This window comes from Microbacterium sp. Z12_35 (assembly GCF_058310475.1).
This window is the reverse complement of the sequence record NZ_JBZEGJ010000002.1, coordinates 567510-624104: the sequence shown is the minus strand read 5'-3', so window position 1 is coordinate 624104 and position 56595 is coordinate 567510. Positions and strand designations below refer to the sequence as shown.

At 69.4% G+C, this 56595-nt stretch carries 49 protein-coding genes and 1 tRNA gene (2 of these 50 running past the window's edge); 24 read left to right on the top strand and 26 right to left on the bottom strand.

What is annotated here, in order from left to right:
• Positions 1-715 carry the 5' portion of an antibiotic biosynthesis monooxygenase family protein gene (locus AC4FS1_RS15830; protein WP_491156663.1) on the bottom strand. The gene continues 98 nt to the left of window position 1, outside the view, so 715 of the gene's 813 nt are visible here — the first part of the coding sequence; its start codon is at positions 713-715; its stop codon lies beyond the left edge, outside the window.
• A 450-nt stretch (positions 716-1165) separates the two neighbouring features.
• On the opposite strand from AC4FS1_RS15830, the gene AC4FS1_RS15825 reads away from it, so the two are divergent.
• Positions 1166-5491, top strand: coding sequence for a S8 family serine peptidase (locus AC4FS1_RS15825; protein WP_491156662.1), 4326 nt, complete (start codon positions 1166-1168; stop codon positions 5489-5491).
• A gap of 141 nt (positions 5492-5632) precedes the next feature.
• On the opposite strand, the gene AC4FS1_RS15820 is transcribed toward AC4FS1_RS15825, so the two are convergent.
• Entirely contained in the window at positions 5633-6676 is a 1044-nt protein-coding gene (locus AC4FS1_RS15820; protein ID WP_491156661.1) for a tartrate dehydrogenase, read from the bottom strand.
• A gap of 100 nt (positions 6677-6776) precedes the next feature.
• Between AC4FS1_RS15820 and AC4FS1_RS15815 the strand changes: the two genes are divergently transcribed.
• Positions 6777-7583 carry a GntR family transcriptional regulator gene (locus tag AC4FS1_RS15815; RefSeq protein WP_491156660.1) on the top strand — a complete coding sequence of 269 codons (807 nt, stop codon included), beginning with the start codon at positions 6777-6779 and terminating at the stop codon, positions 7581-7583.
• Complete coding sequence (locus tag AC4FS1_RS15810; RefSeq protein ID WP_491156659.1) at positions 7580-8524, top strand: carbohydrate kinase family protein; 945 nt, start codon at positions 7580-7582, stop codon at positions 8522-8524. Before AC4FS1_RS15815 ends, AC4FS1_RS15810 begins: the two co-directional genes overlap by 4 nt.
• Positions 8525-8549: 25 nt before the next feature.
• Here the strand turns inward: AC4FS1_RS15810 and AC4FS1_RS15805 are convergent, their stop codons facing one another.
• From AC4FS1_RS15805 to AC4FS1_RS15790, 4 genes are read right to left on the bottom strand one after another with little or no spacing between them, the layout of a single operon-like run.
• The gene (locus AC4FS1_RS15805; protein WP_491156658.1) at positions 8550-9425 is read right to left on the bottom strand and encodes a sugar phosphate isomerase/epimerase family protein; all 876 of its coding nucleotides are present in this window, start codon (positions 9423-9425) and stop codon (positions 8550-8552) included.
• Positions 9422-10522 (bottom strand): NAD-dependent epimerase/dehydratase family protein, encoded by a 1101-nt coding sequence (locus tag AC4FS1_RS15800; protein ID WP_491156657.1) that lies wholly within the window; start codon positions 10520-10522, stop codon positions 9422-9424. The genes AC4FS1_RS15805 and AC4FS1_RS15800 overlap by 4 nt, the downstream gene beginning before the upstream one ends.
• Positions 10519-11487 (bottom strand): 5-dehydro-2-deoxygluconokinase, encoded by a 969-nt coding sequence (gene iolC, locus AC4FS1_RS15795; protein WP_491156656.1) that lies wholly within the window; start codon positions 11485-11487, stop codon positions 10519-10521. Before iolC ends, AC4FS1_RS15800 begins: the two co-directional genes overlap by 4 nt.
• Positions 11484-12335, bottom strand: coding sequence for a hypothetical protein (locus AC4FS1_RS15790; RefSeq protein ID WP_491156655.1), 852 nt, complete (start codon positions 12333-12335; stop codon positions 11484-11486). The genes iolC and AC4FS1_RS15790 overlap by 4 nt, the downstream gene beginning before the upstream one ends.
• A gap of 90 nt (positions 12336-12425) precedes the next feature.
• Here AC4FS1_RS15790 and AC4FS1_RS15785 point away from each other — a divergent pair, with 90 nt between their 5' ends.
• Both AC4FS1_RS15785 and AC4FS1_RS15780 read left to right on the top strand, forming a co-directional pair.
• Entirely contained in the window at positions 12426-13445 is a 1020-nt protein-coding gene (locus AC4FS1_RS15785; protein ID WP_491156654.1) for an alcohol dehydrogenase catalytic domain-containing protein, read from the top strand.
• Between the two features lie 5 nt (positions 13446-13450).
• Positions 13451-14203: an SDR family NAD(P)-dependent oxidoreductase gene (locus tag AC4FS1_RS15780; protein ID WP_491156653.1), complete on the top strand. Its 753-nt coding sequence runs from the start codon at positions 13451-13453 to the stop codon at positions 14201-14203.
• 6 nt (positions 14204-14209) lie between these two features.
• On the opposite strand, the gene AC4FS1_RS15775 is transcribed toward AC4FS1_RS15780, so the two are convergent.
• The 5 genes from AC4FS1_RS15775 to AC4FS1_RS15755 are packed head-to-tail and all read right to left on the bottom strand — an operon-like array spanning position 14210 to position 20294.
• Complete coding sequence (locus tag AC4FS1_RS15775) at positions 14210-15694, bottom strand: mannitol dehydrogenase family protein (RefSeq protein ID WP_491156652.1); 1485 nt, start codon at positions 15692-15694, stop codon at positions 14210-14212.
• Positions 15691-16653, bottom strand: a complete 963-nt coding sequence (locus AC4FS1_RS15770) for a cyclase family protein (protein WP_491156651.1) — start codon at positions 16651-16653, stop codon at positions 15691-15693. The genes AC4FS1_RS15775 and AC4FS1_RS15770 overlap by 4 nt, the downstream gene beginning before the upstream one ends.
• 25 nt (positions 16654-16678) lie before the next feature.
• Positions 16679-17686 carry an ABC transporter permease gene (locus AC4FS1_RS15765; protein WP_491156650.1) on the bottom strand — a complete coding sequence of 336 codons (1008 nt, stop codon included), beginning with the start codon at positions 17684-17686 and terminating at the stop codon, positions 16679-16681.
• Positions 17683-19248 carry a sugar ABC transporter ATP-binding protein gene (locus tag AC4FS1_RS15760; protein ID WP_491156649.1) on the bottom strand — a complete coding sequence of 522 codons (1566 nt, stop codon included), beginning with the start codon at positions 19246-19248 and terminating at the stop codon, positions 17683-17685. Before AC4FS1_RS15760 ends, AC4FS1_RS15765 begins: the two co-directional genes overlap by 4 nt.
• A gap of 32 nt (positions 19249-19280) precedes the next feature.
• Positions 19281-20294: a sugar ABC transporter substrate-binding protein gene (locus tag AC4FS1_RS15755; protein WP_491156648.1), complete on the bottom strand. Its 1014-nt coding sequence runs from the start codon at positions 20292-20294 to the stop codon at positions 19281-19283.
• A 442-nt stretch (positions 20295-20736) separates the two neighbouring features.
• Between AC4FS1_RS15755 and AC4FS1_RS15750 the strand changes: the two genes are divergently transcribed.
• From AC4FS1_RS15750 to AC4FS1_RS15740, 3 genes are all read left to right on the top strand, one after another.
• Entirely contained in the window at positions 20737-21654 is a 918-nt protein-coding gene (locus tag AC4FS1_RS15750; RefSeq protein ID WP_491156647.1) for a cupin domain-containing protein, read from the top strand.
• Positions 21655-21817: 163 nt separating this feature from the next.
• Positions 21818-22597 carry an SDR family oxidoreductase gene (locus AC4FS1_RS15745; RefSeq protein ID WP_491156646.1) on the top strand — a complete coding sequence of 260 codons (780 nt, stop codon included), beginning with the start codon at positions 21818-21820 and terminating at the stop codon, positions 22595-22597.
• 313 nt (positions 22598-22910) lie between these two features.
• Positions 22911-24350 (top strand): HNH endonuclease signature motif containing protein, encoded by a 1440-nt coding sequence (locus AC4FS1_RS15740; RefSeq protein WP_491156645.1) that lies wholly within the window; start codon positions 22911-22913, stop codon positions 24348-24350.
• 160 nt (positions 24351-24510) lie between these two features.
• On the opposite strand, the gene AC4FS1_RS15735 is transcribed toward AC4FS1_RS15740, so the two are convergent.
• Complete coding sequence (locus AC4FS1_RS15735; protein WP_491156644.1) at positions 24511-26307, bottom strand: DUF2207 family protein; 1797 nt, start codon at positions 26305-26307, stop codon at positions 24511-24513.
• A 43-nt stretch (positions 26308-26350) separates the two neighbouring features.
• Here AC4FS1_RS15735 and AC4FS1_RS15730 point away from each other — a divergent pair, with 43 nt between their 5' ends.
• Entirely contained in the window at positions 26351-26806 is a 456-nt protein-coding gene (locus AC4FS1_RS15730) for a MarR family winged helix-turn-helix transcriptional regulator (protein WP_491156643.1), read from the top strand.
• Positions 26807-26818: 12 nt separating this feature from the next.
• Here the strand turns inward: AC4FS1_RS15730 and AC4FS1_RS15725 are convergent, their stop codons facing one another.
• The gene (locus tag AC4FS1_RS15725; protein WP_491156642.1) at positions 26819-28315 is read right to left on the bottom strand and encodes an L-serine ammonia-lyase, iron-sulfur-dependent, subunit alpha; all 1497 of its coding nucleotides are present in this window, start codon (positions 28313-28315) and stop codon (positions 26819-26821) included.
• Between the two features lie 131 nt (positions 28316-28446).
• Between AC4FS1_RS15725 and AC4FS1_RS15720 the strand changes: the two genes are divergently transcribed.
• Positions 28447-28519 (top strand) — tRNA-Arg (locus tag AC4FS1_RS15720).
• Positions 28520-28584: 65 nt separating this feature from the next.
• On the opposite strand, the gene AC4FS1_RS15715 is transcribed toward AC4FS1_RS15720, so the two are convergent.
• Positions 28585-29187 (bottom strand): asparagine synthase, encoded by a 603-nt coding sequence (locus AC4FS1_RS15715; protein ID WP_491156641.1) that lies wholly within the window; start codon positions 29185-29187, stop codon positions 28585-28587.
• Between the two features lie 145 nt (positions 29188-29332).
• Between AC4FS1_RS15715 and AC4FS1_RS15710 the strand changes: the two genes are divergently transcribed.
• The 3 genes from AC4FS1_RS15710 (at position 29333) to AC4FS1_RS15700 (ending at position 30684) form a co-directional block, all read left to right on the top strand.
• Positions 29333-29530 (top strand): hypothetical protein, encoded by a 198-nt coding sequence (locus tag AC4FS1_RS15710; RefSeq protein WP_491156640.1) that lies wholly within the window; start codon positions 29333-29335, stop codon positions 29528-29530.
• Between the two features lie 155 nt (positions 29531-29685).
• Entirely contained in the window at positions 29686-30099 is a 414-nt protein-coding gene (locus AC4FS1_RS15705) for a DUF4383 domain-containing protein (protein WP_491156639.1), read from the top strand.
• A 12-nt stretch (positions 30100-30111) separates the two neighbouring features.
• Complete coding sequence (locus tag AC4FS1_RS15700) at positions 30112-30684, top strand: hypothetical protein (protein ID WP_491156638.1); 573 nt, start codon at positions 30112-30114, stop codon at positions 30682-30684.
• 6 nt (positions 30685-30690) lie between these two features.
• Here the strand turns inward: AC4FS1_RS15700 and AC4FS1_RS15695 are convergent, their stop codons facing one another.
• The 4 genes from AC4FS1_RS15695 to AC4FS1_RS15680 all read right to left on the bottom strand — a co-directional run bounded on the left by AC4FS1_RS15695 (position 30691) and on the right by AC4FS1_RS15680 (position 36056).
• Positions 30691-31644 carry an aldose 1-epimerase family protein gene (locus AC4FS1_RS15695; protein WP_491156637.1) on the bottom strand — a complete coding sequence of 318 codons (954 nt, stop codon included), beginning with the start codon at positions 31642-31644 and terminating at the stop codon, positions 30691-30693.
• Between the two features lies 1 nt (position 31645).
• Positions 31646-33157, bottom strand: a complete 1512-nt coding sequence (gene araA / locus AC4FS1_RS15690) for an L-arabinose isomerase (RefSeq protein ID WP_491156636.1) — start codon at positions 33155-33157, stop codon at positions 31646-31648.
• Between the two features lie 92 nt (positions 33158-33249).
• Positions 33250-34863: a xylulokinase gene (locus AC4FS1_RS15685; protein WP_491156635.1), complete on the bottom strand. Its 1614-nt coding sequence runs from the start codon at positions 34861-34863 to the stop codon at positions 33250-33252.
• Positions 34864-35036: 173 nt separating this feature from the next.
• The gene (locus tag AC4FS1_RS15680) at positions 35037-36056 is read right to left on the bottom strand and encodes a LacI family DNA-binding transcriptional regulator (protein ID WP_491156634.1); all 1020 of its coding nucleotides are present in this window, start codon (positions 36054-36056) and stop codon (positions 35037-35039) included.
• A 107-nt stretch (positions 36057-36163) separates the two neighbouring features.
• Here AC4FS1_RS15680 and AC4FS1_RS15675 point away from each other — a divergent pair, with 107 nt between their 5' ends.
• Positions 36164-36823, top strand: a complete 660-nt coding sequence (locus AC4FS1_RS15675; protein ID WP_491156633.1) for a DnaJ family domain-containing protein — start codon at positions 36164-36166, stop codon at positions 36821-36823.
• 627 nt (positions 36824-37450) lie between these two features.
• Here AC4FS1_RS15675 and AC4FS1_RS15670 read toward each other — a convergent pair.
• Positions 37451-38893: a cation:dicarboxylate symporter family transporter gene (locus AC4FS1_RS15670; RefSeq protein ID WP_491156632.1), complete on the bottom strand. Its 1443-nt coding sequence runs from the start codon at positions 38891-38893 to the stop codon at positions 37451-37453.
• 145 nt (positions 38894-39038) lie between these two features.
• On the opposite strand from AC4FS1_RS15670, the gene AC4FS1_RS15665 reads away from it, so the two are divergent.
• Both AC4FS1_RS15665 and AC4FS1_RS15660 read left to right on the top strand, forming a co-directional pair.
• Complete coding sequence (locus tag AC4FS1_RS15665) at positions 39039-40619, top strand: sensor histidine kinase (RefSeq protein ID WP_491156631.1); 1581 nt, start codon at positions 39039-39041, stop codon at positions 40617-40619.
• Entirely contained in the window at positions 40616-41299 is a 684-nt protein-coding gene (locus AC4FS1_RS15660; RefSeq protein WP_491156630.1) for a response regulator, read from the top strand. The genes AC4FS1_RS15665 and AC4FS1_RS15660 overlap by 4 nt, the downstream gene beginning before the upstream one ends.
• A 19-nt stretch (positions 41300-41318) precedes the next feature.
• On the opposite strand, the gene AC4FS1_RS15655 is transcribed toward AC4FS1_RS15660, so the two are convergent.
• Positions 41319-42110, bottom strand: coding sequence for an IclR family transcriptional regulator (locus tag AC4FS1_RS15655; protein WP_491156629.1), 792 nt, complete (start codon positions 42108-42110; stop codon positions 41319-41321).
• 117 nt (positions 42111-42227) lie between these two features.
• Here AC4FS1_RS15655 and AC4FS1_RS15650 point away from each other — a divergent pair, with 117 nt between their 5' ends.
• From AC4FS1_RS15650 to AC4FS1_RS15635, 4 genes are all read left to right on the top strand, one after another.
• Positions 42228-43001, top strand: coding sequence for a CoA transferase subunit A (locus tag AC4FS1_RS15650; protein ID WP_491156783.1), 774 nt, complete (start codon positions 42228-42230; stop codon positions 42999-43001).
• 1 nt (position 43002) lies between these two features.
• Positions 43003-43653 (top strand): CoA transferase subunit B, encoded by a 651-nt coding sequence (locus AC4FS1_RS15645; protein WP_491156628.1) that lies wholly within the window; start codon positions 43003-43005, stop codon positions 43651-43653.
• Complete coding sequence (locus AC4FS1_RS15640) at positions 43653-44837, top strand: acetyl-CoA C-acetyltransferase (protein WP_491156782.1); 1185 nt, start codon at positions 43653-43655, stop codon at positions 44835-44837. The genes AC4FS1_RS15645 and AC4FS1_RS15640 overlap by 1 nt, the downstream gene beginning before the upstream one ends.
• 249 nt (positions 44838-45086) lie before the next feature.
• Positions 45087-45932: an alpha/beta hydrolase gene (locus tag AC4FS1_RS15635; RefSeq protein ID WP_491156627.1), complete on the top strand. Its 846-nt coding sequence runs from the start codon at positions 45087-45089 to the stop codon at positions 45930-45932.
• Between the two features lie 137 nt (positions 45933-46069).
• Here the strand turns inward: AC4FS1_RS15635 and AC4FS1_RS15630 are convergent, their stop codons facing one another.
• Positions 46070-46741 (bottom strand): GntR family transcriptional regulator, encoded by a 672-nt coding sequence (locus AC4FS1_RS15630; protein WP_491156626.1) that lies wholly within the window; start codon positions 46739-46741, stop codon positions 46070-46072.
• A gap of 11 nt (positions 46742-46752) precedes the next feature.
• A complete protein-coding gene (locus tag AC4FS1_RS15625) occupies positions 46753-47295 on the bottom strand; it encodes a VOC family protein (protein ID WP_491156625.1) in 543 nt (180 codons plus the stop codon).
• Between the two features lie 166 nt (positions 47296-47461).
• Here AC4FS1_RS15625 and AC4FS1_RS15620 point away from each other — a divergent pair, with 166 nt between their 5' ends.
• From AC4FS1_RS15620 to AC4FS1_RS15605, 4 genes are all read left to right on the top strand, one after another.
• On the top strand, positions 47462-49645 hold the full coding sequence (locus AC4FS1_RS15620) for an alpha-ketoacid dehydrogenase subunit alpha/beta (RefSeq protein WP_491156624.1): 2184 nt from the start codon (positions 47462-47464) through the stop codon (positions 49643-49645).
• A gap of 1 nt (position 49646) precedes the next feature.
• Entirely contained in the window at positions 49647-51026 is a 1380-nt protein-coding gene (locus tag AC4FS1_RS15615) for a dihydrolipoamide acetyltransferase family protein (protein WP_491156623.1), read from the top strand.
• Positions 51027-51070: 44 nt separating this feature from the next.
• Positions 51071-52450, top strand: a complete 1380-nt coding sequence (locus tag AC4FS1_RS15610; protein WP_491156622.1) for an aldehyde dehydrogenase family protein — start codon at positions 51071-51073, stop codon at positions 52448-52450.
• A 179-nt stretch (positions 52451-52629) separates the two neighbouring features.
• Positions 52630-53511: an endonuclease domain-containing protein gene (locus AC4FS1_RS15605; RefSeq protein ID WP_491156621.1), complete on the top strand. Its 882-nt coding sequence runs from the start codon at positions 52630-52632 to the stop codon at positions 53509-53511.
• Positions 53512-53786: 275 nt separating this feature from the next.
• Here AC4FS1_RS15605 and AC4FS1_RS15600 read toward each other — a convergent pair whose 3' ends face one another.
• The 4 genes in view from AC4FS1_RS15600 to AC4FS1_RS15585 are tightly spaced (at most 36 nt apart) and all read right to left on the bottom strand, a layout consistent with a single transcriptional unit that may run on beyond the window.
• A complete protein-coding gene (locus AC4FS1_RS15600) occupies positions 53787-54413 on the bottom strand; it encodes a helix-turn-helix domain-containing protein (RefSeq protein WP_491156620.1) in 627 nt (208 codons plus the stop codon).
• A 3-nt stretch (positions 54414-54416) separates the two neighbouring features.
• A complete protein-coding gene (locus AC4FS1_RS15595) occupies positions 54417-55097 on the bottom strand; it encodes a cupin domain-containing protein (RefSeq protein WP_491156619.1) in 681 nt (226 codons plus the stop codon).
• Positions 55098-55133: 36 nt separating this feature from the next.
• Positions 55134-56456: a M24 family metallopeptidase gene (locus AC4FS1_RS15590; RefSeq protein ID WP_491156618.1), complete on the bottom strand. Its 1323-nt coding sequence runs from the start codon at positions 56454-56456 to the stop codon at positions 55134-55136.
• Positions 56453-56595, bottom strand: the 3' portion of a protein-coding gene (locus AC4FS1_RS15585) for an NAD(P)-dependent oxidoreductase (RefSeq protein ID WP_491156617.1). The gene runs 796 nt beyond the window's last position; 143 of the gene's 939 nt are visible here — the last part of the coding sequence; the start codon falls outside the window, past its right edge; the stop codon is at positions 56453-56455. The genes AC4FS1_RS15590 and AC4FS1_RS15585 overlap by 4 nt, the downstream gene beginning before the upstream one ends.

Here is a 56595-nt window from a genome sequence, read left to right as displayed (position 1 = left end):
AGACGGCACGCAGCGGACCGAACTGTGGCTGCCGGTTCGTCGCCGCGAACGCCGCGGTGTTCTCGAACACCGCGTAGTTCAAGAACAGCCGGCTGCCTCCAATGCCCTTGTGCAGCTGCGCCGAGATGTATCCGGGCTGGGCCTTGAAGAACTCCGCGTCGGCCTTCCAGGCGGAGATGAAGTACTCGTGGTCGCGTGGGTCGACGTCGAACAGGTTGAGCAGCACCGTCGTCTGGCCCGAGGTATCCGCGTACTGCTCGGCAAGACTGAACGTCGGGTCGAGTTCGACGTGCTTCAGCCCGTGTTGCTGCGGCGTTGCGGGACCAGCACTGCGTCCGTCGAACTCGCCGACGCAGATGCCGGCCACGGCCACCCGGCGGAACAGATGAGGGTGGGCCGTCGCGCCGTCGGGGTAGACGCCTCGCAGCGGACCGAATTCGGGCTGCCGGTTCGTGGCGGCGAACGCCGCGGTGTTCTCGAAGACCGCGTAGTTCACGAAGATGCGACTCCCCCCGATGCCCTGGTGGAGCTGCGCGGAGATATAGCCGGGCTGCTTCTTGAAGAAGTCGGCGTCGATCAGCCAGGCGTCTGTGAATTCCGACTGTACGGCCGGGTCGACATCGAAGATGTTCACGAGGATGGTCGGCTCGTTCGACGTGTCCGAGTACTGCGAAGTGAGCGGGAACGTGGGATCCAGCTCGACGTGTTTCAACATTTGCGGTCTCCTTCGGGTGGTGGTGCCACCACTCTGGGCCGGGGTGCTCAGCGCGTCCAACGCATTGTTCCGATCGGCTGCATCGATGAATCCGATCAATGGCCGGCCGCTGGCGAGAGTGACGCCCGGTTCCCTGCTCGCCCACGTCAGAGCCGCGAGAGCGGATGACCGCGGTCTGCGCCGGCCGCTGGAATCGGCACTGTGTGACGGTGACGTTGCGCGGTTGTTAATGTCCGGCGACGCGGGGTGATCTCCGGGCGTGGGGAATTGTAGGCCGCAACAACAATTGCTACTTTCGTCGCGGGCCGACCATTCGGCCGCCATCAATGGAGTCAATCAGCAGGGAGCTGGGACGACGAGCATCCTCTGCTGCTCTCGTGCCGTGAGCGCCCGCGCGGAGCGGGCCGGGCCGGGGGGACCGGCATGCCGCTTCCCGATCAGGGAGACAGCGTGAGAGTCAGAAGAGCAGTCGTCGGTGCCGTCGTCGGCGGAGTATGCCTGGCCGTCCTCGTCGGCGGAATCCCCCCTGTGGCGGCCGCCAGCGAGGACGCCGCCGCACTCCCGACGTCGTCCGAGGAGCAGTCGGGTGATGTCGTGACCTTGATCACGGGCGACCGAGTGACGGTGATGGATGGACCGGACGGCGATCCGGTCATCTCACTCGCGCCCGCTCCGCGGGACGACGGACGGCCCGTGAGCTACAACAGCTTCGGAGAAGACGGCCACCTGTTCGTGATCCCCTCGGACGTCGCCCACCTCGTGCCCGAGCACCTGGACCGCAACCTGTTCGATGTCCTCGCTCTCCAAGAGCTGACAGCGAACCAGCCGGAGAACGGCATGCCGGTCATCGTTCAGACGACCACGGAGCCCGGTGCCCGCGCTGCCGAGCCGAGCTGGGATGCGCTCGGCGTCGAGCCGGAGCACACGCTGGAGTCCATCTCCTCGGTCGCCGGCGAGATCGCACCCGAGGGCGCTCCGGAACTCGTCGAGGCTGTGGGAAGCGCCGACACGGTCGAGAAGGTCTGGCTCGACTCCCCCGTCGAGCTGCTCGACACCGACTCACTGCCGCAGATCGGCGCTCCGCAGGCGTGGGCGGGCGGCGCGGATGGGACCGGCGCGGTCGTCGCCGTCCTGGATACGGGTATCGACACGAACCATCCGGATCTCGACGAGGGGATCGTCACCCTGGAGGCCGACTTCACCGGCAGCGGGACGGCGATGGACCAGGCGGGGCACGGCACCCACGTCGCATCGATCATCGCGGGCAGTGGCGAGGCATCCGGCGGCGACTACCGGGGCGTCGCCCCCGGAGCCCGTCTCCTCAACGGAAGGGTGCTCAACGCCGCGGGTCAGGGCGAGACATCGTGGGTCATCGACGCGATGGAGTGGGCCGCCGCAAACGGTGCGGATGTCATCAACATGAGCCTGGGAATCCAAGGCGATTACACGGATGGCACCGACCCCGGCGCCCTCGCCGTGAACTCGATCTCCGAGCGGTACGACACCCTCGTCGTGGTCGCCGCCGGCAACGAGGGAGAATTCGGGGCGACGACGGTGACCACCCCGGGCACGGCAGACAGCGCACTGACCGTTGCGGCCGTCACGGACGACGACTCGCTCGCGTCCTTCTCCTCCCTCGGACCCCGCTTCGGCGACTGGGCGATCAAGCCCGACATCGCGGCGCCCGGCCACAGGATCGTGGCAGCCCGGGCAGCGGCGGAGACCAACCCGCTCGAGCCCGTCGGCGACCTCTACCAGGCCATGTCCGGCACGTCCATGGCGGCACCCCATGTGGCCGGCGCCGCGGCGATCGTGAAAGCCGCACGCCCGGACCTGGAGGACCAGGCTGTCAAGTCCGTGCTGATGGGTTCGGCGCAGCCGGCCGGCAACCCGGTGTACTCCGAAGGCTCGGGGCGGACCTGGATCCCCGGCGCCCTCGAGGAGACGGTGTACGCGACTCCCGCCTCGCTGTCGTTCGGGGTCTTCTCGTCGCCCCGCGACACCCAGGCCCCGCGGTCCCAGACGGTCACCTACACGAACACCTCCGACATCGACGTCGTCACCCACGTCGCCGTCACGGTCACGGACCCTGACGGCGGCGCGGCACCCGAAGGGATGGTCACGCTCTCGACCGACACCGTGACGGTGCCGGCTCACGGCACCGCCTCCCTGGACGTGAGCGTCGACCCGCGCGCCGATGACCCGGGCGTGTACACCGGCGTGCTCACCGCGGTGGGCGAGGGGGCCCCGCCGGTCCGCACCGTGCTCGCCTTCATGTCCGAGCCCGACCTGCACACGCTCCGGATCGAGGCCATCCAGGCGAACGGCACGCCCGCTCCGCTGGGCAGCGCGGGCTCGATCCACGGGCTGGATGACTCGCAGGTCAACCAGTCGTTCAGCCTCGTCGACGGCGTCACAGAGATTCGGCTGCGGCCGGGCCGCTACGCGCTGCTGGGCCAGCTTCTGAACGTTGCGTCGCCGGATGCGCTCTTCGTCGACGGCTTCACGGGCTTCGCGCGCGACATCGACCTGCAGGGCGACACCACCCTGGTCCTCGATGGGAGCAAGGCGATTCCGGTCGAGATGAAAACCGAGAGGAAGGCCAAGACGACCGGTTTGGAAGAGACCATCGCCCGATGGCTGCCGAACCGCGGCTACCCCGTCACGACCTGGGTGTCGGGCGGCATCGGCGGCGCCACGGGAGGACTCGATCTCGACATCTCCGTCCTCGCGTCCCCGGAGCCGCTGGCCGGCGACACGACCGTCCACTCGCGGTACGTGCTGAACCAGCCGCTGCTCGACGCGAAGGCGGTGGGCGCCCGTCAGAAGATCGACATCTCGCGTGAGCTGAACTACGGCGTGCTGTCCCCTCAGTACCTGGGCAGGCTCGACGCACCGATCGTGAACGCCGGGAAGGGAACGCCGGACGAGTTGGCGGCCGCGGGTGCTCGCGGGGCCGTCGTCCTCATGGAGGATCGTGGAGATCCGGATCTGAACGCTCAGGCGCAGGCCGCGTTCGACGCCGGAGCCGTGGCCGTGCTCGTCTACGGCGCGACGCCCGGTCCGTACTTCGAGTCGGTCGACCCGCGGAGATTCCCCGGCATGGCCCGCAAGGCGCTGCCCACCCTGACGCTGCCCCGCGACCTCGGGCTCCAGCTGGTCGAGCTCGCCCGTCACGGAAAGGCACGGCTGCAGGGCACCGGCATCGCGAACCCCTCGTACCAGTACCAGCTCGGCTACATCGAGGAGGGCGTCCCCACGGATCTGACCTACGAGGCCAACGCGAAGACGACCGCCAAGGTGAACGTCGACGTCAAGGCTTTCGTGCCCGGCACCACGATGGTGGAATACGTCACCATGATCGGTGGGGGCAACTACACCGGATTCGGATTCCGCTTCACCGGGCCGCTGCTCGGGCGTGAGGTGTACTACTCGACAGACGATGACCTGACATTCCAACGCTCCGTGCGGGCAGGGGAAGACTGGAACGCGGATCCCGCGCCGTTCGAGAGCGCGCCGGTGACGTACCGGCCGGGGCAGCGGGCGAGTGAGACGTTCATGGGCCAGGTCCATCACGGTGGACTGCGACCGTCTCCCGCTACGCCGCAGGATGCTGCGGTGAGCCGTGACGGCGATGTGCTGTCGGTCAACCTGCCGTACCGGGTCGATGGAGACGGTCATCCGCAGCAGTGGGGGCCGGATACGGAGTCGACCGGGAGGTTCGAGCTGCGCGAGGGCGAGGCCCTGCTGATCGAGGGAGAGAGCCCCAGCGGAACCCCTTCCGTGCCCGCGGAGAGGAGCACCTACCGGATGACGCTCGACACCCGCCGGGATGTCGCGTGGTGGCCGTTGTCCACGCACATCTCCACCGAGTGGGGATTCACCTCCGCCCACACCCAGAGCCCCACGATTCTCCCGCTGCTGCAGCTGGATTACGGAGTACAGGGGCTGAATGCCTTCAACACGGATGGACGCACGACCGAGTTGGATCTGACCGTGTCGCACCAGGACGGCTCCGAAGGCGGGAAGATCCGAGGCCTCAAGCTGTGGTCGTCCGCGGACGCGGGCGCCACGTGGACGCCGGTCCGGGTGGTGCCGGGCCGAGGGGCGGGCGCATACTCCGCGAAGGTGACCGCTCCGCGGGACGCCACCACGATCTCGCTGCGCTCGGAAGCGTGGGACGACGCGGGGGCCACGTTCAAGGAGACGGTGATCGACGCCTATGCGGTGGACACCGTCGCGCCGCCGATCACCGTGACCACCCCGGCCGGGGGCATCCCCCAGCCGACCCGGTCGAGCACTGTCGCGGGTACCAGCGAACCCGGTGCTGTCGTGTCGGTGACGGCGGGACGCAGCACGTGCGAGGCGACCGCCGGTGCCGACGGCGCGTGGACGTGCGACGTGCCGGTCCGCGACGGCGTGCACCAGGTGAAGGTCACCGCCACGGACGCGGTGGGGAACTCCTCCCCAACCGTGCGACGCGTGCTGTGGCGCGACACCGTCGCGCCACAGGTCCCGACGGTGAAAACGCCCACCGGCACCGTGCACACCAACCGTCCCGCGATCAAGGGGTCGACCGAACCGGGAGCCACCATCACCGTGACGGAGGCGGACCAGACGGTCTGCACCGCCACCGCCGGGCCGCTCGGCGGCTGGTCGTGCACACCGCCGGGCGCACTCAGCCCGGGGCGGCACACGATGACCGTCACCGCCACCGATGTTGCGGGGAACGCCTCCCCGCCACGAACCGTGCGGTTCACGGTCGCCCGCAGTTAGGACCGTTCCTGCCACGCGACAAGGGTGGGCACACCAGAAGGCCGGCTCCTGGCGCGCAGATGAGTCACGGCCTCGGGTCCGACTCGCGCGCGCCCGCGAACTGCCGATGGTCTCGCGGTCCGCGGCCCGGTTGGCCGCACGTCACAACGCGAGCGCGTCGACGATCGCCTGCGAGACCTCCGCGGTGCTCGCGTGGCCGCCGAGATCGGCCGTGCGCACTCCCGCCGCGGTGACCGACCGGAAGGCCGCAGTGAGGTCGGCGGCGGCATCCGCGTGACCCAGGTGCTCGAGCATCATCGCCCCCGTCCAGATGGCGCCGATCGGGTTCGCGATACCGCGCCCCGCAATGTCGGGAGCCGAGCCGTGCACCGGCTCGAACAGCGACGGGAACCGGCGCTCCGGGTTCAGGTTCGCGCTCGGCGCGACGCCGATGGAGCCCGCGATCGCGCCGGCGAGATCAGAAAGTATGTCGCCGAACAGGTTCGAGGCCACGATGACGTCGAACCGACCGGGGTCGAGTACGAGGCGGGCCGCAAGCGCGTCGATGAGCATGCTCTCGAGCCTGACGTCGGGTGTCTCCGCGGCGACCTCAGCCACGACCTCGTCCCAGAACGGCATCGAGTGGGTGATTCCGTTCGACTTGGTGGCAGACGTGAGCCCGCCCCGACGGGCCGCGGCCTGCCCGGTCGCGTAGCGCGCGACCCGCTCGATGCCATGCCGCGTGAAAACGTTGACCTGGATCGCCTCCTCCTCCGGCCGGCCGCGATACGAACGCCCGCCGACCTCGGAGTACTCACCCTCGTTGTTCTCGCGGACGATGAGTACGTCGATGTCGTCGCCGCCGAGGACGGGGCTCGGCACGCCCTCCAGCGCCCTGATCGGGCGCAGGTTGACGTACTGGCGAAATTCTCGGCGGATGGGTATGAGCAGACCCCAGAGGGTCTCGGTGTCCGGTATCGCGGGCAGACCGACCGCGCCCAGGAAGATCGCGTCGTGACCCGACAACTTCTCGATCCCGTCGACCGGCATCATTCGGCCCGTCTGCATGTAGAGATCCGAACCCCAGTCATAGTCGACCCACTCGACCGACGCGTCGTGGCGGGCGAGCGCGGCATCCACGCACGCGATCGCTGCAGGCACGACCTCTTTGCCGATGCCATCACCGGCGATGACTGCGATGCTCATACATACCTCCGGGTCACCGAGCGGGTCGCTGATCGACCGCAGGCTTTACAAGTTGTAAAGTAACACCGATGACGCGACATGCGCGACGCTGGGAGTCCCGATGAATCAGGCAGGTCCGCAGGCACTGCTGCTCGACAGGCTTGCAGCCAACCCGCTCCCCCGCACGCCCGGCATCGCGCTGTACTGGCAGTGCGCCGAACTGCTGAAGCGACTGGTCGAAGAGACCCATTATCCGGCGGCGGTGCCGCTCCCTGCGGAGAACGACCTGGCTCGGGCGCTCGGTGTCAGCCGCCCCACCCTTCGGCAGGCAATGGCTCGTCTCGCCTCGGACGGCATCATCCACTCTCAGCGCGGCGTCGGCGCGTTTGCGCTCCGCACCGGCCTGGTGCGCCCGGTCGGCCTCAGCAGCCTGTACCGCGACCTCGTCGCTTCGGGGCAGACGCCCTCGACCAAGGTGCTCCTCCTCGAAGAGGTGAAGGCACGGGCGGATGTCGCGGCCGAACTGCATGTGCCGCCGGGCGCACCACTGTTGCACGTCGAGCGCGTGCGTTTCGCCGACGGCGTGCCGGTCGTGCTCACCAAGACCTTCCTGGCGCTGCCGGAGGGCGTGACCCTGACCCGTGAGCAGCTCGAGTCCGATGGGCTCTACAACCTGCTGCACCGTGTCGCATCGATCGAGCTGGTCGGCGGGTCGCAGGTCGTGACCGCGAGACATGCGACACCCGAGGAAGCCTCCGCCCTCGAGCTGCCCGCCGACGCCGCTGTGCTGGTCGCGCATCGCGTGGCGTTCGATAGCCGCGGCAACGGCGTCGAGTACGTGCATATCATCTATCCCGAGGGCACCGAGCTCAGCTCCGACCTGCGCGGCACCTCCACGCGCGCCGCCGACCCGGAGTCGCGGCGGTGACCGTGCGCACGCTGTGCTTGGGCAGCCTGGTGCTCGACACCATCGCCGTGGTCGGGCGGCTTCCCGGTGAAGACGAGCGGGTCGAGGCCGAACACGTCGTCCTCGCCGGCGGCGGCAACGCCTCGACGGCCGCCGTCGCCATGGCCCGGCTCGGCGTCGAGGTCGACTTCGCAGGCGTCGTCGGTGCCGACGATATCGGCAGGCTCCTGATCGACGGCCTCGAGGCCGAAGGTGTCGGCACGCGCCACGTGGTGGTCCGCGACGACCTGGAGAGCAGCTCGTCGGTTGTTGTCGTAAGCACCGAGACAGCAACTCGCACGATCATCACGCGCCCCGCCGAGGTGCCTGCCTCCATCCCGGCCGGCTACGACTGGCTGCACGTCGACAAAATCGGCTACCGAACGCTGCGGATGCTGGGCGCGGGCACCGCGCGAGTCTCACTCGACGACGGCAATCCGGTGCCGGATCTCGATCTGCGCCTCATCGACCTCTACGTGCCGACCGCCCAGGTGCTGCGCGAGCGCTACAGGATCGACGATCCGCGAGAGGCCGCCCAGCGCGCCCGCGCCGACGGCGCGCAGACGGTCGTCGCGACGGACGGCAGCCGGGGATCGTTCGCGCTCGACGCCGAGACCACTGCGTACGCGCCCGCTCTGTCGATCGTTCCGCGCAGCAGCCTCGGTGCGGGCGACGTCTTCCACGGAGCGCTGCTCGCCGCGGTCGTACTGGGCAAGAAACTGCCCGATGCCATCCGCTTCGCGAACGTCACCGCGGCGCTGTCGTGCCGCGCGATCGACGGCCGCTCCGGCATCCCGGGCCGGGCCGAAGTCGAGGAGACCATGCGCGAGCTTCCCCGCACCCCCGGCGACGCGGCGGTATTGATCCGCGACCTGCTCGGTCCCACGTCGCCGCCGCAGGCATCCGTGAGTTCTCCCACCTGAAGCCGTTCTGGAAGGCGTGAGTCTCCTAGCGCCTGCCGGCCGCCGCATATGCGCCGGCCAGCAGAGCGTACGCATCCTCGGCTACCCGGGTGTCACGGTCGAGCACGTCGCGCCACACCGCGAGGCCGGTCGCGTGGTCCGGTGCGAGGGCCGAGACGGTGAACGCCTCGAGCCCGTAGCGGCCGTCGTAGCCGACCTCGATCGCCGATGCCGTGAGTTCAGCCAGCGGGATGTGGCCGCGACTGAGTTCCCCGCGGTGGTTCTGCTCGAGCTCGAGATAGCCGAGGTGGGGCAGCGCCTCGGCTATCGCGGCGACCATGTCGTCTTCTTCGATGTTCATGTGGAAGATATCGAGATGGATCCCGAGGAGGTTCGTACCGGACGCCGCGACGAAGTCCATCGCCTGACGCGCGGTGTTCACAAGCGCCGTCTCGTAGCGGTTCACGACCTCGAACAGCAGCCCGACGCCCGAGTCCGCGGCCTCTTCGGCGAGGTCACCGAGCATGCGCGCCGTGCGAGTGAAGACCGAGCGCGGAACAGGGGCTGCGGCCTTGCCCAGCACCCCGTAGAGGATCCCGGTCAGTTTGTCGGACCCCAGTTCTGCAGAGACCTCGATGGCGCGGCGGATCCTGCGCACGCCACGCTCCCGCACCTCGCGATCGTCGCTGGCGATGTCTTCGGTCGCGATCTGGTTGGAGTTGGTCATGACCTGCAGGCCGTGCGACTCGACGAGCTGCCGGACGCCTGCGGGGTCGAAGGTGTGTGGGTCCCGCAGCACCACGACGATTCGGCGGTAGCCGATACGCGCGATGCGCGCGACGATGTCCTCGGCGCGATCGGCCTGCCAACCGGTCATCCAGACTCCTGGATTCACCGCGAGGTCGGGCACGCCTCCGGTCACGGCAGCACCCGCCTACCTCGCAGCGCGCCGAAGAGGTCGCGGAACATGTACTCGGAGTCGACGACCTCGGTGAACCCCGCCTGGCGCAGCTTGATCGTGCTCAGGAACAGCGGGAGCGACCGCGCCTCGTGGACGGAGCCATCCGGGGTGTAGGCCAGCATGTCGTCGGCGAACGCGTGCGAGTAGCCGAGGAGCTGCTCGAGGGTGTTGGGGCGCAGTCCGTGGCGCGCGACCACACGGTCCCACACGTCCGCGTGGCGGGGCAGCCACGCGGCCAGGCTCATCGGCTCGTCAGCGCCCGTCTCGACGCCGAGCATGTCTGCGAAGGCGGGCCAGATGTCGGGCCAGGCGAAAACGTCGCCGTTGGTGATGTTGAACGTCTCGTCGTGAGCGTTCTGCGCCCCCGTCGCCCAGTGCATGGCGTTCGCGATCAACCGCGCATCGACGGCTTCGACCGGATACAGGTGACCACCCGGGAAGGAGAACGGCTCACCCAGCTCCGCTCGGATGGCGGCATACGCACCGAGGACGGGCACCATGTTCATTGCGACCCCGATCTGGTCACCGAAGATGGCCTGCGGGCGCCAGATCGTGAAACCGAACCCGCGCTCGGCGGCGGCGGCGGTGAGCAGATCCTCCTGAAGCCAGTAGAAGTTGGGATGCTCGACCCGGGGCTGAGACTCCTTACCGGGGACCCGCATCCGGCCAACGTGGTAGCCGTACGCCTTTGTGCCCTGAAGCAGCGAGACGTGTTCGACCGGATGGTCGCTGAGCGCCCCCATGACGTGCTCGAACATGCGGCCGTTCGTGATCCGCTGCTCGGGGTCGGTCCAGCCGCTGATGAGCGAAGGCTTCTCGTAGAGGGCGGCGTACGTGACGTGCGTGATGGGCCCGGCCGCGCCGAGGGCGTCGGCGACCGCGCCGGCGTCGGTCAGGTCGACCGCCATATGGCGGAGCCGGTCGTGCGGTGCGTATCCAGGTGTGCGGCGCGAGACCGCCACCACCTCGAACCGCTCATCCTGGAGGAAACGGCGGGCGGCAGCACTGCCGACCGTGCCGCTCGCGCCGAGGACGAGCACACGCAGCCGCTCGCTCACAAGTCGCCTCCGCTCATGACGCCTTCTGCCAGGAACGCGTCGACCTCGGCGCCGGTCGGCATCGCTGTCGAGCATTCATACCGGGTGGCGACGATGGCGCCGGCGGCGTTGGCGAACCGCAGCGTGCGCTCAAGGGACCAACCCTCCACGAGGCCGCGGCAGAGTGCACCGCCGAAGGCGTCTCCCGCACCCAAGCCGTTCACCACGTCGACGGGAATCGGGGCGACCTCGACGCGCTCGTCGGCGGTCTTCGCGAGCACGCCCTTCGAGCCGCGTTTCACGATAGCCAGCTCGACGCCACGCTCGAGCAGCGCGTCCGCCGCCCGCTCTGGGTCGCGCTCCCCGACCGCCATCTCGCACTCGTCGGCGTTGCCGATCGCAATCGTCACGTGTTCGAGTGCGCGGCCGACGGCCGCGGAGGCATGGGCCTGGCCGTCCCAGAACATCGGCCGATAGTCCAGATCGAGCACCGTGTGACGCGCCCGGCCACGCGCCACCCACGCCGCGAGGTGCGCGGCACGGCTGGGTTCGCGAGAGAGCCCCGTCGCGGTCGACCAGTAGACGCGGGCCGACGCGATCTCGTCCAGCGGCAGGTCTTCGACGTCGAGGAACATGTCGGGTGCGGTCGGGTTTCGCCAGATGTACAGCGGCGGATCCTCCGGCGGATACATCTCGCAGAACGTCAGCACCGACGGGATACCTGGCATAGGACGGATGTGCCGGGCGTCAACGCCGAAGCGCGTGAACTCCTCGACGACGTAGCGCCCGAAGGGGTCGTCCCCGGAGCGGGAGAGCATCGTGACACCCAGACCCTGGCGCGCAGCCGCGACCGCGACGTTGGCCGCGCTGCCCCCGATCGACTTGGTGAAGGTGCGCACATCCTCCAGCCGCACGCCCGATTGCGTGGGATAAAGATCGATGCAGACCCGGCCGACGACGACGACATCGGTCGGAGCAGAGGTCACGCGACCTCCGCCGCGGACAGCTCCTGCAGCCGGCGCACCGACTCGGTGCGGAGAAAGGCGGCCGGATCGGGCGATGTCGTGGCATCAGCCCAGATCGCGCGTCCTGCGAGGAAGCCCTGGGCTCCCCCCGCGGTGCAGGCGCGGACGGCATCGGGGAAGCGCGCCGCGGGAACACCGGACGACAGCACTACCCACGGACACTCGAGGCTCTCGGTGATGGCGCGTGCTGTTGCGGTGATGACCTCCGGATCGCCGGCACCGTACGACGGCACTTCCGCCTTGTAGAGGTCGGGCGCGGTCCCAGCCAGGTCGCGGGCGGCAAGGACCAGCGCCTCGTTGAGGGCAGGAGCATCCCAGAAGGCGATGTCCTCAGGTCGCACGACCCCCTCGACGATGCCCGGCACTCCGAGCCGTCGACAGAGGTCCATGAACCGGGCGGATAGGTCTACGGCCTCATCTCGACGGTCGGGAAGCCAGGGGACGAGCATCTTCAGCGCTGCAGCGCCGAACTCCGCCACGACCTCGGGTGTCACGTCTTCGTCGAGCATCGCTACGTTGACCGGCCCGCCGGGCACGGATTGGGACAGGAGATCGGCGGCCAGGATGACGGGGCGCGCTGACAAGGCGGCGGCGGGGCCCCCATACTGCCGATCGACGAGCACAGCACTGGCGTGCGGCACGAGCGTACGCGCGACGAGAACCTTGAACGACACGAGTTCGTCATCCCCGACCGGTGTCGGAGCGTCGGCGGACAACATCTGCCGCAGCGATTCGCGCTGGTCGATAGCCAGCATGGAGAAGCGGCCGCGGCCGTCGCGAAGCTGATCCAGCGGGAGGGAGCGGGTCATTTGGCCTTCGATTCATCCTGAGCACCCACGGTTGGGCTTACAACTTGTCAACGTATCCTATCAAGTGAGCATCTGGTAACGTGGCGATTTATGCGTGCAATCCGTTACCAGGGGGAACACCGCGTCATCGTCGACGACATTCCCATCCCCAACGTCGGCCCGACCGACGTCCTCGTCGCTCCCGAGTTCGTCGGTCTGTGCGGCACTGACGCGCACATCGTAGACGGGGAGTATCACAGCGTGCCCCCCGTCACGCTCGGACACGAGATCGGCGGACGGATCGTCGAGGTCGGCTCCGGCGTCCGTCACCTCAACGTCGGCGATCTGGTGAGTGTCGAGCCGCACTACTACTGCGGCGTCTGCGTGCCGTGCCAGACCGGTCGACCGAACATGTGCCCCGACCGCCGCGCTCCCGGCGTGCACCTCGACGGTGGCATGGCCGAATACCTCGCGGTCGACCAGAGCCTCGCCTACACCGTTCCCGGGACCGACGACGCGCGTCGGGCGGCCCTCACCGAGCCGCTCGCCTGCGCCGTGCACGGTCTCGACCGGCTCGATGCGAAGTCCGGTACCTCGATCGTGATCTTCGGCGTCGGCCCCGTCGGGGCACTGCTGATCATGCTGTCCCGTCGCGCCGGCCTTGGCCCGATCGTGGCCGTGGAAGGCAGGCCTTCGCGGCGCGATCTCGCGCTCCGGGTCGGCGCCGACACCGTGCTCAGCCCCGCCGAGGACGGACTGCGCGAGCGCCTGGTCGAGGCAAGCGGCGGCATCGGCTTCTCCTCAGCGATCGACGCGGTGGGCTCGGTCGCGGTCATGGACGCGGCGATCCCTGCCCTCGCGCGGGGCGGGCAGCTCCTGCTCTTCGGAGTCGCGCACCCCGACGCCCGCGCTAGCGTGTCTCCTCACGACATCTACGCCCGGGAGTTGACCATCCTGGGCACGGCCCTGAACCCCTTCACCCACCGCCGGGCCGCGAATCTCGCCCACCAGCTGCCGCTCGACGAGTTGCGCGTCGGCGACTTCCCCATCGAACGTTTCGACGAGGCATTGGCTGCACAGCGTGAGGGCACGTACGACAAGGTGTTCATCACACCGCAGGCGAGGGGCTGAAACACATGCAGACGTTCCGGCTCGACGGACGCACCGCCCTCGTCACCGGCGGCGCCGGGGGGATTGGGCTCGCGTCGGCACGACTCCTCGCGGATGCCGGCGCCCAGGTGTGGGTCGGCGACCTCGACCCCGACATCGGAGAGTCGGCGGCCGCATCCGTCGGCGGCCGCTTCGTGCACATGGACGTGTCGTCGAGCGAGTCGGTCGACCTGGCCGTCGAGGCCGTGCTGGCGTCAGCCGGTCGGCTCGACGTGGCAGTGAACTGCGCCGGCATCCGCCATCTCGGGTCCCACGCCGAAGACCTCACCGACGAGGAGTGGGCGACCGTCATGGACATCAACGCCACGGGGGTGTTCCGCTCGTGCCGCGCAGAGGGACGAGCCATGCTCGGGGCGGGCTCCGGCACGATCGTCAACATCGCCTCGATGTCGGGGCACATCGTCAACCGACCCCAGCCTCAGGCCAGCTACAACACGTCGAAGTCGGCGGTGATCATGCTGACCAAATCGCTCGCCGTCGAGTGGGCCGCACGCGGTGTTCGGGTCAACAGCATCTCGCCCGGCTACGTCGAGACCGCGCTCACCGCTCGCAGCAGGGCCATGCCCGAGCGCCTCGACGTCTGGCTGCAGGGCACTCCGATGGGCAGGCTCGGACGGCCGGAAGAGATCGCCGGGGCGGTACTGTTCCTGGCGTCCGACGCCGCGTCGTTCATCACCGGTGCCGACCTCTCCATCGACGGCGGCTACACCGCCGTCTGAGGCCGGTCACCCCTCCGCGAGCAGTCTCTCCAGCGCGGTGAGCGCCCCCGCCTCGTGAAGCACCGCGAGCGTCTCGAGGTACGGCTCGCGGAAGGCCGGCTGCTCGACGAGGTCGCCGAACAGGGCGCGGTTCTCGATGAACGCCGTGGGACGTTCGCGCTGCGTGCGCGCGATCGCCTGCAACGATTCTGACAGCCGATCGACGATCACGATGGGCTCCCCGGATTCATCGACTGCCTCCGCGTACCGGGCCCAACTGGCCACCACGGCGGCCGCGTAAGGCACCGGGATGCCGGCATCGAGGTCGTGCCGCACCACGGGGAGGAGCCACTTCGGGATGCGGTCGCTGGACTCGGCACACAGGCGTGCCAAGGTGTCGCGGATCTCCGGGTTGGAGAAGCGCTCGATCAGCTGAGCCTTGTACGCGCTGAGATCGATGCCGGGCACCGGGGCGAGGGAGGGCGTTCCCTCGCGATCCATGTAGCGACGCAGGAGCGTCTCGATCCGCTGATCCGCCAGCGCCTCGTGCGCGTACCGATAGCCGGCCAGGTAGCCGAAGTAGCAGAGGGCCTGGTGACTGGCGTTGAGCAGCCGCAGCTTCATCAGTTCGTAGGGCAGCACGTCCCCCACCAACTGCGCCCCGACGAGCTCCCATTCGGGCCGCCCAGCCGGGAAGTGGTCCTCGACGACCCACTGCGTGAAGGGCTCGCACACCACCGGCCACCGGTCGATCGTGCCGAACCGCTGCTCGAGTTCCGCACGGTCCTCGTCGGCTGTCACCGGTGTGATGCGGTCAACCATCGCGTTCGGAAATGCCACCTCCGTCTCGATCCAATCGGCCAGGACCGGGTCGAGCAGCCGGGCGAACCCCGAGATCGCCTGCCTCGCCACGTCGCCGTTCGATTGGATGTTGTCGCAGGACTGCACCGTGAACGGCGGGACGCCTGCCTCCCGGCGACGGCGCAGCGCGGCCACGATCAAACCGAATGCACTCCGCGGAGCACTGTCACCTTCGAGGTCGGCAGCGATGTCCGGGCTCACGGGGTCGAACGCGCCGGTGGAGGGATCGACGCTGTAACCACCCTCGGTGATAGTGAGCGACACGATGCGCACGGAGGGGTGCGACATGCGTGCGATGACCGCCTCCGGGTCATCCGGCGCGAACATGTAGTCGATGATCGACCCGATCACCCGGGCCTCGCGACTGCCGTCCGCGTGCTTGACCATGACCGTGTAAAGGTAATCCTGCGCTGCCAGCGCCTCGGCCATCCGCTTGTCGTGGGGGAGAACGCCGACGCCGCACAGCGCCCAGTCGCTTGCCAGCCCCAGCGACATCAAATCGTCCAGATAGACCGCTTGATGGGCGCGGTGGAACCCTCCCACGCCGAAGTGCATGATGCCCACCGAGAGCCGGGACCGGTCGTACCTCGGCACCGCGACCCGCGGGTCCAGTTCGGCCAGCGACGCCTGCGAGAGCCCGACCCCAGTCATCGGATGGCGACCGGGTTGACCGGAGCACCGCTGGCGCCGTGTACCTTCAGGGGCGCCGCGGTATAGAGGAAGTCCCACCGGTCGTCTGCCGCGCAGGCGGCAGCGAGTTCGTCCAGCCAGACGATCTCCGTGAAGACGACCCCGAGGTTGCGCATGAGGGCGTTGTGCAGGGGAAGCTCGACACCCGACTCGTGCCAGGTCGTCTCGTTCGCGATGAGGTCGGTCACCAGATTGGGGATCTCCATGCGCTGGAACCACTCCACGAGCTCGGGCGACCAGGTCAGGCCCGGCTCATGCCAATCCGCGTAGAACTCCTCAGGCGTGGTCCGGTAGTAGTGCCCCAGCCACCCGGTGCGGATGACGATGATGTCCCGCGGCTTGATCTCGATGCCTTGCTTGGCGGCGGCGTCCTGGAGGTCGATGTGCGAAAAGCTCTCGCCCCGCTCGAGCGAGTCCTTGCCGTAATAGCGTGCCATGTCGATGAGCACGCCGTGACCGACGACGCCTCGCTGGGCGATGGGCAGTATGGAGGCCTTGCGCAACTCGCCGTTGGTGGTCGAGGCGTCGTACCCGTTCCACAGCTGACCGTCGTACCAAAGGTGGCCCAGGGCGTCGTACTGCGTAGAGCCCTGCAGGAACATTTCGATCTTGTCATCGGCCCAGTGGTGCCCACTGGCGGGCTCTTCCGCGCCGCGCTGGAAGAACCCCTCGTCCGAGACCGAGGTGCGTACCGCGCCCGCGCGGCTCGGGTGCACGGGATCTTCGAACCCCGGCATCCCGATCGGAACCTGAAGGGTGAACGACTCGCCGGAGCGGATGGCCGCCACACCGCGGAGGGCTTCCTGCGGGGTCAAGTAGTTCAGGCTCCCCACCTCATCGTCGGGGCCCCACTTGCCCCAGTTCTTCGGGGCGTCATCGCCGAGCAGTTCCGCGATGGTATTCGGCGTCTCACTGGACATCGTGTCTCCTTCGTCTGCAGACGCGTCAGCCGGCGCGGGTGAGCTTACGGGCGACGGTGCTGAACGACACGGCCGCGATGAGCACCAGGCCCTGGAAAAGGAACTGCGCGAACGCCGGCACGCCGATGATCGCGAGGCCGTTGAAGCCCGTGGCGACGGTGAGGACGCCGACCACGGTTCCGAGGATGTGGAACTGGCCTTCCCGCATGACCGCGGTACCCAGGAAGGCTGCGGCGAAGGCCTGCAGGGTGTAGCCGTCACCGCCCGTTGCCTGCCCGCTGCCGACGACTGACGCGAGCAGGATGCCCGTGACGGAAGCGCAGAGCGAGCAGATCACGAACGCGGCGGTCGTGACGGCGCGCACGGGCACCCCCACCAGACGCGACGCTTCGGCGTTGCCGCCGACGGCCTGAATGTTGCGCCCGAGGACGGTGCGGTTCAGCACGACCCAGAGGATCGCGACGATGATCACCATGTAGTACACGTTCTTGGGAATGCCGAACCAGGTCCCGACGGCGAGCTCGGTGAATTCCGGGACGAATGCGCCGTATGGCTGGGCCGCCCCACCGGAGATCAAGTAATTGACGCCGATGGCGACGCTGCCCACACCCAAGGTCGCGACCAGTGCGTTGACGCCGAGGCGTGTGACCAAGAACGAGTTGAGCAGTCCCACGCAGAGACCGATCGCGAGTGCGACCACGATCGCGACCGGGATCGGGACGCCGCCGATGAGCATAGCGGCCACGGCGATTCCCGAGAGACTTGCCGTGTTGCCGATGCTGAGGTCGAACTGGTTGGACGCCAGGACCAGCGTCAGACCGCAGGCGATGATCGCCGCGAGTGCCGACTGGTTGAGAATCTGGACGATGTTGCCCCAAGTGAGGAAGTACGCCGACTCCAACACCCCGAACACGATGACGAGGAGGGCGAGCACGATGAGGGCTCCGTACTTGCCCATGAAAAGGGTGACGGACTGGCCCGCCGATCGACCCCGTCGGGGGTCGATGGTCGGCGCAGGAGCGATGTCGGTCATGCGGCTTCTTCTTTCGGGTGGTGGTTGTAAATCTCTGAGAGCATCTGCTCATCGGTGACGCCGGGTCCTTGCAGTTCACCGATCGTGCGGCCCTCTGCCATCACCACGACGCGATGGCAGATGGATAGCTCCTCGAGCTCCGAGCTGACGACGACGACCGCGTTCCCTGCGGCCGCGAAGTTCTCTATGGTCTGCCAGATCTGCTGGCGGGCGCCGATGTCTACGCCCCGGGTCGGCTCGTCGAGCAACATGACGCGGGCATCGCGGGCAAGCCAGCGGCCGAAAACGACCTTCTGCTGATTGCCGCCGGAGAGCGTCCCGACCTCTACGTGCGGGTCGCGGGCTTTGATACGCAGCTCACTCATCATGCGCTCGGCGGTTCGCTGGGCCTTGCGGTCACTGACGAACGGCAGCAGCCGGCTGATCGCCGTCGCCCCCCACGACCCCATTTGGATGTTGGCGCGTACCGAGTCCGTCATGATCAGTGCCTGCGATCGACGCTCCTCCGGCACGAGAGCGACGCCATGACGGATGGCCTCGGCGACGCTGCCGGCCCGGTACGGCTTGCCGTCCAGGGTCATCTCGCCGCTGACCGGTCGACGCTCGCCGAATACGAGGCCGAGGGTTTCGGTGCGCCCGGCGCCGACGACACCAGCGATTCCGACGATCTCGCCGGCACGCACGTCGAAGCTCACGTCCCGGACGCGCCCCCCATCAGACAGGTGCTTCGCCTCGAACACGACGGACGCATTCAGCGCGACCTTGGCGACCTCGGCGCGCGGGCCGAGCCCCTCGGCCGTCCCGGTGATCCCGCGGACGAGATCGTCGCGGGTGTACCCGCCCCGTTCGAAGCGCCCGGTGACCCTTCCGTCCTTGAAGACCGTGATTCGGTCGCTGAGATCCTCGATCTCGCCGAGCCTGTGGCTTACGTACGCCACCGTTACGCCGGACGCTGCGAGGTCGCGGATGATGCGGAACAGTCGCTGGCACTCGACGTCTGAGAGCACGGCCGTAGGCTCATCCATCGCGATAAACCGGGCGTCGCGGACGAGTGCACGCCCGATGGCAACGAGCCCGCGCTCGGCCGGGCTGAGCAGACGCGCCGGCTTGCGCAGCGAGAAGTTCATGCCGAGCAGCTCGGCTACCTCGCGGGCCCGCCTGGATGCGGCGCGGCGGTCCAGGAAGCCGAAGCGCCCCGCGTCGCGCAGCCCTAGCGTCATGTTGTCGATTGCCGAGAAGTCGGGAATCAGCGCCAGTTCCTGATGGATGAATGCGAATCCGAGCTCATCCGCGTCGCGAGGCCGATCGATGGCGTGCTCCTTGCCCTGAACAAGGATGCTGCCGCTGCTCGGGGTGATCACCCCGCCGATGACATTGAGGAGAGTGGACTTGCCGGCGCCGTTGGCGCCGACAAGTCCATGGATCTCACCCCTGCGAAACTCGAGGCTGACCCCCGAGAGGGCCGCGACCGCCCCGAAGGACCTGGTGACGTCACGGGCTTCAATGAGCGGCGCGTCGCTGACGCTGGCCTCGGTGCGGCGTGCGGGTTCGCTGTTATTCACAGTTGAACGTCCCTCTCGGAGATCGATCCCGGTCAGTTGCGCTCGACCTCGGGATGGTCGGTGAGGAACTGCTCGATGTTCTCACTGGTGAGCACGATGTTCGCCGCCACGACGCCTGTCGGTTCACCGCCGGCCAGGTTGTCTTCCACCAGCTCCAGGGCCTGGGCGCCCATGCCTTCGAAATCGATCCAGAGGTCGGCGGCGACGGCACCGCTGCGGATGCCATCGAGGATGGACACGCTGTAGTCCCACGTGAAGATGGGCAGCTCGTCGGTGCGTCCGGCCTGCTCGATTCCGGCGAGGGCGCCGGCAGTCGAGTCGGAGAAGCACGACCAGATCGCGAACGAACCGGAGCCCGCCGGGTGGGCCGCGAGCCACGCGGCGGTGGCGTTCTGCGAATCCACGACCTGGCCGGGGATCGGGAACTCGTGGTTGTCGACCTCGATGTCGAGACCGGACTCTTCGATCAGCTTGTCGCGGTACTCGGCACGCAGGCGGCACGGGGTGCCCGGCGTGTAGTCGAGCGTGAGGATGTTGGTGACCTTGTTGTCCTCAAGGTACTTGAGGAAGACGTCGTTGATGGGCTCAGGCGCCACCAGGTCGACCGCGCCCGCCATGCCGTCCATCAGGGGGCTGGCCAGGAAGAATACCGGGATGTCGGCCGACCCCGCCTGGGAGAGGCACTGCGCCATCTGGTCCTGCGCGAAGGTCGTGATGATCAGCGCGGTGACCTGCCGGGTGACGTACTGACTGCAGATCGTGTTGGCCTGACCCGCGTCGCCCTTGGGATCCTGCGTGAGGACCTCCCAGCCGGCATCCGTGAAGGCGGCCTTCGTGCTGTTGTCGAACGCCGCGTCAGACGGCGACGTCATGTCGAAGGCAACGAGGCCGAGGACGTTGTCCCCCCCGTCACCGCCGGCGGCTCCGCCGCCGCCCGCGCTGCCCGAACAGCCGACGAGGCCGACAGCGAGGAGGGTGGCGACCGCCAATCCCACAGCGCCACGGCCGCGCCGAGACACCTTGTTGAGGACTTCATTACTGTACATAGCTACTCCCACGTCATTGTCAAGAGTTCACGGTGCGACGAGCGTTGCAACGTTCCAAAATTCTGACAGCTTGTAAACATATCCTATCAACTGAGCATCTAGTAACATCACCCCTTCCGCAGATGCGAAATCGTGACCATGCGACCCTGGCGCCCGTGTGCGCGATCACCCCGTCGGGGCGCGACGGCTTCCAGCGACGCCGGCTCGCGATGTGCGCGAGCGTCAGGCGTGACCGTGCCGTCCACGAGCGAACCGCCCGTGATCACACACCGACGATCGGCACCCGCAGCTGGGCACCAGTGCGGCTGGAATCGATCCGGTAGCCGATGGGCCTCTGCCGATCGGTGGTCACCGAGTCGCTCCTTCGCGTCGTACTGCCAGGTTATGCCAGCTAGAACCAGCCTCCTACGCTGTCGCAGTGCGGTTCTGATACAAATTTTCCATGAAGATGGCCGTCTCCGCTGACCGCGCTGCTCAGCTCCTGAACCGCCCGCCCGAGCTCGAGGTGGTCGAGCGCCATCCCGCACGCTCCATGCGCTGGATGGAGCATGACTACCCGGCGCCGATCGCCCGGTGGAACTACCATCCCGAGTACGAAATCCACCTCATCCGCAAGAGCACCGGCAGGTACATCGTCGGCGACCACATCGGATCCTTCCAACCCGGGCAGGTGTGGCTCGTGGGTTCGGGGCTCCCCCACGACTGGATGAGCGACCTCCAGCCTGGCGAGATCATCCGCAACCGGGACGCTGTAGTGCAGTTCGACGGAGCCCGCATAGAGCGCGCGGCTGCGGAGCTGCCAGAACTGCGTGAGCTGCGCCCGCTGTTGGACGAGTCTGCCCGTGGAATCCTGTTCACCGGCCGCACCGCCGTCGACGCAGCAGAAGCCCTCGAGGCGATGGGGTCGACCGACCACATGCTGCGGCTCGTGCACTTCTTCCGACTGCTGGGCATTCTGAGCAGATCGCCGAGGGAGGACCGGGTGCTGCTGGCGAGGGAGTGGTTCACGCCCCCGGAGGCAGCTTCACCCGCCGCGGCCGCAGTCGAGCGCGGGCTGGACTACATCTTCGCCAACATCAGCGGCACCGTGCGGATGGGCGAAGCTGCGCGTTTGGCAGGCATGTCCGAGACGACGTTCTCGCGATTCTTCCAGCGGGCGAGTGGCCGCACGTTCAGTGAGACGGTCCGAATGCTCCGTATCGCGCGCGCCCGCGTGCTGCTCGAAGAGTCTGACGCCCTGATCGCGGCTATCTGTTACGACGTCGGCTTCAGCAACCTCTCCAACTTCAACCGCCAGTTCCTGCGGGAGGTCGGGATGACGCCGCGCGAATACCGTCAGTCGTTTGGACCGCCGCGCTGATCCCCGATGGGTGCCAGATTCGACGCGCAGCCTGACGTCCGGGCGCGCGATCGCGGTGGTCTTCGCCGTGGAGGTCGAGTAAAACTAACTAGTCGGTTGACAGCGGCGGGTCGGAGAGTTAGATTCCTAACCAACCAGTTAGTCCCGACGAGAGAAGGCCAACATGAAGACCGTTCTGATCACCGGCGCAGGTAGTGGCTTCGGCCGACTCACCGCTTTCGATCTTTCCCGTCTGGGGTACCGGGTGATCGCGGGGGTGCAGATCTGGCCGCAGGCGACGCAGTTGCGTCAGGAGATCGCGGCGGCCGGCTTGGAGAACATCGAGGTCATCAAGCTCGACCTGTTCGACGAGGTCGATGTCGCGCACGCGCTCCGCTACGACGTCGACGTGCTCTTCAATAACGCCGCTGTCGCTCACATCGGGACACTGACCGACCTGCCGATGTCGCTCCTTCGGGCGAACTTCGAGTCGGACGTGTTCGCTCCGATGGAGTTGACGAAGCGCTTCATTCGCCAGATGGCCGGGCGCGGCAGCGGCAAGATCGTGTTCAACTCCTCCATTGCCGGCCTGCAGGCTCAGCCCTTCGGCGGTGCGTACAGCGCGACCAAATACGCGGTCGAGGCGATCGCCGCCACGTTGCGGGAGGAGCTGAAACCCCTCGGCATCGCCGTGGCGACGGTGCAGCCCGGACCCTTTCAAACCGGTTTCAACGACACCGCGATCGAGGCGTCGTCCTACTGGTACGACCCGGAGACGGCGATCCTCCCGGGTTGGGAGCAGCCGACGTTCACCTACCCCGGGCAGGGCGACCCGCAGGAAATGGTCGACGTGATCGTCAAGGTCATCACCGGTGAGATCTCCAGCTACCGCAACGTGTTTCCGTCGTCGACGGAGCGCCAGGCCCGGGAAGCGCAAGCCGCCGAGTGGGACGTCACCGTTTAGTCGAGAAGTCGAATGAGCCGAGAAGTCGAAGAAATCACAAAAAGGTAACGGCCAACTCTTCCGTTCCGTTACCTCACCGTTATAGAGTGCTGACAGGTAGTTGTTTGCTGTGGCAGCTGCCGACATGTGATTGCAGGACACTCTTGGTGCAAGGGACAAGGGCCGGTCGGAAGCCTCTCCGACCGGCCCTTACTCTTGCCGGGAACGGGACTCTTCCTCCCCAGCCTCCGCGCACCGGGAGTTGTCCACCGATTTCTGGCCTGATCTGGGCCTGAGTCGCTCCGATGTCGGTGGCCAGCGGGACAATGGGGTCATGTTCGACAGCGACCAGACAGCCCTCGTGGACTCCCTCCGCGACGGCCTGCGTGCGCTCGTCGGCGGCTTGGACGCGGCAACCGCCTCCGACGACTCACTGCTGAGTCAGGCGGCAGACGTCGAGGAACTGGGTCGGCTGTTGGATGCAGCCCGCGTGGTCCTGGCCGGTGAGGTCGCCGACCGCTCGCGCGCAGAGCTGGGCGAAGACCGGTTGTCTGCGCGACGTGGATGCCGCACCCCCGGCGAACTCCTCGAACGCGTCACCCGCATATCCGCGTCCACCGCGCGGACGCGGATGCGAGCCGCCGCACCCCTGCGCCCCCGCACGGCGCTCACCGGCGGCGAACTCCCCGCGGCGTTCCCCCTCGTCGCCGATGCGGTGACCGCCGGTGCGATCGGAGTGGACGCTGCAGCGGCGATCGCCGCGGAGCTCGCACCCATTCGCGACCGCTGCGCGGCGGTCGACGCGGATGCGTTCGCCGCGGCTGAGGAAGCACTGGTGGATGCGGCCGTCGGCACCGCCGATACCCGGCCGGCCGGGGCGGACGAGATCGCGATCATGGCGAAGACCTGGGCCCTCTACCTCGACCCGGACGGCACCCTCCCCGACGAGGGGCGTGCGCTCAAGGCGCGCGGCCTCACCCTGGGACGCGAGCAGAGCGGTGTCGTTCCCCTGCGCGGGAGCCTGATGCCGGAGGTCGCCGCGCAACTGCAACGCCTGTTCGACGCCTTCCTCAATCCCAAGGTGACCTCGGCTCCCGGTCCTCGATTCGAACCCGACGCCGCGTGCCCTAACGCGGGTGAACCGAACGAGGATGAGGACGCGCCCGTCGATCCGCGCACCACCCCGCAACGCCGGCACGACGCGTTCGCGGGCGTGCTCACGGTCGCTGCGGGGATGGACGGGATGCCCCAACTCGGCGGCGCCGCCCCCACCCTCACGGTCACCGTTGCCGCCGACCAGCTCGCACAGCCCGGCGGAGTGGCGTTCGTCCCCACGCGCGACACCGACGACACCGGCGCCGTCTCCGCTTCCGTCGCACGGCATGTGGCATGCACCGCCGCGATCCAGCGTCTGGTGTTCGACGGCGCCGGCAGCATCGTCGAGCTCGGCACACCGCATCGCATCTACAACGCCCACCAGCGTCGGGCGATCGCGGTGCGGGACGGCACCTGCATCACCCCCGGATGCCACGTCCCCGCCGCGTGGTGCGAAATCCACCACGTGGAAGAGGCCGCCCGCGGCGGGCCCACTCACACCGACAACGGAGTGGCCCTGTGCTGGTTCCACCACCGCACCATCGAGACCAGCGGTTGGGAGATCCGCATGATCCGACGCGCCCCATGGATGCGCGCCCCGAGATGGCTCGATCCCGCCCGGCGGTGGCGCCCCACCGATGGATCACCCGCCCGCCAGCTCGCCACGCTCACCGTCTGACGCTGTGCTCAGACTTTGGGACGGGCGCAGAAATCACGGAACGTCGCGATGGGATTCGGTGCGTCACGAACTGGGCGGGCGAGCCCCGGCCGCCACCGGGACGCGGGAGGGGCTGCACCCCACCGCCCCGCCATCCGACCGCCACCGGGACGCGGAACAGCTAGACGCCGCCGCCGCCACCGCCTCCACCCCCGCCGCCAGCCGACCCGCCCCCGGTCGACCCGCCCGACGTGGACGAGGCCGAGGTCACGTTCGCCGACAGCGACCCGATGCCCGACGCGAACGACGCGGCGCTGAAACCGGAGGTTCCGACGTACCAACCGGGCGTTCCGGTCGAGTCGTACAGCACCGCGAGCCGGTCGGCCCACTGCTTCTCCTGCCCGAAGACCACCGCGTACGGCAGCAGTGCCTCGTAGATCCGGAGCATCTGCCGCGGATCGTTCGCATCGACAGGCGTTCGCTCCGCGCCGCCCGGAGACTGCAGCATCCGGATGCGGTCCGCCTCCGCCCATTCGATGAACTCCTTCAGTCCGGCCAGATGATCCCGGGTCTCGGCACCGAGCGCCGTGAGCGGCTTCCGGGCGATCAGGCCGCCGACCGCGACGACAGCGATCGCGGCCGCGATGAGCAGCACGATCGGAATCCACGGCGTCACGCTGGCCGCGAGCGCCAGGACGCCGAACGTGAACACCCCCGCGGTTGCGACCAACGCCAGCATGAACGGCAGCACTCGCTCCCGCAGGGGCACCTCGCGCCGCAGGCCACGGGTCACCAGTTCCTTCCCCGCGGCCGCGAGGATCGCGCGGGCCGCAGTGGACAGCCGCGTGTCCTGCCGTCCGAAGGAGAACACCGCGCCCGGCGCGGCCCCCTCGCCGAACAGCCCGTCCAGCAGCATCCGGCCATCACCGTCGGCTCGCGCCGGATCGATGAGATGCGCCTCCAGGTCGACGCCCCCCAGCCATCGGCGCTTCCCCTCGACGATGCGGATGCTGCCCACCACGGCCTGTTCGAGAACCTCCGCCGGAATCGCCTTGGCCGATTTCCCCAGCAGCACCGCACTCTCGAGGGCATCGACGGCGCGGGGCGGCGTGTACTCGGCGATGATCGTCGGCCGCCCGGGCGCGTCTGCGAGCCGTCGGACGCGGACCACCACGGCCCACGCCAATGCGGCGAGAAGGACCAGCGCACTCCCGGCCTGCAACCACCCCCACGGCGAGGCGAGATAGGACGCGTCGAACGGGGTGAACGTCCCCGGCGCGAAGCCCACCGCAAGCGTCAAGGTCTCCCCCGGCCCCACGTCGGTCGCCTCCGCCCGCACGGTGACCCCACCATCCGGATCGGGTTCCGCCACGATCGGGCACCCCGCCGTGGAGTCCCGCGGGCCGGCGTAACACGCCTGCGAGCCGGTGAGAGAAGGGGCGAGTTCTGCGTCCACGTAGAGGTTCGCGGTCACCCGACCGAAGGGCTGCGCCCAATCGAGCCCGTTCACGTTCCAGTAGAACTCGTCCGCGCGGGTGTCTTCGAAGGCTCGGACCGCGTTACGCATCGTGTAGGTGAAGACATAGGTCTGCTCCCCGTGCACGAAGTCGTCGGCGCGAGAGGTGACGAGTAGGTACCCGTCATCGCTCTCGGTCTCCACGGGCCGCGACCTGCCCTCCGCGTCCGTCACCGAGACGAGGTCGACATCGAGCGGCGCACCGAGGTAGGTCTCCGGGAGCAGCCGCTGCATCCCCCTGTTCTGATCACTGTCGGGGAAGACCGCGACGAACGTTTCGACCACCCGGACCTCGCTCGCGCCGTCCTCTGCGCGCGTGAGCGTGTAGTCGGCGTTCATGCTCGCGAACGTGAAGTCGTTCACGTCGGCCGAGGCGGGTGAGGCCGGGGATGCGACGACTCCGGCGGTCAGCGCCGCCAGGAGGATCACCAGGGTGACCGCGACGCGTCGGATCGGGTTCATGCCGCTCAGCCTAGGCGGCCTGCAATCGCCGTAATCTGAGGGTATGACCGACCGTCGCCTCGCCGTGGCCGCCTGGGAGAGTCTCTTCCGCGCGCAGCACGAGGTGCTCGAGGAGTTGAGCGTCGACTTCACCGGCACCGACCTCTCGCGAGCCGAGTACGACGTCCTGCTCACCGTCACGCGCGCACGGGACGTGACCGCGCGACTCCGCGACGTCACGGCGAACATGCTGATCAGCCAGCCGAGCGTGTCGCGGCTGGTCGAGCGGATGGTGTCCCGCGGACTCCTCACGAAATGCTCCGATCCGGATGACGGGCGGGGCACCCTCGTGCGGGCGACCGACGCCGGCGCCAGTGCCTTCCGGAAGGTCGCCGCCAACCACGCCACATCCATCGCGGAACGGATGTCCCTGCTCAACGACGAAGAACTGGGGATGCTGCGCGACCTCACCGCGAAACTGCGGAAACCGCCGGAGCCCGAGCCGGAAACCGACTACTGAGCGGGCGCCGCGTCAACACTCGATCACGTTGACCGCGAGACCCCCTTCGCTCGTCTCCTTGTACTTCGTCGACATGTCGATGCCGGTCTGACGCATCGTCTCCACGACCGTGTCGAGTGAGACGTAGTGCGATCCATCGCCGCGCAGCGCGAGCCGCGCGGCGGCGACGGCCGTGGAGGAGGCGATCGCATTCCGCTCGATGCAGGGGATCTGCACGAGGCCGCCGACCGGATCGCACGTGAGGCCGAGGTGGTGCTCCATCGCGATCTCCGCCGCGTTCTCGATCTGCCGGTTCGTCCCGCCCATGACGGCGGTCAGTCCTCCGGCGGCCATCGCGCACGCCGAGCCGACCTCGGCCTGACATCCGCCCTCGGCGCCCGAAATGGACGCGTTCGCCTTGAACAGCGATCCGAGCGCCGTCGCGGTGAGGAGGAACCGGCGGACGCCGCGGCGGCGGTTGGCCTCGGCCACGTGTGCGTCATCCCAGGCGGCGGCTTCGGTCGGCGAGATCGCGTGGCCGTTGTATCCGAGCAGCGCGCTCCCGACCAGCTCGCCGTACGGCGTGACGGCGTTGCCCGCGCCGAGTCCCGAGTCGGCGAGGAATCGCCACCAGTACATGGCCACGGCGGGGAGGATGCCGGCGGCGCCGTTCGTGGGCGCGGTGACCACCCGTCCGCCCGAGGCGTTCTCCTCGTTGACGGCGAGCGCGAAGGCACCGAGCCACTCCCCCGGCAGTTCCCGCCGCCCGTCCGCCTCGACCTCTTCGAGCTGGGCGCGGATGGCCGACGCCCGGCGCTTGACCCGCAGCATCCCCGGCAGCACACCGTCGGCCTGCAGCCCGGCGTTCACGCATGCGGCCATCGTGTCCCAGAGCCGGTCCAGCCCCGCGGCGATCTCGGCGTCGTCGCGGAGCGCCTCCTCGTTGCGACGGGCTGCCTCCGCGATCGTGATGCCGTGTTCGTCGCAGAGCGCGAGCAGTCCTGCGGCGTCGTCGAAGTCGAAGGGGAAGGAGTGGGCACTCACCCGCGGAGGCTCGCCGTGGCGTCGGATGAAGCCGCCGCCGACGGAGTAGTAAGTCTCTTCCGCGAGCACCTCCCCACCTCCCGCGCGCGCGACGAGGGTCAGGGCGTTCGGATGCCCCGGCAGACGCGTGCGCGGAGCGAAGACGACATCCTCCTTCGCGAAGGCGACCGGATGCCGGCCCGCCAGCAGGAGCGGCTGCCCCTCGGGCCATCCGCTCCACGCCGCACGCACCGCATCCGGGGCCACGGTCTCGGGAACGAGCCCCTGAAGCCCGGCGACGACCGCGTCCGGCGTGCCGTGACCGATTCCGGTCGCGCCGAGCGATCCGTACAGTGCGCAGGCCACGGCCGCGGTTCGATCGAGCATGCCGGTCGCCGCAAGTCGCGCGACGAAGTCGCCGGCCGCGCGCATCGGTCCGACCGTGTGGGAGCTCGAGGGTCCTATTCCGATGGAGAACAACTCGAACGCCGAGACGTAGGCGCTCATCCCCCCAGGGTACGCCGCGACCCCGCCGCCGCCCCCGGATACGACCGCGAAAAGGCCGTCTCGATTCGCGGCGGCGGCGGAGTGTGAGGTACTCTCAGTGAGGCCTGCGCGCCGTTTCGCGCGGAGGCCGTGCGCCCGTAGCTCAATGGATAGAGCATCTGACTACGGATCAGAAGGTTGGGGGTTCGAGTCCCTCCGGGCGCGCACTGTGTTGAGACAGTGATGAAATCCCCCGGTTCTCCTCTGGAGACCGGGGGATTTCTGCATCCTTACTCTTCGGCACCCGCCTGAGCTGTCTGCGGCTCTTCACCGGGCTCTGCGTCGGCCGCGGACCGCCGGCGTCGCGCGTGCGATGCGAGCCTCGGAAGATCGACCATGCGGAGCGCATCCATCCGCGCCTTCCGCATCCGCCCGTAGTCCGGATCCGCGTCTGCCGTCATCCCCTCGACCTTGAGGCGGCGCTGAAGGTTCGCCTCCACGTCGCCCCACGCTGCGTCCCGCGCGGCGTCGAGGAGGGCGAAGACCCGTTCCCGGTCGTCGGCCAGGGCACGCAGCTCCTTCGCCACGCCGGCGTACTGCTTGCGGCGCCGGCGAAGGTTCCGGGTGTCGCGCTCGCGGTAATCGTGTGTGCCGCTGGACGTGGAGTGCTTGCCCCACGCGCCGCGGCGAAGCTCCCGCATGCGGTCGGCGGCCCGCTCCTGTTCTCGCGCGAGGTCCAGCAGTGTGTCGCGCGTGAACGCCGCGAGCGCGTCGCGATCGAAGTCGGCACCACCCGAGATCGTCTCGACGAGGATGTGGTTGCGGACGGTCAGCCGAGCCGCGGCCAAGGCGATCGATACGCCCTCCGCGACAGCATCCGACGTTCGCCCCACCGTCCACCTCCTCGCTTCGAGGCTAGCGTCTGTGCGCGGCCCCAGCCGCACGCATACCGCGGCTTCGCCTGCCATGCAACCCCATCGGGTGGCGCCTCGCTCCGCCCCTACGTTCGCCTCAACAGCAGATCCAGAAGGAGGACGCATGGGACTCATGGATGACGCGAAGAACGCCGGTCGCAAGGCGAAGGATGCCTGGGAAGACGCCACCGACGGCAAGGACGGCACCGCCGAGAAGGCCGACAACAGCCAGCCCGCCGCCGACACGCGACGAGCGGACGCCGAAGGCGGCAGCCCGGACCACCACCACGAGATGGAGGAGCAGCTCCGCCGCGACCCGTAAAGTGCGCGACGCAGCAGAACAGGGAAGGCCTCGAAAGAATCGAGGCCTTCCGCCTGCCCGGCCGTCACCTTCCGAGGCACGCACATCCGATTCCTGATCCGTTCCGAACCATCCGCAGGCGCGGTACCGTCCGCGCCACTCATCTGGAGGTCCTCATGGGCTCATCACCGAACCGTCTCGTCGGCGTCATCTTCGGCGCCGTCTACCTGCTCGTCGGCTTACTCGGCTTCACCGTCACCGGAGACGTCGCATTCGCGGGGCCGGACGGCAACCTGCTGCTCGGCATCTTCCAGGTCAACCCGCTGCACAACATCGTGCACCTGCTGGTCGGTGCGGCGCTTCTCATCGGCGGCATCGCCGGCGTGCGTGCGGCCAAGACCGTCAACATCCTCGTCGGGGCGGTCTACCTCCTCCTCGGCATCGTCGGCTTCTTCCTGCAGGGTCCGGCCAACTTCCTCGCGCTCAACGTGGCCGACCACTTCCTGCACCTCGCCAGCGCGATCATTCTGCTCCGCGTGGGCCTGGCCGCCGACAAGAGCGTGCGTGACTCGCGCACTCGCACGGCGTAAGGCGATTTCCCCGTGACGCTCACCGCGTCCGATCCCGCCGTCCCCGCGCGCGCTCTGCGTGCGGGGATGGCGCGGGTCGCGTTCACGGGCTCATGGCCCGCGGTGGCCGGTTGGGGTGCCGGGCTGATCCTCGCCGCCCTGGGCGCCGGGGGCGTCGTGGGTCCCGCCGGCACCGCGCTCAGCCGAGGCGTGGGCCTGCTGCTCTTCACGCTGGGCGTGACCAGTCTCGCCTGGGGCACGGCGAGCCTCGCTCGCACCCGCATCCTCGTCCCGCGTCTCGTCGTGGGCGGCGCCATCCTCGGGATGCTGCTTCTCACCGTCCTGCTGGCGCTCTCGCCCGCCCACACCAGCGTCGTGGCCGCGGCCGCAGCGACCGCCCTGGTTCTCGTCGTCGCCGGCTACGCCGCTGTCGCCCTCCGCCGGCGGCCGGGACGCGTCGGCGAACGCGCGCCGAGTGTGTGGGGCCTCATTCTTGCGGCGGCCGTGCTCTCGGTCGTGGTGACCCCCGCTCTCGCCGCCACGCAGGATGCTGTGCTCATCCGCGGCGACGGCACCGTGCCCGCCGTGACACACGACGGGCACTGATCCGCGTCATCCCACCGGGCGGATGGTCCAGCTCGCTTCGAGCGGTTCGGCGCCGGGCTCCAGGAGGAGAAGACCGGTCTCGAAGTCGTAGCGGGCGGCGTTGAACGCGTCAGGAGCACACGTCATCGGCTCGACCGCGAGACCGATCCGGTGCGCCGGAGAACGCTCGCCGTCGGGCTGATCGGCGGTGTGCACCTGCACCCACGGGCACGCCTCACCCCACGTGATCGCCGCGCCTCGGCCGTCCGCATCCGTCACCGCCACGGTCACGGTCCCGTCCGTTTCGCGCGCGAGCGCCGTGAAGGCGTGGTCGATCGCGACAGGCCCGATCGGGCGGGCGGTACGGAAGTCGAACCGGTCAGGATCCGCCTCGACCGGGACGAGGTCGGTGGGGATGAGGCGGTCCGGGGTGACCTCGAGCACCTGGTCCGCGGGCAGGTGCAGCGTCCAGTCGTCCACGCGGCCCGCCCCTCCGACGAGGTACGGGTGTGGCCCCGTGCCCCAGGGCGCGGGGGTCACACCATCGGTCCGCGCCCGCACGGTCTGCGTCAGCCCCTCCGCCGTGAGGGCGAAGGTGGTCTCGACGAACACCCGCCAGGGATAGCCCGTCTGCGGCTCGATGGTCGCCGCGAGGGTGACGTGGCTCGGCCCCTTGTCGAGCACCGCGTACTCGACCCACGCCAGCAGACCGTGCAGGGCGTGCCCCCGCTCGGGTTCGGTGAGGGCGAGGATCTGCTCCACTCCGCCGAACGAGTACCGGCCGTCCACAACGCGGTTCGGCCACGGGGCGAGCGTCACGCCGCGGTAGCCGGGGCGCACCTCATCCGCATCGAAAGGCACGACGAGGTTCCGCCCCTCGTACGTGTACGAGCGCAGGGATGCTCCCACGCCGGCGATCACCGCTTCGGCGTCGCCGGCGCGGAGGGCATGCTGAGTGCCGGAAAGCGGTGCGCGAGCCATGTCAGAGTCCCTGCGCGAGGCGGTAGTAGGCCTGGTTCCAGCGGAGCTCCCTCTGGAACCCGCGAAGGGTGGTGTCGTCATCGATCACGACGAGTTCGGTGCGCGCGATCTCGGCGAAGTCGCGGAAGACCTCGATGCCCACAGCGGTCGTCATGACGGTGTGATGCGCGGCCCCTGCCGCCAGCCAGCATCCCGCCGACGTGGCGAAATCCGGCTGCGGCTTCCACACGGCGCGTCCGACCGGGAGCTTCGGCAGGTCGGGCGCCGCGACGTTCTCGACCACGTTGGCGACGAGTCGGAACCGGTCGCGCATGTCGCTCATGGCCACGACGAGCGCCGGCCCGGGGTCGGCGGTGAAGACCAGGCGCACGGGATCATCCTTGCCGCCGATGCCGAGCGGGTGGATCTCCAGGCGCGGCTTCGACGTCGTGAGCGACGGCGACACCTCCAGCATGTGCGCGCCGAGAATCTTCTCGTCGCCGGGAACGAGGTCGTAGGTGTAGTCCTCCATGAGGCTGGCGCCCCCGGGGAGTCCGGCGCCCATGACGTTGGCGACGCGCACGAGGATCGCCGTCTTCCAATCGCCCTCGGCCCCGAAGCCGTATCCCTCGGCCATCAGCCGCTGCACGGCGAGGCCGGGCAGCTGGGGCAGAGCACCGAGGTCTTCGAAGCTCGTCGTGAACGCGCCGAAACCGCCCTCCTCGAGGAACGCCCGCAGGCCGAGCTCGATGGCGGCGCCGTCACGCAGCGACTCGTGCCGCTCCCCGTCGGCGCGGAGCTCGGGCGCCACGTCGTAGAGCTCCTCGTACTCGGCCACGAGGGCGTCGATGTCGGCATCGGATGCGGCGGCCACAGCCTCGGCGAGGTCGTTCACGCCCCACGTGTTCACCTGCACACCGAAGCGCAGTTCCGCCTCGGTCTTGTCCCCCTCGGTCACCGCCACGTAGCGCATGTTGTCGCCGAAACGCGCGAGTTTGAGCGAGCGGGCGGCGGCCCACCCGGCGGCCGCGCGCTGCCAGTCCTCGACCTGCGAACGCACCGCCGGGTTCGACACGTGGCCGACGACGGTCTTGCGCGCGACGCCGAGGCGCGTCTGGATGTACCCGAACTCCCGGTCGCCGTGCGCGGCCTGGTTGAGGTTCATGAAGTCGAAGTCGATCTCGGACCACGGCAGCTCGACATTGGCCTGGGTGTGCAGGTGCAGCAGCGGTTTGCGGAGAGCGTCGAGCCCTGAGATCCACATCTTCGCGGGGCTGAACGTGTGCATCCACGCGATCACGCCGATGACCTCGTCCCGGGCGTTCACGTCGAGCGCCAGACGGCGGATGCTGTCGGCATCCTTCAGCACCGGCTTCCAGACGACCTTCACCGGCAGTCCGTCGAGCCCGGCCGCGACCGCCTGCGACTGCTCGGCGACCTGCCGGAGCGTCTCGTCGCCGTAGAGGGTCTGGCTTCCGGTGACGAACCAGACCTCGTAGGCGGCGAGGGAGGAGGAAAGCGGCGTGCGGGTCATGGGATGTCCTTCGGGCGGGGCGGGGGCGTTCGGGGGCCGGTTAGGGGAGGCGTGGTGCGGGGCGGTTCGGGGGCGTGGTGGCTCGGGGGGAATCAGAGGGAGGCGACGGCGGCGACCTCGGCGGCGAGGCCCGCACGATACCGGTCGAGGTAGTCGGCGTAACCGGCGACGTCGGCCGGTTCGGGCGCAAGGGTCGTCGCGGGAGCGCCGGCGAACACGCGTTCGCGGAGGTATCCGGCCAGGTCGAGCTGCGAGGCGTGCGCCAGATAGGCCGCCAACACCGCCGCGCCCCACGCGCCGCCCTCGGACGCCGTTTCCGCCACGGTCACCGGCGCGTCGAGGGCTCCGGCGAGGAACCGCTGTGCGACCCCGGCCGTGCGGAAGATCCCCCCGTGGGCATACATCTGGTCGAGTGCGACCTCCTCCTCCGCGAGGATGCGCATCCCGAGGCTCAGGGTGCCGAAGACGCCGTAGACCTGCGCGCGCATGAGGTTCGCCAGGGTGAGGCGGCTGCCGGGCGTCCGGACGATGAGCGGGCGGCCCTCGTCGAGCCCCGCAATCGGTTCCCCGGAGAGGTGGTTGTACGCGAGGATGCCGCCGGCATCGGCATCCCCTTCGAGAGCTTCGCGGAGCAACACCTCGAACACCGCATCCGAGTCGAGGGGAGCGCCCGCCGCGGCGGCGAACTCGCCGAAGACCCCTGCCCACGCGCCCAGCTCGCTGGCGCCGTTGTTGCAGTGGACCATGGCGACGAGGTCGCCGGCGGGGGTGGTCACGAGGTCGATCTCTTCGTGCACGCGACGCAGCGCGCGCTCGAGCACCACCATGGCGAAGATGCTCGTCCCTGCACTGACGTTGCCGGTGCGTGGCGTCACGGAATTCGTCGCGACCATGCCGGTGCCGGCGTCTCCCTCGGGCGGGCACAGCGGCGACCCGGGGCGAAGCTCGCCGGTGGGGTCGAGGAACATGGCACCCTCGGCGGTCAGTTCACCCGCGGGCATGCCGGCCTCGAGCACCTCGGGGAGCAGTTCCCCCACCGGTGCCGGCAGAACGGTTCCCGCGGCGAGCGCGTCGTAGCGGGCGAGCAGCGCGGTGTCGTAGTTCTTGGTCGCCGGGTCGATGGGGAACATGCCCGAGGCGTCACCCACCCCGAGCACCCGGCGTCCGGTGAACCGCTCGTGGACGTATCCGGCCAATGTCGTGAGGGAGGCGATGCGCGGCACATGCGGCTCGACGTCGCGGACGGCCTGGTGCAGATGCGCGATCGACCAGCGGAGGGGGATGTTCACTCCGAACGCCGCGGTCAATTCGGCGGCCGCCGCGGCGGTCGACGTGTTGCGCCACGTGCGGAAGGGCACGAGGAGGGCGCCGGCGTCGTCGAATGCGAGGTAGCCGTGCATCATCGCCGACACACCCATCGCGCCGTACGTGGCCGGACGAACCCCGTACTGCCGCTCGACGTCGGCGACGAGGTCGGCGTAGGCGGCGCGCAGACCCTCCTCCACCGCATCCAGGGAGTAGGTCCACGTGCGGTCGACGTAGTCGTTCTCCCACGCGGAACTCCCCACGGCCAGGACCGTGGTGTCGTCTGCGACAAGGCACGCCTTGATCCGGGTGGATCCGAGCTCGATCCCCAGTGCGGTGCGCCCCGCGGCAATCAGTTCGCGGATGCGGTCGACCGCGTCAGGATCCAGAGATGTCGTCACGGGTGCTCCATCGTCGGCGGGCGAGGTCTCCCGCGAATGTTACCGGTATCATTGCGGCGGCGCGACCCCCCTCCCGCGGGTCCGGCGCCGGAGGGACGGCCGCGAACCGTCGCGTCCCGGGGAGGCGCATCCGCGGGAGGCGCGTCCTGGCGCGGAGTGGGGCGGGCGGGCTGTCAGGGAGCGCTCCGGGGAGCGGCCGTCGAGGCGCGCTCGACCAGGATCGGCGGCGCGGCGGATGCCCCGGCCTCGGGTTCGCCGACCACGGCGGCCACGACGCGGCGGGCCTCACCGGCGAGGTCGAGGCGCACCGTGGTCAGCGCAGGGGTGTAGAACGCCGCATCCGGATTGTCGTCGAATCCGGCCACGCTCACCTCTCCCGGCACCTCGACACCACCGGCGCGCAGTCCGGCGATGAGGCCGAGCGCCATCTGGTCGTTCGCGGTCACGACCGCGGTCGGGCCGTCCGGGCGCGAGACGGCCGCCGCGACATCCCCGGCGGCGGCAGCTCCGGCGGCGGCGCTCCAGTCGCCCGACCATCTCCCGGCGCTCGCGACACCCCCCTCGGCGAGCGCGGCCGCGACGCCCCGCGAACGAGCGACCGCCTCGGTCCAGTCGGCGGGGCCGCTGAGTTCGGCGATGCGCTCATGCCCCAGGGACAGCAGGTGCCGCACGGCGAGGGCTGCCCCCTCGGCTTGACGATCGGTCCCCGCGCCGCCGTGCAGAGCGACGACCGGCACCCCCGGCCGGGCAGCGTCAACGGCCTCACTCGTCCGCGTGTGCGCGGCGACGAGGATGATGCCGTCGACCCCCTGCGACAGGAGGTGCTGGAGCGCAGCGACCACCGAAGCGGGGTCGGCGGCGTCGGCGTACGCGGTGGCGATCCACCTGCCGCGCGCCCGGGCCGCGGTCTCCAGTGCGGCGATCCCCGCGGAGGGGCCGTACAGCGCAGCATCCGAGGCCACCACGCCGAGGGTCCGCGTGGTGCTCGTTCCCAGCGCGCGGGCGGCGTTGTTCATGCGGTACCCGAGTGCGTCCACAGCCGCCAGAACGCGCGCCCGCGTGTCGTCGCGGATGCTCAGGTGCCCGTTGAGCACGCGCGACACGGTCTGCGGAGAGACGCCCGCTGCCCGGGCGACATCGCGGACGCCGACGCGACCTGCGCTTGTCGGGCGTGCACCTGGCTCCTCGGTCATCCCCCGCCTTCCTGCGTGCTGCGCCGCTCACCCTAGCGCGGCCCGCGCCGGCCGACCCCGCCCTCTTCTCCCGTCGTAGGCTCGATGGAGACCCTGCGGAGGTGCGCATGAGCGACGACCCGAGGCAGGCGGCCGCGCGTTACCGCCTCGAGCAGGAAGCGCGCGCGGGGCGCCTGTCGCCCGAGGATGCTGCCGCCCTGGCCGAAAGCCCGCCGGCCGAGGATGCTGCCGCCCTGGCCGAAGGCCCGCTGGCCGGGGACGCTGCCGCCCTCGCCCAAAGCCCGCCGGCCGGGGCCCCCGAACGAGGGTCGACGGCGGCCGAGCGGGCGGCGTACGTGGAAACGGCGATCCAGCAGGCGATGCGGCGAGGCGAGTTCGAGAACCTCCCCGGGGCGGGCAAGCCGCTGGCGGGGCTCGGCGAGAGCCACGACCCCGACTGGTGGATCCGTCGCAAGATCGCCAACGAGAAGCTCACCGGACTCGGACCGCCGGCGCTGATGCTGCGCGTCGAGCACGCCGAGATGGCGGAGCGCCTGGACGCCCTCACCCGGGCGGCCGACGTGCGCGAGGCGGTCGAAGACTTCAACCGCCGTGTCATCGAGGCCCGGCGCCAGCTACTCGGCGGTCCGCCCGTCGTCACCCCGACCCGCGACGTGGAGGCGGAGGTTGCGGCATGGGAGGCGCGCCGAGATGCGCGCGCGGCTGCGGCCGCCGCATCCCCTTCCCCTCCCCGCCGCCGTCGCTGGTTCCGCCGCCCGGCCCCGTAGCCCGGCGACGTGGCGGGGGGTCCGCGATTCGGCCGTTCCCCGAGCACTCCGGGAGGAGATGGCGCTTCGGGAGGGCCGAATCACCACATCCCACCCTCCCCATCGCACATCTCCTCCCCAACCGCCCGCCGAGCCACACGGCCCCACTCGCCCCGACCGCGAACGTCCCCGAGCACTCCGGAGCAGATGGCACTGCGGGAGGAGATGGCGCTTCGGGAGGGCCGAATCACCACGTCCCGCCCTCCCCATCGCACATCCCCTCCCCAACCGCCCGCCGACTATCCCCCGCCGACCATCCCCACGCAGCCACACGGCCCCACTCGGACCCGACCGAGAACGTCCCGAGCACTCCGGGAGGAGATGGCGCTTCGGGAGGGCCGAATCACCACATCCCGCCCTCCCCATCGCACATCTCCTCCCCAAATGCCCGCCGACCATCGCCGCCACGGTCGTCACGGTCGTGATCTCGCGCCGCCGGGAGCTACTGCCCGCCGTGCTCGGCGCCTCGATCGCGCTTCGACCGGACCGCGCCCGGGCTGCTGCTCCGCCTCCAATCCCTGAAAGGCCCGTGAGACACGCATCCGGCCTGCGGCGCCGCAGCACCGTAGGCCGGATGAACGTCAAGCGTCAGCCTCGTTCGGCAGGCTTCGCCGCCGCTGCGGCTGCCTTCGCCCGGAATGCGTCGAGCTCCCGGGTGTTCACGGGGGTCTCACCCTCGGGGTCGCCGCCGACCTTGTCCTGTTCCTGCGCGGCCGCGCCATGCGGGTCGCCGGTGAGCATGGACTCGTCGAACGGCAGGCGGCCGGCCAGCACCTCGCGTGAGCGGGCCGCGTCGAACTGCTTCGTCCACCGGCCGATCAGAACCGTGGCCACCGCGTTGCCGGTGAAGTTCGTCACCGCCCGCGCCTCCGACATGAACCGATCGATTCCGACGATCACGCCGACGCCGTCCACAAGGTCGGGCCGGTAGGCCTGCAGTCCCCCGGCGAGGGTGGCAAGACCGGCGCCGGTGACTCCCGCCGCGCCCTTCGACGCGATGATCATGAAGACGAGGAGGCCGATCTGCTCTCCGATGGACATGGGCTGCCCCATGGCCGTGGCGATGAACAGCGACGCCATCGTCAGATAGATGGCCGTGCCATCCAGGTTGAACGAGTATCCCGTGGGGACGGTGATGCCCACGACGGGACGGGAGACTCCGAGGTGCTCCATCTTGGCGATGAGCCGGGGCAGGGCGGATTCGGAGGACGAGGTGCCCACGATGAGCAGGTATTCACGGCCCAGGTAGCCCATGAGGCGGAACACGTTCATGCGTGCCACCGCCCACAGGAGCGTGCCGAGGATGACCGCGATGAACAGGAAGCACGTGAGGTAGAACGCAAGCATCAGCACACCCAGACTCACGATCGCCTGGAATCCGGTCTTGCCGACCACGGCCGCGATCGCGCCGAACGCCCCCAGCGGGGCGAGCCACAAGATCATGCCCAGGATGCGGAACACGAGCACCTGGAAGCCCCGGACGGCCTCGACCATGCGCGCTCCGCGCTCGCCCATCCGCTGGAGCGCGAAGCCGACCAGGAGTGCGACGAAGAGGACCTGAAGGATGCTCCCGCCGGTGAACGCGGAGAAGAACGTCGTCGGGATGATGCCGAGGAGGAACTCGTCCGTGCTCTCGGCCTCACCCTCCACCTCGTATGCGGCTCCGCCGATGTCCAGGCCGGCGCCGGGGTGGATGATGTTGCCCACCACGAGCCCGATGGCCAGCGCGAACGTCGACATGATCAGGAAGTACCCGAGCGCCAGGCCCCCGATCTTCCCCACCGTCGCCGCCTTCGCGATCGATCCGATGCCCACCACGATGGTGCAGAAGATGACCGGAGCGATCATCATCTTGATCAGGCTCACGAAACCCTGGCCGATCGGCTCGAGGGCGACCCCGACATCGGGCGCGACGAGCCCCACGATGATGCCGAGCACCACGGCCACGAGGACCGCGATGTAAAGCCAGTGATTGCGATCGATCCTTCTTCGGGGTCGTCCGTTACGTGCAGTGCGGAGTGACAGAGCCATCAGCGCCTATCCCCTCTTCCAACATCGTCGTCGTGACCGGCGGGGGTGCCGGTGCTGCCTCGACTGTGAACCAGCCCGCGTGCAGCGGCCAGTTGTGGTCGTATTGTTCACGGCGCGCGACGAAGCGGCGCGGGAGGATGAGGTTGTGAGACTCACCGTGGGAGGCCGGCTGGCGCTGGTCGCGCTCGGGACGGCCGTGGCCACCGGCGCGGTGCTCTCGATCGTCCTCGGCCTCCAACTGGCCGATTCCGGACAGCGCGAGGCCGAGGCCGTGACACGCTCCGTGGCCGAGACGCTCGCCCACGAACCCGCCGTGGCCGACCTCACCGCGGACGGCGATTCTGCCGGCCTCCAGCGCATCGCCGAACAGGTGATGGCCGACGCCGATGTCTCGTTCGTCACGGTCATGACCACCGACGGCATCCGGTTGACCCACCGCAACCCCGAGGAGATCGGGGAACCCTACCTCGGGTCGACCGCGCCCGCCCTCGCCGGCCGCACGTTCACCGAAGTGTACGAGGGCACCCTCGGTCCGTCGGTGCGCACGATCGCGCCGATCCAGGACAGCGGGGAGATGGTGGGATTGGTGTCGGTCGGCGAGACCCTCGATTCCGTTCAGGCGCAGCTTGCCCCACGGGTTCCGCTCATCGCCGTGGTGACCGGCGTGATCGTCGGGCTCGGGCTCCTCGGCGCCGTCTTCGTGCGGCGGTCTGCGCGACGAGTCGCGGGCGAACTGACGCCGGACGAGTTGACGCGCATGGTGGAGAACTACGAGACCGTGCTGCACTCGATCCGGGAGGGTCTCGTCGTCACCGACGGCGAGGGCCGCATCCGTCTCTACAATGACGAGGCGGCCGACCTCCTCGGTCTTCCGCCGGCGCGCAGCGGACTGGTGACGCTCGATCCGGAGGAGGCGGGGATCGCCGCGGAACTTCGCGATGCGCTTCGGGAAGGGCGCCGCATGGTCGAGGAGACCGTCATGACGGGCGACCGTGTCCTCCTCGTCAACCAGGAGGAGGCGCGCGATCTGCGGGGGCGACGTGCCCCGCAGCGGGGCCACGTGATGACGCTGCGCGACCGGTCGGAATTGCAGGCGCTCCTAGGAGAGCTGGCCAGCGTGCAGACGCTGACCGAGACCCTCCGGTCCCAAACGCATGAGCATGGCAATCGGCTGCACACCCTCCTTGCCCTGCTCGAACTGGATCGCGCGGAGGACGCCCGCGCGCTGCTCACCGAGTCCGCCGACCATCGGCAGGGACTGGCCGATCGCCTCGTCGGCCACACCGGCGACTCCGTCATCGCCGCTCTCCTGCTGGCCAAACTGGACGAGGCCGCGGAGCGCGGGGTCTCGATGGAGATCGACATCTCCGATCCGCCGCCGATCGTGGCGATGCCGCCTGCTGATGCGGTGACGGTTCTCGGCAACCTCGTCGACAACGCCCTGGACGCCGCGTCCGCCGGTGCCGAGGGCCGGTGGGTGCGGGTCGGCATGCACCAGGTGGGCGAGGAGACCGAGGTCACCGTGACGGACAGCGGTCAGGGCTTCCCAGCCGAGCTCTCCGACCCGTTCGCGTTCGGCGCGACGACGAAGCCGGCCGCAGCCACCGCGCCTCGCGGGGTGGGCCTCGCCCTCGTTCACGACATCGTGGCCTTGCATGCGGGCTCCGTGCGCATCTCGGGCCCGCCGACCTGTGTGCAGGTACGGCTTCCGGGAGCACCGGCATGATCCGCGTGCTCATCGTCGACGACGACGCCCTCGCTCTCGAGCTGCACGCGGCCTATCTCGCGCGAGTGGACGGGTTCGAGGTCGCCGGCCTCGCCTCCAGTGCCCGCGCGGCTCTTCCCGCGCTCATCGATCCCGATCGCCGGATCGACCTCGTGCTGCTGGACCTGACGCTCCCCGACGGCGGAGGCCTCGGCGTCGCCCGTCGGGCCCGTGCGCACGGCGCCCAGGTGGACATCATCGCGGTGACCGCGGAGCGGGAAGCTTCGACCGTGCGCGCGGCTGTCTCCACCGGGGTGGTGCACTACCTCATCAAGCCCTTCACCTTCGCGGCCTTCCGCGAGCGCCTGGAGTCGTACCGCGCGTATGTCGACGGAATGACCCAGGCCGAGGGCGTGGCGTCGCAGTCGGAGGTCGATGCGCTGCTGGGAGCGCTGCGTGCCACACCTCCCCCACTACCGAAGGGCCTGTCCGAGGAGACCCTCACGGCAGTGGGCGCTCGCGTCCGCGAAGCGGCGGCGCCGCTGTCCTCGACCGAGGTCGCCGAAGCGGAAGGGATGTCGCGGGTCACCGCGCGCCGCTACCTGGAGCATCTCGTGGACAGCGGACGGGTCGCGCGGGTGCCCCGTTACGGAGCGCCCGGCCGTCCGGAGATCACCTACGCATGGTTGCGCTCACCGTGACGAACCCGGGGACCGAGGATCAGCGCTGCGCGACGCGCGTCGTCAGCTGGTGCGCGTGGGCCAGGAGCGTGCGCCCGAGTTCGGCAAGACGATCCGGTCCGAACCGGAACTGCACGCCTGTGAGGCTCAGCGCCCACTGCGGCTCGCCCTCCCGGTTGAACACGGCGGCGCCCATCCCCCAGCTTCCCTCGACGATGAGCCCGGGGTTGACCGCATAGCCCCGTTCGTGCGTTTCCCGCAGCCGCGCGCGCAGACGCTTCTCGCCGTGCGGTGCACCCCAGGCGTCCCCCAGCTCCGGGTGCCGGTCGAAGTAGGCGTCCACATCGTGGGGCGGGAGGAAGGCGAGGATCGCCAGGCCCGCGGATGCGACGCCCAGCGGGAAGCGCACCCCTTCCGCGAGCACGAACGAGCGGATCGGGAAGCTTCCCTCCTCGCGCAGGAGGCACACCGTCTCGTCCCCCCGGCGGACGGAGAGGAAGGCGCTCTCCTCGGTCCGCACGGCCAGCGAGCGGACGATGTCGCGCGCGGTCGGCGTGATGTCGTAGCGGGATGCGGCGACGGTTCCCATGAGGTACAGCTCGGGTCCCGGCATCCACCGTCCCGTAGCGTCGTCCCGGTCGACCAGACCCTCCCGGCGGAGCGCCGTGAGCAACCGGTGCACCGTCGGCCGCGTGAGGTCGGCCCGCGCGGCGAGGGTGCCGATCGCTGCTCCCTCGACCCCGGCCGCCGTCACGAGGCGCAGCAGGTGCGCGGCCCGAGCGATGGCCTGCGCGCCGGGTACCGCCCCACGGTCCGAGGATGCGTCCACCATATGGACGTTACGACCGACGGCATCCACATCGCAACACGACACGTCGCCCGCAACGTGCACGCCGCGCAGGATGGGAGGACGGCGCATCGCTGCGCCGGGAACACGAAGGAGTGCCACGTGATCGACAAGACGTGGGCCTCGGCTGCCGAGGCCGTCGCCGACATCCCGGACGGAGCTTCCCTCGCCGTCGGGGGCTTCGGCCTTTCGGGCAACCCCATCGCCCTCATCGAGGCCCTGCTGGCGCAGGGGACGAGAGACCTGTCGATCGTGTCGAACAACTGCGGCGTGGATGATTGGGGCCTCGGGATCCTCCTGAATGCTCAGCGCATCCGCAAGATGACGTCGTCCTACGTCGGGGAGAACAAGGAGTTCGAACGGCAGTTCCTCTCCGGCGAACTCGAGCTGGAGCTCACCCCGCAGGGGACCCTGGCCGAGAAACTGCGCGCCGGCGGGTCGGGCATCGCCGCGTTCTACACCCAGACCGGCGTGGGCACCCAGGTGGCCGAAGGCGGCCTCCCCCGCAAGTACGACGGCGCCGGCGGGGTGGCGATCGCCTCGCCCGTCAAGGACGTGCGCACGTTCGACCTCGGTGGGCGACCGCGCGAGTTCGTCCTCGAGGAGGCGATCGTCACCGACTTCGCGCTCGTGCACGCTCTCCGCGGCGACCGCCACGGCAACCTCGTGTTCAACAAGGCCGCGCGGAACTTCAACCCCCTCGCCGCCATGGCCGGCCGCGTGTGCATCGCCCAGGTCGAAGAGCTCGTCGAACCCGGCGAGCTCGAGCCCGACAGCATCCACCTGCCCGGCGTCTACGTGCACCGCATCGTGGGAGTCGGCTCCGACATCGAAAAACGCATCGAGCGACGCACCGTCCGCGCGGAAGGGAAGTGACATGGCGCTGACCCGACAGGAGATGGCCGCCCGCGCCGCGCGTGAACTCACGGATGGCTCGTACGTCAACCTCGGCATCGGACTTCCGACGCTGGTGCCGAACTACGTGCCGGACGGGGTGACGGTGGTGCTGCAGTCGGAGAACGGGATCCTCGGCGTCGGCCCGTACCCTCCCGAGGATGCCGTCGATCCCGACCTCATCAACGCCGGGAAGGAGACGGTGACGACCCTCCCGGGCACGGCCTTCTTCGACTCCGCACTCAGCTTCGGCATGATCCGCGGGGGCAAGATCGACGCGGCCATCCTCGGTGCGATGCAGGTGTCGCGGGACGGGGATCTCGCGAACTGGATGATCCCCGGGAAGATGGTGAAGGGCCCCGGCGGCGCGATGGACCTCGTGCACGGCGCCGCCCGCGTCATCGTGCTCATGGAACACGTCGCCAAAGACGGTTCGCCCAAGATCGTGGATGCGTGCAGCCTGCCGCTCACCGGCAAGGGCGTGGTCGACCGCATCATCACCGACCTCGCCGTTCTCGACGTCACCCCGGAGGGGCTCGTCCTCGTGGAGACGGCACCCGGCGTGAGCGTGGAAGATGTTGTGGCGGCCACCGAACCGCCGTTGCTTGTCCGCATCCCCCAGGAGCAGAAATGATGATTCCCGACGACATCGTCCTCGTGGCCGCGGCGCGCACCCCGCAGGGCCGCTTGAAGGGCCAGCTGGCGGCGCTCACCGCCACGCAGCTGGGCGGGATCGCCATCCGCGGCGCGCTCGAACAGGGCGGCATCCCCGCCGACGCGGTGGATGCGGTGCTCGTCGGGCAGGTGCTGCAGGCCGGCGCGGGCCAGAACCCGGCCCGTCAGGCCGCCGTCGCGGCGGGCCTCCCGTGGGAGGTGCACGCCTCCGCGGTGAACAAGGTGTGCCTGTCGGGGCTGACCGCGATCATCGACGCGGCGCGGATGATCCGCACCGGCGACGCGCGGGTCGTGGTCGCCGCCGGCATGGAGTCCATGACGCGGGCGCCGCACCTGCTGATGGGATCGAGGGAGGGGTGGACCTACGGCTCGGTCGAGGCGCTGGACCACATGGCGTACGACGGACTCACCGACGCGTACGACCACGAGAGCATGGGCGCGTCGACCGAACGGGCCAACGCGCGGTTCGACGTCTCGCGCGAAGCGCAGGATGCCGTCGCCGCCCGCTCGCACCAGCGGGTCGCAGCCGCCCAGGCGGCGGGGATCTTCGACGCCGAGATCGTGCCGGTGGAGGTCCCGCAGCGGAGGGGCGCGCCGGTCGTGGTGACCACTGACGAGGGCGTGCGCCCCGATACGACGGTGGAGACTCTCTCCCGCCTGCGCCCGGCCTTCGCCGAGGGCGGCACGATCACCGCGGGGAACTCCTCGCAGATCTCCGACGGAGCGTCGGCGGTCGTCGTCACCTCCCGCTCTCACGCGGATGAGAACGGATGGGAGGTGCTGGCCGTCGTCGGCGCGACCGGGCAGGTCGCCGGACCCGACAACTCCCTCCACGAGCAACCCGCACGCGCGATCGCGCAGGCGTGCGAGCGGGCGGGGATCGCGCCGTCCGACCTGGCGTTCGTCGAGATCAATGAGGCGTTCGGCGCGGTCGTGGCCCGCTCGCAGGCAGAACTGGGGCTGTCGGACGACGTCGTGAACGTCCACGGCGGCGGCATCGCGATCGGCCACCCGATCGGAGCATCCGGCAATCGTCTCGTCGTGCACGCGGTGCACGAACTCATCCGCCGCGGCTCCGGCACGGCTGCCGTCGCCCTCTGCGGTGGCGGCGGCCAGGGCGACGCCCTCCTCCTCACCCGCTGACCCTCCGCGTCCCCGGCAATACGCCGGGCCCTCTCCCGGAGTGCAGGCGTCCGCTTGGTGCTCCGGCGCTGGCGCGACCCGCGCGCATCGTCGTGGCGCCGTCGCACCGCCCGCGACGGCGTCGACGCTGCCTTCGTGGGCGCATCTCCCCCAATCAGGAGTTTGGGCTTGCGACGCGCCGTTGTCCTCCCTATTGTAGGGGTACTAGTTCGTCTACCTGATGAGCAGGACAAGGAAGGAACATCCCCCATGAAGACCCATTCGTTCTCCGGCCGCCGGCTTGCCGCCGCAGCCGCCGTCGCACTGACCGCGGCCCTGGCCGTGGGCGTCGGAGCCGGCGCCGCCAGCGCTGCGGAGCCGGCGTCGAACGCCAAGCCGACCGCCAAGCCGACCGTCGTCCTGGTTCACGGCGCCTTCGCCGACAGCAGCGGCTGGAACAACGTCATCGACGAGCTCCAGCGCGACGGTTACCCCGTCCAAGCCGTCGCCAACCCCCTCCGCAGCCTCTCCTCCGACAGCGCGTACCTCCGCAGCGTCCTGGAGTCCATCCCGGGCGACGTGGTCCTCGTCGGCCACTCGTACGGGGGCGCGGTCATCACCAACGCCGCGACCGGCAACGAGCACGTGAAGGCCCTCGTCTACATCGCCGCGATCGCGCCCGACGCCGGAGACGCCGTCATCGACTTCCTCGACCCCGTGAAGTACCCGGGCGGCGTGGCGGACCCGGCAAAGGACCTCGTTTCGCGTCCGATCGCCGGCGGCGACACCGAGTCGCTCATCAACACGACGCGGTTCCGTGACATCTTCGCCGCCGACCTGCCCAAGAAGGACGCCGCACGCATGGCCGTCACTCAGCGTCCCGCCGCGTCCCTGAGCATGACCGAGAAGTCCGGCGAGCCGGCGTGGAAGACCATCCCGAGCTGGTACCAGGTCTCCACGCAGGACAAGGCCGTCTCCCCCGTCGCCCAGCGCTACTTCGCCGAGAACATCGGAGCCCAGACCTCCGAGGTCAAGGGATCGCACGTCGCGTTCATCTCGCACGCCAAGGAGACCGCGAAGACGATCGAGAAGGCTGCCAAGGCGACCACCAAGTAATACCGACGCGCCCAACCGGGCGCACCTCCGCGGGGAGGGCGATCGACACCTGATCGCCTGAAACCCGATGCCAGAGGCCCAGGTCACCACGCGACCTGGGCCTCTGGCATCGGTGCGCGGGGCCGCGCACGGCACCGCTATGCGGGAAGGTCGAAGACCTCGGGATGCCGCGTCAGTTCGAGGCGGCTGCGGCGGATGTGCTGCGCCAACAGCATCTCGGCGTCGTCGGCGTCACGCCGACGGAGCGCGCCCACCAGCAGCTGGTGGTCGTGGTGCACGCCGCGGTCGCCTTCACTCCAGAACAGCCGCGTCGCGGCGCGCCGGTAGTGCTGCGTGCGGTTCCACAGGCTCTTGACGAGGTCGGTCAGCACGCTGGTGTCGACGTGGTCGATTCCCAGGAGGTGGAATTCGCGGTCCAGCGCCAGGAACTCCTCGACGTCGGCGGATTCCTCCATGCGATCGGCGAGCAGCTGGAGCCGCTCTATCTCGTCGTCGGTGACCAGCTCGACGTTCATCTTCAGCAGCAGCGGCTCGAGCCGCTCGCGGACGAGGTACAGCTCCTGGCATTCTCCGGCGCCGAGCGTGGAGACCCACGCCCCGGTGTTGGCGACGAGGGTGACGAGACCCTCGGCCTCCAGCATCCGCAACGCCTCGCGCACGGGGAGCCGGCTCGCACCGTGACGCTCGGCGAGGTCGTCCTGACGAATGCGCTCGCCCGGGGCGTACTCGCCGTCGAGGATGGCGTCGCGCAGGGTCGCGGCGATCCGGGCGCCGGTGGCGCCGTGCACGCCCGCACGCGGAGCAGCCATCACGGGTCCTCTCACGCAGTCGGGTCGGTGGGCTTCCACAGCAGACGCGGCGCGTCCGCCTCGTACGCCTTGCCGCCGGGATAGCTGACGAGCTCGAACTGCAGCCCCCACGGAGCGCGGAAGTACACCCACCGCTGCCCGAGAGCCGCCTGCGCGCTGGCCACCGGCTCCCCCATCACCTCGACACCGGATGCGCGCAGATACTCGACCGCGGCATCCATGTCATCGACGTACAAGGCCAGATGGTACCCGCCGATGTCGCTGTTGCGCGGCTGCGGGTTCTGCCCATCGGCGGAGTCGTAAAGGAACGTCTCGATGTTCACACCGGTCGCGAGGCGGTAGAAGCGGATCTCGCGAATGACGGTGCGCGGATGCACGCCGAGCTGGACCTGCATCCAATCGTCCTCGGCGCTCTTCTGACCGAGGGTGTAGATGTACTCGGCTCCGAGGACGTCGACGAGGAAAGTGTGCGCCTCGTCGAGGTCGGGCACCGTGATGCCGATGTGATCCGATCCTCGCAGGCCCGGGATTCCGGGGCTGTTGTCCTGAGTCATACGCGACCTCCTCGTCGACTGGTGACCACATCGTATCCATTTGTGCGCCATCTGCCCAGAGTTCTCGCGAACTGTTCTCGGCTCACCCCTTGAATTGGATCAAATCCTCCCTTACTCTCGAAGAAGCGGACCGGCCACATGGGCCGCGGGATGGGATGAGGCGAAGATGCCTGAGCGCAAGAAACTTTCGACCGGCGTGGACTGGATCGAACTCTCCACGACCAAGGACGACTGGAACGCAGCGGACCCCGCACTGCTGGGCACGATGCTCAGCCAGTTGCACCTGATCCGTGCGTTCGAGGAGTCGGTGCTCGAACTGGCCGGCGAAGGCCTCGTGCACGGCCCGGCTCACTCCAGCATCGGGCAGGAAGGTGGCGCCGTCGGCTCCATCGTCGGGCTCCGCTCCAGCGACGGCGTGAACGGCTCGCACCGCGGGCACCACCAGTTCCTCGCGAAGGCACTCACGCACGTCAGCGGCGGCACCATCGACCCGGCGAACCCCGTGGACGACGACATCCAGACCGTGCTCCAGCGCACGCTCGCCGAGATCCTCGGTCTGGCCCAGGGCTACTGCCGGGGCCGCGGCGGCTCGATGCACCTGCAGTGGTTCGAAGCCGGCGCTCTCGGCACGAACGCGATCGTCGGCGGCGGCGCTCCCATGGCGGCAGGCAATGCCTGGGCGCAGAAGCACAGCAGTGCGACCGACACCGACCTCACGATCAACTACTTCGGCGACGGCGCCGCGCAGATCGGGTCGGTTCTGGAGTCGATGAACCTCGCGGCGACCTGGAAGCTGCCGGTGGCCTTCTTCATCGAGAACAACATGTACGGGGTGTCCACGCGCGCCGACGAGATCACCGCGGACACGCGGTTCTCCGTCCGCGGGCAGGGCTTCCACATCCCCTCCTGGCGCGTGGACGGCATGGACCCGCTCGCGGTGTACCTCGCCACGCAGGAGGCAGCCGAGCGGATGCGGTCGGGCGAAGGCCCCGCCGTCATCGAGGCAGAGGTCTACCGCTTCTTCCACCAGAACGGCCCCTACCCCGGCAGCGCCTTCGGCTACCGCACGAAGGAAGAAGAAGCGTCCTGGCGTGCCCGCGACCCGCTCGACCTGACCGCGAGTCGCATGCGCGACCGCGGCCTGATCGACGACGAGGCTGTCGCAGCGCTGCGCACGCGCGTCCAGGAGGCCATGACCGCCGCCGTGAACGCCCTCGTGGAGGCCGACCCCGACCGCCCCGGCAAGCGCCGCATCCGTCCCGAGCTGTGGCCCGAGACGACCTTCGTCAACGTCGGCGTGCGCGGCGATGCCAGCGAGCTGGAGGGTCTCCCCCGCCTCGAGGCCGGCGCCGCTACCCGCCCCGTGAAGTTCGTCGACGCGGTGGCCGAGGTCATGGACCGCCGCATGGAGGAAGACCCGCGCATCGTCGTCATGGGCGAAGACGTCCACAAGCTCAACGGCGGCACGAACGGCGCGACCAAGGGGCTGGCGAAGAAGTACGGTCCCGACCGCGTGATGGGAACGCCGATCAGCGAGAACGCGTTCGTCGGTCTCGGCGGCGGACTGGCACTGGACGGCCGGTTCCGCCCGGTCGTGGAGTTCATGTACCCCGACTTCATGTGGGTGGCCGCCGACCAGGTGTTCAACCAGATCGGCAAGGCGCGCCACATGTTCGGCGGGGAGAACCCCGTGCCGCTCGTGCTCCGCACCAAGATCGCGATGGGTTCGGGCTACGGCTCGCAGCACCTCATGGACCCCGCCGGCATCTTCGCCACCAGCCCCGGATGGCGCATCGTCGCCGCATCCAACGCCCGCGACTACGTCGGTCTCATGAACGCCGCGCTCGCCCTGCAGGACCCGGTGCTCGTCATCGAGCACGTCGATCTGTACGGCAAGGCCGATGAGGTGCCCGAGGGAGACCTCGACTACATCATCCCGCCGGGAAGCGCCGCCGTCGTCCGCGAGGGCGCGGAGGTCACCGTGATCAGCTACCTCTCGATGGTCGACCACGCCGCCGAGGCGATCGAGCAGACGGGCATCGACGCCGAGCTCATCGACCTGCGCTGGCTCGACCGCGCGTCGATCGACTGGGACACTCTCGGCGAGAGCATCCGCAAGACCAACGCGGTGCTCATCGTCGAACAGGGCGCACAGGGGACGTCGTACGGCGGATGGCTCGCCGACGAGATCCAGCGTCGCTACTTCGACTACCTCGACCAGCCCATCGCGCGGGTGACCGGCGGCGAAGCATCCCCCAGCATCTCCCGGGTGCTGGAGCGCGCCGCCATCGCCCGCACTGAAGAAGTGGTCGCCGCCCTCGAGGCCGTCCGCGCCGGATTCGGAGCCTGACATGGCTGAGATCATTCGCATGCCCGAAGTGATGGCCGGCGCCACCGAAGCCGCCATCCAGTCCTGGCTCGTCGAGGAAGGCGCCACCGTCGCGGTGGGCCAGACCCTCGCCGAGATCGAGACCGACAAGGCGACCGTCGAGCTGTCCGCGGAAGCGGCCGGCACGGTCGGGCGCCTCCTCGTTCCGGCGGGCGACAATGTCGCCGTCGGCGACGCCATCATCGTGCTCGTCGCCGAGGGTGAAGGAGCCGACGCGATCGACGACGCCTTGCGCGCCGCCGGCGTCGCCGCCGCAGATCCCGCTCCCGCCGCCGAGCGCGCGCCGAGCGGATCATCGTCGGCGGGCACCGCAGCCCAGCCCCCGGCCGAGGAAGCCCCCGGCGACCCGGAGCCCGACCCGATGGACGGATCCGGAGTGCGCACCGGAGCGGATCCCGCATCCGCGGACACCGAAGACGACGCGGGAGCCTCCGGCGAGCGACTGTTCGCCAGCCCGCTCGTTCGGCGCCTCGCGGCGGAGAAGGGTGTGCCCCTCGCCGACATCTCCGGCACCGGACCGCACGGACGGATCGTCCGGCGCGACCTCGAGCGCCACCTCGCGAAGGCTCCGGCCGAGACGGCCGCCGCCGAGCCCACCGCCCAGGCGCCTGCAGCTCCGGCCGCCCCCAAGGCGCCCGCCTCGTCCGCCGAGGGAGCCGCGACCTACGAAGACGTGCCGGTCGATCGGATGCGGCGCACCATCGCGCGGCGTCTCACCGAGAGCAAGTCGACGGTCCCGCACTTCTATCTCGTCGCGGACTGCCGCGTGGATGCGCTCCTGGAGCTTCGCAAGAGCGTCAACGAGTCGGCGCCGCGCAAGATCTCCGTCAACGACTTCGTGCTGAAGGCCGTCGCTGCCGCTCTCGTCGATGTTCCCGCCGCCAACGCGATCTGGAATGACGACAGCATCCGCCACTTCACCGGCGTCGACCTGGCCGTCGCCGTCGCCACCGAGGGCGGACTCACGACACCGGTCATCCGGGGCGTGGAGCGGCTGCCGCTGTCGCAGATCAGCGCCACCGTCGCCGACCTCGCCGAGCGTGCTCGTGCGGGCCGCCTCCGCCAGCATGAGCTGGAGGGCGGGAGCTTCTCGGTGTCGAACCTGGGCATGTACGGGACGGCGCAGTTCAGCGCCATCCTGAACCCGCCGCAGTCCGGCATCCTCGCCGTGGGCGCCGCGCGCCCGATGCCGGTCGTCGGATCCGACGGCGAGCTGACCGTGGGCTCGGTGATGACCGTGACACTCTCGGCCGATCACCGCGTCCTCGACGGTGCCATCGCCGCCGAGTGGCTCGCCGCGTTCCAGCGCCGCATCGAGAATCCGCTCAGCATCCTCATCTGAGCTTTCCCACCCCCTTCCCCCACCGCATTCTGAGAGGCGCCGCCGTGCCCACCATCCGCAGTGTCAACCCCGCCACAGGAGCCGAACTCGGCATCTTCGAGGAGGACGACGACGACGCCGTCGAGGCGAAGCTCGCCGCCGCATCGGCCGCCGTTCCCGCGCTCGCCGAGGCCGGCTGGGAGGCGCGGGCCACCTGGATGCGGGCCGCCGCCGACCTGCTCGAATCCGAGGCCGAGGAGGTCGCCGCCGCGATCACCGCGGAGATGGGAAAGCCCATCGCGCAGTCTCGCGGAGAGGTGGCGAAGTCGGCGCGGGGGATGCGGTACTACGCCGATCACGCGGAGGAGTTCCTCGCCCCGCGGTGGCTGGAGAACCCGGGCGTCGTGGGAGCATCCGCGGCCGGCGCGCGGTACGAGCCGCTCGGCGTCGTGCTGGCCGTGATGCCGTGGAACTATCCGATCTGGCAGGTCGTGCGCTTCGCCGCGCCCGCGCTCATGGCCGGAAACACCGGGCTGCTCAAGCACGCCTCGATCGTGCCGCGCTCGGCGCTGTACCTCGGTGAGCTGTTCACGCGTGCGGGGTTCCCCGAGGGCGCGTTCGCCACCCTCCTGGTCGGCTCCTCCCGTGTCGAAGCGGTCGTCCGCGACCCGCGCATCGCCGCGGTGACACTGACCGGATCCGAGGGCGCCGGCCGCGCCGTGGGCCGCACCGCGGGCGATGTGCTGAAGAAGGTCGTGCTCGAACTCGGCGGCTCCGACCCCTTCGTCGTCATGCCCTCCGCGGATCTCGACGGTGCGATCGCCACGGCGGTCTCGGCCCGCACGTCGAACAACGGTCAGGCCTGCATCAACGCCAAGCGCTTCATCGTGCACGAAGACGTCTACGACGCCTTCGCCGCGGGATTCGCCGAGCGGATGTCGGCCCTCGTGCTCGGGAACCCCGCGGACGAGTCGACGCAGATCGGACCCCTCGCCAGCGAGTCGGGCCTCCGCGACATCCTCGAGCTCGTCGACGACGCGCGGGCGAAGGGCGCCGACATCCTCGCCGGCGGAGAGCGCCCGGGCGGCGAGGGCTGGTTCTACCCGCCCACGGTCGTTGCCGGCATCACGACCGACATGCGCCTGTTCGCCGAGGAGGCCTTCGGCCCCGTCGCATCCCTCTACAAGGTCTCGTCCCTCGACGAGGCCCTGCAGATCGCCAATGTGCTCGACTTCGGCCTGGGGTCGGCGTTCTGGAGCACGGATGCGGCCGAGATCGATGCGGCGATCAGCGGCATCGAGTCGGGCGCCGTCTTCATCAACGGCATGACGATCTCGTACCCCGAGCTCCCCTTCGGCGGCATCAAGCGCTCGGGCTTCGGCCGTGAGCTTTCGGCCGAGGGCATCCGCGAGTTCTGCAACCTCAAGACCGTCTGGGTCGCCTGACCCCTCCCGACCCCCCTCCTGTCGAGTCGCCAGCATCCGTCGCGTTCCAGCGAAAATTCGAACGGTTGTTGGCGACTCGACGGAGGGACTTCTCCTCCCCAGGGGCGGATGCCACGGGATAGTGCACAGGCACCCCGCCGGCGCCGCCACGGGCGAGGCCGCGAGCGCACGCTGGCGGGATGCTGCCACCTTCTGACCTGCCCGCCGCCTTCACCGTCGCCGACGGGCGGGCGTTCGGGCTGTCGGAGGGGCGGATGCGCTCGAGAGCCCTCGAGTCTCCCTTCTGGGGCACGCGCACGTCACGGGCGCTCGAGGACGAAGAGCGGCTTCGGCTGCTCTTGGCGGCGCTCCCGGGGCACGCCTTCGTGTGCGGAGCGACGGCCGGGATCGTCCTCGGGCTGCCACTTCCCGGGCCGCTTCAGGAGCGGGCATTGACGGAGCCGCTCGTCGGCGTCCCCCTCGAACACAACCGCATCCGACGCCCCGGTGTGCGCGGCCGCGCTCTCGTCGTCGAGCCGGGGGACGTGGTCTCGGTGCGGGGCATGCGCTGCACGTCACCCGAGCGGACGTGGTGCGAGTTGGCGGGCGTACTCGGACTCGGCCAGCTCATCGCCGTCACCGATCGGCTCCTGTATCGGCGTGATCCGCTGTGCACGCGAGACGCGCTCGAACGTGCGCACCGTCGAGTCGGGCGGAGCCGGGGTGCCGCCCAGCGGCCGCTGGCGCTGGAGTGGAGCTCGTCGCGCGCGGAGTCGCCCCGTGAGTCCGAGCTGCGCGTACTTCTTCTCCAGGCCGGTCTCCCGGCGCCGGAATGCAACGTCGACATCTTCGACGGCCGCCGGTTCGTCGCTCGCGTCGACATGCTCTACCGGGAGGCAGGACTGATCGTCGAGTACGACGGCGACTACCACCGCGATCGGGACCAATGGAGCCGCGATATGTCGCGGCGGGCGGAGCTCGAGTCGCTCGGATACCGCGTCACCGTGGTGACGGCGCGCGACTTCGACGACCGCCCGGCGCTCATCGCCCGCATCCGCCGTCTTCTTCGCGCCCGTTCGTAACCGTCGACTCGCCACAATCCGTCGCGATTCGCCGGAAATCCGGACGGTTTGTGGCGACTCGACAGTGCGGAAGGTGTGGATGTCCGAGAGATCGGACCGCAGTTCGGCGCGTGCGGCGTGAATCGACGCACCTGCATGTCGAGGAAGACCGGGGATTGCAGCTCGCTGAAGCCGAGCCCGCTCGCACGCGCTGATCGGGCTGCCGGTGCGTCGACTCGCCAAGATCGGTCCTGAAACGGCGAAACCGCACGCATGATGGCGAGTCGACAGGCGGATCAGCCGTGCGGGAGAGGGCCGGCGGAGTCACGGTCGCGCACGAACCAGATCGCCCGCACCTCGGTGTCGGAGTCGTTCCAGAACCGGTGCGGCTGGCGCGACTCGAAGACGATCGAGTCCCCGGGCCTCAGCTGCGCCGTCGCCCCGGCCACCTCCACGCTGAGCGTTCCGGTCAGCACGATGCCGTACTCGCGGCCTGCGTGATGGATGTGCTCAGGCGGCGCCGCCGTGCCCGGAGCGTAGATCACCTCGAGGAACTCCGCATCCGGCTCACCCACCGCCGTGAGGCGGCTCCACCGCGGACCCGAACTGAGCTTGATCGTCGGGTGGTTCTCGGCCCGCTGCACGATGCCCTCCGACACCAGGTCGCGCGCGCCCTCGGGCGCAGGGGGTGCGGCGGACGCGTCGGGCGCGGAGAGGAGATCGCTCATCGCCACGCCGAGTTCGCTCGCCACGGCGTAGAGGGCGGGGACGCTGAAGGCCCCGAGGCCCCGCTCCACCTGCGACACATGGCTGGCCGACAGCCCGATCCGCCGTGCCAGCTCGCGCACGGTGATCCCCGCCGCGATCCGCGACGCCCGCACGCGCTCCCCGACGAGATCCCACGGGGTGTCGAGGTCGGCCACGCGTCAGTTCCGTCCCGACAGTCGGCTCATCGCATCCAGCACGTCGACGGCATCGCGGAGCTCCCCGGCCGCCTCGGGCTCGGACGAGGCCGGACGCGCATGCCCCGTGACGAACCACACCCCCTCGGCGACCGCGCCGGACTCATTGAGGTAGAGGTGCGGGCGCATCGAGTCGAAACTGAACGAGTCGCCCACCCGGAGCACGTAGGTGTCGAAGTCGAGTTTGAGCGTCAGCTCACCCCGCACGATATAACCGAACTCCACGCCTTCGTGCCGCATGTGACTGTCATCGAGCGAGCTCGCCGCCCCCGGCTGATACGTCACGTGCACCGCATCGACCCCCGGGCCCGATACCGCCAGCCCGCGCCACGTCACGCCGTTGGTCATGGAGATCTCCGGCGCATCCTCGCGGCGCTGCACCGGCTCCCCGAGGGCGGACCGACGGGCGGCAGCGGCCGGGGCGGGCGACTCCGGCGCGACAGGTGTGTCACGCAAGACGTCGTCCACCGACAGACCCAAGCCGGTCACGATCGCCCATAACGTGCTGACCGACGGCTGCACCTTTCCGGTCTCGACCTGTGACAACAGGCTGGGTGAAATGGATGCCGCCGCCGCGGTGGCCCGCAGAGACAGTCCGCGCGCCTGCCGCGCCTCGCGGATTCGTCCGCCCAGTACCGCTGTCATGTGTGTCCTTCCGCTGAACGAACTTTACCCAGCGGGTCAGTAGGGATTCGCCACGAAAAGATCTTGTGCGGGGAACTTGGTGAGCACTTCGATGCCGTAGTCGGTGACGACGACCTCCTCCTCGATGCGTGCGGCCGAGATCCCGTCTGATGCGGGGCAGTAGGTCTCCATCGCGAACACCATGCCCGGGCGCAGCTCGACGGGATCTTTCATCGAGTTCAGCCGCGAGATGATCGGTCGCTCGTGCAGGCCCAGCCCCAGGCCGTGCGCGAACTGCAGTCCGAATGCAGCCAGCTCGTTCGCGAAGCCGAAGTCCTCGGCCCGCGGCAGCACCGCCGCCACCTGGTCCGACCCGACTCCGGGCCGGATCGCATCCAGCGCCGCATCCATCCACTCGCGGGCCTGCTTGTACGCATCCTGCTGGCTCGCGGTGGCCCAGCCGACCCCGAAGGTGCGGTAGTAGCAGGTGCGGTACCCGTTGAAGGAGTGGATGATGTCGAAGAACGCCTGGTCGCCTGGCCGGATGATGCGGTCGGTGAAGTTGTGCGGATGCGGATTGCACCGCTCACCCGAGATCGCGTTGACCGCCTCGACCTGGTCGCTGCCGTACTCGTAGAGACGCTTGTTGGCGAGTGCGACGATTTCGTTCTCGCGCACCCCCGGCTTCAGGGCTTCGGCGATGTCCTGGTAGACGCCGTCGACCATGGCGGCGGCCTGGTTCAGCAGCAGGATCTCGTCGGCGTTCTTGATGACGCGGGCATCCAGCATCGCCTGCTGCGCGTCGGCGATCCGGAGCCCCTGCCGCTGCATTTCGAAGAGGAACGGCGGCTCGACGATGTCGAGGCCCACCGGAGCATCCGCGAGCCCTTCCTCCTTCAGCAGCGACACGATCTCGGCGACCGCGTCGCGCATGAGGCCACCGCCTTCGGGGTCCACCGCACCGCGGAACCCGAGGAACCCGGCCCGGTAGTTCTCGTCGGGCACCCAGTCGGAGTAGAGCTGATGGTGGCGCACGGCCGAGCCGAAGTCCCACAGGATCGGGTCGCGCCCGCGCATCAGCAGGGCGTAGCGGATCATCTTGTCGCCGAGCGCCCCGCCGATCCATGTCTGGGTCGTATAGCGGATGTTGTAGAAGTCGAACAGCAGGAAAGCTCCGCAGTCACTGGCCTCCAGCGCCGCCTGAGCCCGGCCGAGCCGATACGACCGCAACCGGTCGAAGTCGACCCGCCGCTCGTAGTCGACGCCGTTCTGGCCGGGTGCGCCGATCGGCCGCACCCCCGGCGGACGCGCCGAGGGCCGCTCGAAGCGCCGCCCCGGCGAGCCGCCGTGGTCGTGACCGGAGCCGGACGCGTGCGTCATGACTGCGGCTCCAGCCCGTCATCGACTCCGACGTTCTCGGCCTGCAGGTCGATCCCCGACGCCACCGCTGCGCGCAGGATCATCGAGGCGAAGTCCTGCTCCGTGTTGCCCGCGTTGACCTCGGTCGCCACGATCTCAC

What these genes read in the sequence shown, in the direction of transcription:
- AC4FS1_RS15735 (WP_491156644.1), bottom strand. Translation starts at nt 26,307, where the DNA reads ATGAACCCGATCCGACGCGTCGCGGTCACCCTGGTGATCCTCCTGGCG.
- AC4FS1_RS15620 (WP_491156624.1), top strand. Translation starts at nt 47,462, where the DNA reads ATGCCTGAGCGCAAGAAACTTTCGACCGGCGTGGACTGGATCGAACTC.
- AC4FS1_RS15790 (WP_491156655.1), bottom strand. Translation starts at nt 12,335, where the DNA reads ATGACCCGCTCCCTCCCGCTGGATCAGCTTCGCGACGGCCGCGGCCGC.
- AC4FS1_RS15785 (WP_491156654.1), top strand. Translation starts at nt 12,426, where the DNA reads ATGCGTGCAATCCGTTACCAGGGGGAACACCGCGTCATCGTCGACGAC.
- AC4FS1_RS15820 (WP_491156661.1), bottom strand. Translation starts at nt 6,676, where the DNA reads ATGAGCATCGCAGTCATCGCCGGTGATGGCATCGGCAAAGAGGTCGTG.
- AC4FS1_RS15655 (WP_491156629.1), bottom strand. Translation starts at nt 42,110, where the DNA reads ATGGTGGACGCATCCTCGGACCGTGGGGCGGTACCCGGCGCGCAGGCC.
- AC4FS1_RS15770 (WP_491156651.1), bottom strand. Translation starts at nt 16,653, where the DNA reads ATGTCCAGTGAGACGCCGAATACCATCGCGGAACTGCTCGGCGATGAC.
- AC4FS1_RS15695 (WP_491156637.1), bottom strand. Translation starts at nt 31,644, where the DNA reads ATGGCTCGCGCACCGCTTTCCGGCACTCAGCATGCCCTCCGCGCCGGC.
- AC4FS1_RS15605 (WP_491156621.1), top strand. Translation starts at nt 52,630, where the DNA reads ATGCTGCCACCTTCTGACCTGCCCGCCGCCTTCACCGTCGCCGACGGG.
- AC4FS1_RS15595 (WP_491156619.1), bottom strand. Translation starts at nt 55,097, where the DNA reads ATGACAGCGGTACTGGGCGGACGAATCCGCGAGGCGCGGCAGGCGCGC.
- AC4FS1_RS15635 (WP_491156627.1), top strand. Translation starts at nt 45,087, where the DNA reads ATGAAGACCCATTCGTTCTCCGGCCGCCGGCTTGCCGCCGCAGCCGCC.
- AC4FS1_RS15765 (WP_491156650.1), bottom strand. Translation starts at nt 17,686, where the DNA reads ATGACCGACATCGCTCCTGCGCCGACCATCGACCCCCGACGGGGTCGA.
- AC4FS1_RS15670 (WP_491156632.1), bottom strand. Translation starts at nt 38,893, where the DNA reads ATGGCTCTGTCACTCCGCACTGCACGTAACGGACGACCCCGAAGAAGG.
- AC4FS1_RS15740 (WP_491156645.1), top strand. Translation starts at nt 22,911, where the DNA reads ATGTTCGACAGCGACCAGACAGCCCTCGTGGACTCCCTCCGCGACGGC.
- AC4FS1_RS15615 (WP_491156623.1), top strand. Translation starts at nt 49,647, where the DNA reads ATGGCTGAGATCATTCGCATGCCCGAAGTGATGGCCGGCGCCACCGAA.
- AC4FS1_RS15730 (WP_491156643.1), top strand. Translation starts at nt 26,351, where the DNA reads ATGACCGACCGTCGCCTCGCCGTGGCCGCCTGGGAGAGTCTCTTCCGC.
- AC4FS1_RS15630 (WP_491156626.1), bottom strand. Translation starts at nt 46,741, where the DNA reads ATGGCTGCTCCGCGTGCGGGCGTGCACGGCGCCACCGGCGCCCGGATC.
- araA (WP_491156636.1), bottom strand. Translation starts at nt 33,157, where the DNA reads ATGACCCGCACGCCGCTTTCCTCCTCCCTCGCCGCCTACGAGGTCTGG.
- AC4FS1_RS15625 (WP_491156625.1), bottom strand. Translation starts at nt 47,295, where the DNA reads ATGACTCAGGACAACAGCCCCGGAATCCCGGGCCTGCGAGGATCGGAT.
- AC4FS1_RS15775 (WP_491156652.1), bottom strand. Translation starts at nt 15,694, where the DNA reads ATGACTGGGGTCGGGCTCTCGCAGGCGTCGCTGGCCGAACTGGACCCG.
- AC4FS1_RS15675 (WP_491156633.1), top strand. Translation starts at nt 36,164, where the DNA reads ATGAGCGACGACCCGAGGCAGGCGGCCGCGCGTTACCGCCTCGAGCAG.
- AC4FS1_RS15645 (WP_491156628.1), top strand. Translation starts at nt 43,003, where the DNA reads ATGGCGCTGACCCGACAGGAGATGGCCGCCCGCGCCGCGCGTGAACTC.
- AC4FS1_RS15710 (WP_491156640.1), top strand. Translation starts at nt 29,333, where the DNA reads ATGGGACTCATGGATGACGCGAAGAACGCCGGTCGCAAGGCGAAGGAT.
- AC4FS1_RS15660 (WP_491156630.1), top strand. Translation starts at nt 40,616, where the DNA reads ATGATCCGCGTGCTCATCGTCGACGACGACGCCCTCGCTCTCGAGCTG.
- AC4FS1_RS15590 (WP_491156618.1), bottom strand. Translation starts at nt 56,456, where the DNA reads ATGACGCACGCGTCCGGCTCCGGTCACGACCACGGCGGCTCGCCGGGG.
- AC4FS1_RS15815 (WP_491156660.1), top strand. Translation starts at nt 6,777, where the DNA reads ATGAATCAGGCAGGTCCGCAGGCACTGCTGCTCGACAGGCTTGCAGCC.
- AC4FS1_RS15680 (WP_491156634.1), bottom strand. Translation starts at nt 36,056, where the DNA reads ATGACCGAGGAGCCAGGTGCACGCCCGACAAGCGCAGGTCGCGTCGGC.
- AC4FS1_RS15755 (WP_491156648.1), bottom strand. Translation starts at nt 20,294, where the DNA reads ATGTACAGTAATGAAGTCCTCAACAAGGTGTCTCGGCGCGGCCGTGGC.
- AC4FS1_RS15750 (WP_491156647.1), top strand. Translation starts at nt 20,737, where the DNA reads ATGAAGATGGCCGTCTCCGCTGACCGCGCTGCTCAGCTCCTGAACCGC.
- AC4FS1_RS15725 (WP_491156642.1), bottom strand. Translation starts at nt 28,315, where the DNA reads ATGAGCGCCTACGTCTCGGCGTTCGAGTTGTTCTCCATCGGAATAGGA.
- AC4FS1_RS15745 (WP_491156646.1), top strand. Translation starts at nt 21,818, where the DNA reads ATGAAGACCGTTCTGATCACCGGCGCAGGTAGTGGCTTCGGCCGACTC.
- AC4FS1_RS15780 (WP_491156653.1), top strand. Translation starts at nt 13,451, where the DNA reads ATGCAGACGTTCCGGCTCGACGGACGCACCGCCCTCGTCACCGGCGGC.
- AC4FS1_RS15640 (WP_491156782.1), top strand. Translation starts at nt 43,653, where the DNA reads ATGATTCCCGACGACATCGTCCTCGTGGCCGCGGCGCGCACCCCGCAG.
- AC4FS1_RS15705 (WP_491156639.1), top strand. Translation starts at nt 29,686, where the DNA reads ATGGGCTCATCACCGAACCGTCTCGTCGGCGTCATCTTCGGCGCCGTC.